The sequence below is a fragment of the Paenibacillus sp. P36 genome (genome assembly GCF_045866505.1).
Lineage (GTDB): Bacteria > Bacillota > Bacilli > Paenibacillales > NBRC-103111 > Paenibacillus_E > Paenibacillus_E chondroitinus.
Genome location: NZ_AP038372.1, coordinates 1,654,754 through 1,712,424 on the forward strand (window position 1 = coordinate 1,654,754; position 57,671 = coordinate 1,712,424).

Genomic DNA, 57,671 nt, shown 5'->3' on the forward strand with positions numbered 1-57,671 from the left:
CCTTTCAGGATTATCAAATTTTTAATGGGGTATGGGGCAGCAAATTTGTGGGCTTCGACAATTTCATGTATTTATTTCAAGCCCCTCAGTTTATCACAGCTATGAAAAATACGTTTATAATCAGCGCATATAAAATTATCTTAGGTTTTCCTGTTCCGATTTTGCTGGCGCTGCTAATCAATGAAGTTCGTATTTTGATTTTTAAGCGCAGTATCCAGACCATTCTTTATCTGCCTCACTTTTTATCGTGGATTGTTATGTCTGGTTTAATGTTTAACTTCCTATCCGATCAAGGACCGGTTAACAAACTCATTAAGATGATGGGTGAGAAGGCCATTTACTTCTTCAGTGATGAGGTTTATTTCAGAAGCATATTGGTTATATCCGACATTTGGAAAGAGATGGGCTGGAACGCCATTATTTACTTGGCAGCACTGACCGTTGTATCGCAGGATTTGTATGAGGCGGCCAAGATGGATGGTGCTACAAGGTTTCAGTGCATGATGAAGATTTCGCTTCCTAGTATTATGCCTATTATTATGATCATGCTGCTGCTGCGAATGGGAAGTGTGCTTAATGTAGGATTCGAGCAAGTATTTAACTTGTATAACCCGATGCTTTATGGTGTAGGCGATATTATTGATACTTATGTTTACCGAATTGGAGTTCTGGAAAATAAATTCCATATTTCTGCGGCTGCTGGCATGTTCAAATCCGTTATTGCGTGCATCATGGTCGTGACCACCTACTATTTCCTAGAAAAAGTGGAGGATAAATGATGAAGCCGATACTTTCGCACACCGTCAGACCACGCCGCCGTGTTTTTGGACTCAATGCTGATAGCGCTTTCGGAGTAATTAACCTGCTAATTCTTTCCGTTATAACTTTGGCGACACTGCTTCCAGTAATCACCGTTCTGCTAAGCTCAATAACACCGATGAGTGATGTAATCAATCAACCCAATGCATTTATCGTTATACCGACAAGCCTTACATTTGAGTATTATGCCTGGTTATTTCGAGGCAGCTCCAAGATTATAGATGCGTATACGATTACTATTCTAAGAACGCTGATTGGTACAACGGTCAGCCTTGTCATCACCATTCTTACAGCGTATCCGCTCTCAAAGAAGTTTTTACCGGGGCGCAGTGGCATTATGGGGATCTTCTTTTTCACCATGTTGTTTTCCGGTGGAATGATTCCAACCTTCCTGGTCGTTAACAGCTTGTATTTGACAAATACGTTTTGGGCAATGATTATTCCCAGCGCGTTAAGCGTGTACAATTTGATCATTATGCGGACATTTTTCCAAACAATCCCGATTGAATTGGAAGAGTCGGCGATTATCGATGGTGCGTCCGAAATGACTACTTTGCTGAAAGTTATTTTGCCCGTCATGCTACCTTCCCTGGCCACCATAAGCTTGTTTTACGCAGTGGCTCACTGGAACTCTTTTTTCGACGCTGTATTGTATATCACTGACCGGCAGTTATGGCCGCTGCAGCTGCTATTACGCGAAATTTTGGTCGCGAATGATATCGGCGGACTCGCGCTCGGTGGTTCGTTGTCTGACAACAGACCGCCTGCATCGGTGCTTATTAATTCCACTATCGTAGTGGCGGTGCTGCCGATTATGTGCGTCTATCCGTTTTTGCAGCGGTATTTTGTGCAAGGTATGATGGTCGGCTCCATTAAAGGGTAAGCGATGGATAACAGTTTCCCAAGAAGCGGCAAGCCCCGCCAATCGGCAGGTTTGTAATACAACAAATCAATGGGAGGTTATGTAAAATGAACGGAAAGCAGAAAGTCAGCTTAGGTCTATCCGCCGCATTGCTTCTATCACTGGTTACCGCTTGTACCAAAAACGATGCATCGCCACCGGCACAAGTTTCAGACGCTGATGCAGGCCCTATTAAACTACTATATACAAAGGGCGGTTTTGAAAAGGCACCGGACAACAATCCCATCAAAGATACGATTGAAAAAACCACCGGCGTGAAATTTGAACAAATTTCTCCGCCTTCAGCGAACTATGCGGATCAGGTACCCGTCATTATGGCCTCCAAAGATAAACCGGACGTTGCCATGATGCCAACGAGTCAAGCGGTTTTTGACTATGCGAAGCAGGGCGCATTGCTAGATTTGAAGCCATATCTGAGCCTGATGCCGGATATTCAGAAGAATATTCCGAAGGAAGCGTTAGATTATTTTACAGTAGATGGTAAATTGTGGGCGATTCCACTCTGGCTTCATCCGCAGCGCTACAATTTTGTTATTCGTGGAGATTGGTTAAAAAAAGTTAATCTGCCTGTACCTAAAACACTTGATGAGCTGCACAATGTGCTGGTTGCTTTTGTTGAGAAAGATCCTGACGGCAACGGCGCGAAAGACACCTATGGCATTAGCGGCCTTGGACTCGATTCACTCGATGGCATTTTCGGAGCATTTGGCGTTATAGCTGGAGATGCACCTTGGGTAAGTACAGCGAAAGCGAGCGTTTATTTCGTTGAAAAGGACGGTAAGCTGATTCCCCAAACAACGCGCCCAGAAGCGAAGGAAGCTCTTCAGGTGTTAGCAAACTGGTACAAAGAAGGACTTATTGATCCAGAAATGTTTACGCACAGTTCGGCTGTGAGAGACGAGAAATTTGTTAAAAATCGTTATGGTGTATCAGCTAACTGGTGGACTTGGGAATCAAATATGGAAAATACCATGAAGAAAACCGATCCGAATGTCGAACTGCTTCGCATCGCTCCGCCGATAGGACCTCGAGGTGAATCGGGCTTACGCGGTGCAGGGATGGTTGCCCGTGGCGTGGTCGTGTTGAAGGATACGAAACACCCTTCCGCTGCGGCCAAGTTTATGAACTATTTTAATACCGAAGAAGGCGGTTTTACGACGTATACCGGTCTTGAAGGCGTGCAATGGGAGAAGAAGGACGGCAAAATCTACACCACAGAGCAATGGAATAAAGACAGCAAGTGGATTCAATGGTACTCCTTATTTGAAAATGAAGCTCCTTTGTTAAAGGTAGAAACTTACGCGGTTCAATCCCGTCGAGATGCTTTCAACTGGAAAGTTATTACGAATGCTGCTGATATGATGAACTCACAAGCAGAATTGAAGTATCAAGCCGACTTACGCGGATTGACAGCTGACTACTACGCTCGGTTTATTACCGGTAAAACACCTTTGTCTGAATTCGATAAATACGTGGATGAATTCAACAAACGAGGCGGCAAAGAGTGGACTGATGAAGTTAACAAAATTTATCAAGAGAAAAAAGCGAAAAAATAGGAGCAGAAAACATGGTGTTATCCCATAAGAAGGTATCACATGTCCGATCAGCCAGATCATTCACTGCTGAAGCGTCGGAGGCGGCATTCCTGTTAGGGGGAATAGGTACTGGCAACGTATCGCTTGGCAGCCGGGGTGAGTTCAGAGATTGGGAGCTTTTCAATCACCCTGATAAGGGACTCCATTTTCCTAATTCCTATTTCGCAATATGGGTTAAGGAAGAGGGCGAGCCTTCCATCGCAAAGGTGCTGCAGTCGCAATTCAAACCGCCGCACAGCAAACCTCATGGATATTCCCCGTATGCCGGGGGTGGACTTCCGAGAATGGAGGCATCCCGCATGTCAGGCGAGTATCCGATCTGCCGAATCGTGTTCGAGGATTCTAAATTGCCGGTGCAGGTGGAACTGGAGGCTTATACACCCTTCATTCCTTTGAATGCGGATGACTCCGGTATCCCCGGAACGATTATGACCTACTGGGTAAAAAATGTATCGGACGGCCCTATAGATGTGACCGTGGCGGGCTCGCTAATTAATCCTATAGGCGGGATTAGCTTTAACGCTTTCGGCAGTATGGAGCTGCCTGCCACAGGCCGGAATGTTAATGACTTTGTGCAAAAAGATGGAATCAGCGGTCTATTTTTTCACTCTCATAAGCATGCTGATACCGACCTGCTTTACGGCAACATGTCACTTGTCACAACGAATCCAAATGTTACGAGCAAGCGTGTTTGGCTGCGAGGCGCCCATTTTGATTATCTTCAGGAATTTTGGGATGATTTCGCAGAAGATGGCCGACTGAATGATCTTGGTTATGAGACACCTTCCGATGATTGCAAAACGGATACCGGTTCTTTAGGTATCTTTGAAACGCTGGCTCCAGGAGAAACAAAGCAGTTCCAGTTTATCATGAGCTGGTATTTCCCGAATCGGATCAATGGCTGGAGCGAGCAGTTCCGTGTCAGAGCAGAAGGTAGAGAGATCACCCAAAACTATTATGCTACTCGGTTTGACAGCTCATGGTCGGCGGCAGCCTACATCGTACAGCATTTTGAAAGATTAGAAAGGGAAACGTATCTGTTCCAAAACGCTTTATTTCATAGTACATTGCCTGATTACGTGCTTGACGCGATGTCCGCCAATATTACCGTTCTTCGCAGTACAACCTGTTACTGGCTGGAAAACGGCAAGTTTTTTGGTTTTGAGGGCAGCTTGAATCATTTGGGCAGTTGTGAAGGAACTTGTACGCATGTATGGAACTATGCACAAACTGCCGCATTTTTGTTTCCAACGTTGGAGCGCAGCATGAGACAAACGGAGTTTTTGCTGGAAATGCATGAAGACGGCAAGATGAACTACCGCGCTACGAAAGTGTTCGAATCAGAGTTCGTATGGCCAGGCAACCTCATAGCGCCGGGAGCTGCAGATGGTCAGATGGGCGCCATCATGCGAGTGTTTAGGGAATGGAAGCTTAGCGGAGAGGATGAATTCGTTAAGGAACTGTGGCCTTCCGTTCAGAAAGCCTTACAATACGGCTTGGAACATTGGGATACAGACGGCGATTATGTGCTGGATGGGCAGCAGCATAACACATATGATATTGATTTCCATGGCCCTAACCCGCTGACTGGAACGATGTTCTTAGGAGCTTTGCGGGCGGCGGAGGAAATAGCAGCCTATCTCGGAGAAACCGACAAAGCAAGGGCATATCGGGACATCTTTGAAAAAAGCCTCATCCGGCTCGAGGAATTAATGTGGAATGGCGAGTACTACGTGCAAATGGTAGAGGATGTAGACCAACATAAGCACCAGCTTGGTTTAGGCTGCCTGTCTGATCAGTTGCTGGGACAACAATTTGCGCATTTGTATGGGCTTGGGTATTTACTTCCTCCAGACAAGGTGAGGAGTGCCTTGAGTTCAGTGTTTAAACATAATTTTAGAGACAATTTTAACAAGCATGCCAATTGCCAGCGTGCCTATGCGCTTAACGACGAACAAGGTATGTTGCTTTGCTCCTGGCCGCAAGGCGGTCGTCCGAAGCTGCCATTTGTGTACTCAGATGAAGTTTGGACCGGCATTGAATACCAGGTAGCCACACATCTGATTTACGAAGGTTTTCTTGAAGAGGGCCTGAAGCTTGTCAAAACCGTTCGGAATCGGCACGATGGGATTCGGCGTAATCCATGGAACGAGGTGGAATGCGGTCATCATTATGTCCGCTCCATGGCCAGCTGGGGTCTGCTTATCGCGTTAAGCGGGTTCAAATATGACATGGTTCAGGGCACAATGGCATTTGCACCTGTCATCGATGCAGACAGGTTCACCTCATTTTGGAGCACAGGTAAGGCATGGGGGACGTATTCTCAACGGATAAATCAGGCGGGGGATTACGAAGCAGAAATCAAGGTGCTCTATGGTGATATGACAGGAGTTCGTGTAATTGCTTGCGGCAAGGATTACATTCTCTAATTCCTCCGTGTCTTTAAAAATGGCAACGATACCATTCGGAGATTTGAGAGGAATGAATGCTTGAAAGGGGTGATGGTACTAGTTTATTTGTCCCGTTTTAAGGGAAGGCGAAACATCATGTTGATCTATTTATTCGTAAATAATCCATAGAACAATTGAGGAGAGAACAATCTATGAGTGAAAAAGTGAGCTTAAAAGACAAATTTTACGGTTGTATAGCTGGTGTTCATATTGGGTCCGCGATGGGGGCGCCTGTAGAGGGCTGGGATTTTGAACGGACGGAAGAAACGTATGGCATCCTGGATAAATTGGTATCTTACGAGCATTTCAATAATGGCTGGGTGCGTGAGGCGGGTACGACGGAGGACGGTGTCGAGAGACAGAAACTGATGATCTCCGCCATTATTGAGAAACAGGATCGAGTTACGGCAGAGGAAGTCCGCAGACAGTGGATAGCGAAAATTAAGCCTGAGTCAGCAGGCATGATCTCGGAGCCATTCGAAGCCGTATTGCTAGCGATGGCAAAAAGCGGTATTCCGGCCAGGGATATCGGGAAATATTGTGATTACGCCGGACTGAATAGTTTCTCACGTTCCTGCCATCCGATTGGACTCATAAACGCCGGTGATGTGGAAAATGCCATTAACGATGTGAACGAAGTCGGACAACTGTATCAAACATCCAATGGACGAGGGTTAAAATGGGCGGCTGTAACGGCAACGGCGATTGCAACCGCTACGAAAGCGAATGCAACCGTAGATAGCGTAATTGGGGCGATCTACAATTATTGCGACCCCGATGTCGTTGTAAAGGAAATTGACCGTGAGCTTAAACGCACACAAAACATTACGGATATTCGCGAACTGCGCAAAGTCTTGTATGAGTCTTATAGCATTAGAGGGATTCCATATGAGGTAAGTTATGCGAACGAAGTTGTAACCAAAGCGATATGCATATTCAGAATGGTCAATGCCAACGTCAAGGATGCTTTGATTACCGCTGTTAATATGGGCCGTGATACGGACTGCGTTACAGCGGTTGCTGCTGGAATTTCTGGTGCGTTGAGCGGAACGAGTTCCATTCCTGAGGAATGGATTAAGCAAGTTGATTATGCAACTTCGCTGCACGTTGTAAGCAATTCGCACAGAACGATGAAAGAACATTCGGAAGGATTGTACCAGGCCTATCATTCAAGACTACTGAAACTGAAAGCGTATTCGGAACAAATGTCTGCAATTTAACTAATGCGCATAATCTAACTATGTGAGGAGAGTTCTTTCAATGAGCGAAAATATTAGTCTGAAGGAAAAATTTTATGGTTGTATAGCGGGAACTTATGTGGGTGCTGCCATGGGCGCTCCTGTTGAGGGATTGAGCCATCAAGAGATTGAAGCGAAATACGGTGTTTTGAATACATTATTGCCCTATGAGCGCAATAACAACGGTTGGATACGTGAGGCAGGCACGACAGAAGACGGAGTGGAAAGACAAAAGCTTATGACGACAGCCATCCTTGCCAAACAAGATCGTGTAAATGCGGAAGATATCCGCTCCATCTGGGTGAGGGACATTAAGCCGGACGCAGGCGGAATGATCACGGAACCGTTTGAAAATACGCTGCTGGCGGTTGCCAAAAGCGGTATCCCTGCCCGGGACATCGGTAAATATTGCGATTATGCGGGATTAAGTAGTGCGTCTGGCTCCTGCCAGCCAATCGGTTTAATTAACGCCGGCGATGTTCGCAATGCAGTTGCGGATGCCTTTGAAATCGGACAGCTGTATCAGACGTCCAAAAGCTACGCTGTCCGCTGGGCAGGCGTTTCCGCCGCAGCGATTGCTTCGGCTGCCAAGCCAGGTGCAACCGTAGATAGCGTCATTGGCGACATTTTCAGATATTGCGATTATACCGATCTTGCGCTCAAAATTGATGGCAACAAGTATGGCTACCTTCGTGATAATGTCATACAGGAGCTGGACTCCGGCTTGAAACGTACTGCACACTGCAAGGATTTCGGCGAATTGAGAGAGGCCTTTGACAAAATTTATTACGGTTGTGGAGTTCCCTACTGCAACAGCTTTGCGAACGAAGCATTAACAAAGGCGATCTGCATTCTAAGATTAGTAAACGGAAACGCGTATGAAGCTATCCTTGCAGGCGTAAATATGGGGAGAGATACAGGGGCTGTGGCTGCAATTGCTGGTGGACTGGCTGGCGCGCTGAAAGGGGCAGGATCCATCTCTGCCGAATTGATTAAGCAGGTGGATGATGCAACAAGTTTGAATCCGTACACCAATAATCAAAGAACAATTCAGGAACAAGCGGATGGTTTGTATCGAGCCTTTCACGCAAGATTGCAAAAGATTAATACATTTACGGAAACAATGTTGGCTGTTTAAAGGGGGAAAGTTTCATTGACCAGGTTAAAAATAGGCATTATCGGTCTTGGCGAGGTAGCCCAAATTATCCATTTTCCCGTATTGGAATCCATGTCTGAGAGGTATGAAATCGCTGCCATCTGCGACATTTCACCTAAGTTATTAGAGGTTATCGGGGATAGGTATCACGTGCCGAACCGCTATGTGGATGCTGCCGAAATGGCGAGCCTTCCAGAGCTGGATGCCGTTCTCATCTGCAATAGTGATGAATATCATGCGGATTGTGTAATTGCCGCACTCCAGAACAAAAAGCATGTGCTAATCGAAAAACCGATGTGCTTAACCTTGCAAGAAGCTGATGACATCATTCGTGTCCGGGATGAAATGGGCGTGAAGGTGATGGTCGGTTATATGAGAAGGTATGCCCCTGCATTCGTGCAAATGGTTGAAGAAGTGAAGAAGCTGGATACAATCAACTATGTGAGGGTCCGCGATATTATTGGTGGAAATCATTTGTTTATCGACCAATCGAGTAAAGTCCACCGTTTCGATGATATCAGTGAGCATGCTAAGTCAGACCGTGTCGATCGCGCGGCCAAATTGGTGAAGGATGCCATTGGCGAAGCCCCTGCGGACTTGCGTTCAGCCTATCGTTTGCTTTGTGGGTTAGGCAGTCATGATCTATCCGCGATGAGGGAAGTGATCGGATTCCCCAAAAGAGTGGTTTCCGCTCGGCAATGGAATAACGGCCGATTTATGAGCGCGATATTGGAATATGACGGATTTCATGTTACCTATGAAACGGGGATTGACAATATAAGACGTTTTGATGCGCACATTGAAGTTTACGGCAACAACAAATCGCTGAAGGTTCAGTACAATACGCCGTACATGCGTCATCTTCCTACAACACTGCAGGTGAACGAAACCAATGGGGAAGCGTATAACGAAACGGTTGTTCGACCTACCTTTAAGGATGCGTACACTTGTCAATTTGAGTATTTTTACGATGTAGTCGTGAATGATTTAACGCCGAAAACAACGCCGGAGGATGCGAAAGAGGACTTAAAGCTATTCCGGATGCTGATTGAAGCTATGATGGAAAATGAGCCAAACAGCTAGTTATGTCGGTATCTCGCAAGGTATTAAGGGAGGGAAGGCATTTGAAGATTGCCTTGGGAAGCGATCATTGCGGTTATGAATTGAAGGTAGCTCTGAAGCCGCTATTTGCTCAACTGGGCGTTGAAGTTACCGACTTCGGTTGTCATTCGGTTGATCCGGTAGATTTTCCAGATGTGGCTAGAACCGTGTGCAACGCTGTGCGCGGTGGGGAGTTTCAGAGGGGAATCATGGTTTGCGGTACAGGCGTAGGTGCCGCGATTGCAGCCAATAAGATTCCGGGCATTCGGGCTTCGGTATGCCATGATATCCATTCGGCGCATCAATGTGTGGAGCATGATGATGTAAATATCATGTGCCTAGGTGCGCAGATCATCGGGCCTTGGCTGGCAGAGGATTTAGTCCGTTCGTTTTTGCAAGCTGAGTTCCATACTGATGAACATTTCCGTAGACGTGTAAATAAGCTTCATAGTTTGGAGTTAGAAGGAGCAAGAGAATTGATGAACGGTAAATGAATAATCGCCGCCCCTGCTTCTTAAGTGGGCGGCGATTTTGTCATTTCTTAAGCAAGTGATTCTTTCACGACAGGCTCCGTCAGTTTGTAACCAACATTGCGGATCGTCATGATATATTCCGGATTGCGGGCGTTTTGTTCGATTTTATCGCGCAAATGGGAAATGTGCACATCGACGATTCGGGTATCGCCCAGGAAGTGATAGTCCCAGACGCCATGAAGCAGCTGTTGTCTGCTTAGGACTTTACCGCGGTGTTTGCATAGGAATAGCAGCAGTTCAAATTCTTTGGGTGTGAGTTCAATCGGTGCGCCGTTCATCGTAACTTCGCGTTGGTCAGCTTTGATTGAAATCTGGCCAATTGTAATCGGCGTGTTTTCGGATGCAGACGGCAACGTTTGAATCCGGCGATGAATCGCATGAATACGGGAAATAAGTTCTTGCGGCGAAAACGGCTTCGTCATGTAATCGTCGGCCCCGTTATCGAGCCCTGCAATTTTATCCGTAAGGTCCTGCATGGCTGTGAGCATAATAATCGGAACGAGGTTATTCTGGTTTCTCAGTTTGCGGCATACTTGAAAGCCGTCCATTTTCGGCAGCATAAGGTCTAGAACAATGAGGTCAGGTCGAAAAGTTTGAATCGCATCAAATACAGCTTCACCATCGAATACGCAATATACTTCGAAGCCCACGAGCTTCAGGTTGAACTCTATAAGCATGGAGATTGAAGGTTCGTCATCGACAACGAGGATCTTTTTTTTCAGCATTTAGGTTGACTCCTTTTATCGAGAAGGATAACTCTATTATGAAGGGGCTCTATCATCGACATATTAAGATAAAGTTAACCCTGTGTAAAATTGCAATCCATGGGCGCATATAATAGGATAGAAGATGAGGTGAATTTGACAGAGATGGCTTTCCATATTGTACTAGTAGAACCCGAAATTCCTGCAAATACAGGAAACATATCAAGGACATGCGCGGCAACAGGCACGCATCTCCATTTGGTCAGGCCGCTGGGCTTCCAGACGGATGACAAAACACTGAAGCGCGCTGGTTTGGATTATTGGCACTCCGTAAAACTCGAGTATCACGATTCATTTGACGAAGTGCTGGAGATGTATAAAGGGCATCGTTTCTTTTTTGCAACGACGAAGGCCAAAAAGCGTTACACAGAATTTACATTTCAGGATGGCGACTTTTTAGTTTTTGGCAAAGAGACGAAAGGTCTCCCGGAAGATCTTCTGCGTCAGCATCCGGAGACGCTGCTTCGACTTCCGATGTCGGATAACGTCCGGTCGCTCAATTTATCCAATTCGGTTGCCATTATGCTCTATGAGGCATTGCGGCAGACCGGTTTCGAGGGTCTTGACTAGATGAACTAGATCGTAGAATGACAACCTTATTTAGGTCTGTGTCGACAAAATTGACAATAAAAGAAATTTCCGCTTTTAATTAGAAGGAGTTTCTTGACCAACGGCGAATAGTATTCCCTATCAGTCCGTATAGATATGCTAAGCCAAGACGCGAGCATAGAAAATGATAGCGGAAGAGAGGTGAAGTCCTATGATGAAACCAGCCGGAGTCGTTCGTAAAGTCGATCAATTGGGACGTATTGTTCTGCCTAAATCGTTACGTAAACGATATCAAATGAATGAAGGGGATCCTGTCGAGATTTTGGTACAGGGTGATCATATCATTTTGGAGAGATACCGCCCGAAATGCGTATTTTGCGGCAGTATGGAGAGCGTGAGTGAATTCAAAGAACGTTACATATGCAGCACTTGTGTAACAGAAATGAATGTACTTAAAGTGAGAGCGTAATAACGAAAAAAGCATCGTCTTTCCTTCATGGAAAGAGGTGCTTTTTTTTCGTTCAGCCGAACGTAAAAAAACCACCGGAATGAGACATTCCGATGATCTTTGGTAAACTTACAGGCCCTTAGTTTTGTCCTCGTTATAGGAAGCCGTCATCATTGCGACGAGAAATAGCACAAAAACGGAATTAACGAGCCAAAATGTTGCTGATAAGCCAAACATTGCTGCACCCCCTATAGGTTAAAGAACGTAGAAGCATATAGTTAAACTTTATTATACCCCAAACATTCTAAAAAAAATATTGAATAAAATGTGAATAAATGCGGTTATTTGAAAAATAAAAAGTTCGTAGCCAGCGGTCTCAGCTTACCATCGGACGGGCGATTAATGACGCTTCCACCCATGACTAGTGTAGTAGAACCGCCTCCGTCAAGGTTATAGGCGTCAACAATGCCTAGCTGCTGCATCTTGTCCTGAAGCTCAGCCAGCGTTGCACCAGAGTTGCCGCTTTCGTCATATCCGTCAGTCACGATAAACAGCAGCTGGTCGTTCTTGTAATTGGCCATCACGGTTCGGGCCGCACGCGCCGGCGAGCTCTGCCACTGATACGGGATGGTTGCTTTGGCTCCGTTCTTGAGGAGCGTCGGAACGAAGGTCGAACCCATCAGCGGATTCAGCTTGTCCAGGTCAGCTTGGGAGCTGAACTTACCGCCTATCAGCTGGCGGTCTTTATTCAAGCCGATGAAAATCGTATCGTTTTTCGTCGGGAAAAAGCCGTTTAAGTACTTGCCGTTCATCACCGTCGTGTCGAGCGGGTAGCGCTTGCCTTTGCTGTCATCGGCAAAGCCTCCTGCGTTCACCCCGGCAATAGCGCCGTAGCGTGACACAGCTTCCAAAGTGGTCTCGCTGGAGCCCATTTTATCCTTGCCGAGAACAAGCTTAATGGCTTTATCGCTTTTGAGGTTTACTTTAAGCGCATAACCTTTGTAGTTATTTTCACTTAAAGCAAACAGTTTCAAGTCGATATTCCCCGATGAGGCTTGGCGAATGGGACTGCCAAGCTTCGCGGTAATCCGCGCATCATATATGATGCCGGGCTTGGCGACTTGGGCTGTGGCGCTCTGAAGGGCTGCCGTGACTTCGGCTGTGCTTTTCTCATACAGTTCAAAATATTTCTGAATAATCGTCTTGGTTTGCGCTGCATCCGTCGTTGCTTTGGTCAGCAAGCCGTCAAGCGCAGACGATTCTTGCTGAAAAGAAACCGGAACTGCAGGAGCAGTTGACCATGGATGAATAGGGATATTCGCGGTAACGAAAAGCAGCCAAATCAACATGCCCACGAACGGGGCGCAAGCCAGTAGAAAGACGCGATTGATACCTTGAATGGTCGTCATTATTTCAACACATCCAAGTTCTTTTGCAGCTCATCGAGCTTCTTCTTCACATCAGCCAACTGGGTATAGAGCTGGTTGCTGTTATCGGTCTTGCTGTTAGCGCTGTCCTTCGTGAAAGCAAGCAGTTCATTCAAGGAGTCTACCTTGGTCTGTAAAGCTTTCATCTCTGTTGAAACGTTGTCTTTCAAGTCAGTCACTTGCTTCTGATAATCTTCCTGCACGACTTGCAATTGCTGCTGGGTTTGCTGTGCGATATCGGTTGCGATTTGTTGTCTTAAATGCTCTGTATACAGCATGGCTGCTGCCACTCCGATTGCGATCAGCATGACCCAACCAAGAAACAAGTAAACGTACGTTTTTCTTCCAGCTTTTGTGGCTTTGGCCGCGCGAGGGAAGGAATTCGCTGTTGTTGTCTCGATTTGCATACTCATGATAATCACCTCTGTCTCCTAGTATAGCATATTCCCTATTTTATACAGAAATTTAGATGGAATTCGATGTTTTTCGATATTCATTGGGGGTAATCCCCTCTAATTTTTTGAAAACTTTGCTGAAATATTTCTCATCCTGATAACCGACCATTTCGGCTACTTGGGAAATCCGAAGATGCGGATTGCGCAGCAGAACCTTCGCTTTGCTCATGCGGATCTGGCCTAAATAATCTGAGAGATTCACCTCGAACTCCTGCTTGAATTTGCGGGAGATATATTCGCGGCTCAGGAAAAAACGGCTCGCGATTTCCTGCAAGGTCACATCTTCGTGATAATGATTTTGCAGGTATTCGGCAATTTCGAAAATCACATTTTTGTCCTTGTGCTGATTCTCAAGCAGCATCTTGGACATGTGCACGATACTTCGTGTAAGCTCCTGCTGCCACTGGGAAAGAGACAAAATCCCCTGCTCGTCAAGCGGTACAATAAAGCTCGTTGGCTCATCCGAGAGCATCTCCTTGACTTTGTCCTCGCTAATGCCAGAAAAGAACTGCTGCACCCAGCGACGCTTCATGACGGTGTACTCCCGCCACCACAGATCGAGCTGTTCCAGCGTAATGACCTCGCTTAGCTTGACGGTGTCCATCCATTGCTGGATGGCTTCCTCAATCTGCTCTATGCTGCCGCTGCGGATAGCCAGATTGATTTTCTCCTCATATTGGGTGAAGGTAAGCGCAGCTTGAGGGGCTTTGGCAGGGTTCAACATGCTGTGAATCCAGGTGTCCCTAGCTTTAAGGTTGCGCTTGCGAAGCGCATCGCGCGCTTCTTGATAGGATAAAGTCACATCAGCAGGGAAAACATGCAAGCGGCCGATTCCAAAATCAACGCGTGTGTGCAGGGTAGTGCGCATGCCTTCATTGATTTTTTCCAAAAAAGCTTCAGCCCCGAGGAGATCCTTCCATAATAGAAGAACAATTTCCGTATCGCTGTGCCAATGGCGGAAAGCATAGCCGCGGCCATCCGTCGTGAGAAATTCATTACAAATATTGATGAGCGAGAAAAATAAGAGGTCCATGTTCTGGCTGAACTTATTTTTCACACTGCGCTCCATGGTATCCAGCGATAAAATGGCAACCCGGCATTCGTTAATGTTCCGCGTTAACTGAAGCTCTTTGTCGAGCTGCTCAGCGGCGCTCTCGTACGTGGAAGGCTCCGCGATGATGCCGGAAAGAAGCTTGTCCCAATACATCGGCTTAATCGTATTCATTTCAATATTCAGCTCGCGATTGGTTTGACGAAGCTCCTCATCCTTGGACCAAGCCTGGATTGCTTTATCCAGCGCTTCATTCAGTTGATCCGGATCAATGGGTTTCAGGATGTAGTCGGTTCCTCCATATTTCAAGGTATGGCGCAGTAAGGAGAAATCGTCATGACCGCTGATGACAATCGTTTTGGAGTTTGGAGCATTCGCCTGCAGCCACTCCAGCAGCTTCACGCCGTTCATGATGGGCATCATCATGTCGGTCATAATGATTTCAGGTTGGTGCTGGGCAATGAGCGCGGTGGCGGATTCGCCGTCCGGCGCTTCCAATATAGTGTCAATACCATGCTGCTCCCAGTTCACAAGCAGTCGGATGGCATCACGCACATGTTTCTCATCATCGACAAGTAAAACTTTCATCTGTTGACTCCCTTATTCATCGGGATATGGATGACGATTCTTAACCCCCGGGGCTGCGCATGTTCAATATCAAGAGTAGCGTCATCTGTGAAATACAATTTGACTCTAGTTTGCACATTGCTAAGCCCAATGCAGGCCTCATCGCCCGTGGAGGGGGCATTCAGCCTGTTTCTAATTTCGCGTAAACGCTCCTCCGTAACGCCAATTCCATTATCCTCAACAATTATTTCTAAAAATTCATATTCTTCCTCTATGCGTTTGGATGCTTGAATACGCAAGAGCCCATCTTCAGCTGCGCTTGGATTAAAACCATGTTTGAAATAATTTTCGACAAGCGGCTGAATCATCATTTTGGGCACTGAAATGGCTTTGGTGCCTTCCTCGATGTCATAGACGATCTGGAATTGATGTTCAAAGCGCTGCTTTTGCAGCTCCAGATAAGCTTTAATATGTTCAAGTTCTTTGCCCAGAGGGACGACGGATTCATTCGTATTCATGCTGTAATGCATCATTTTGGCCAGAGAAGCGATTAAAGCATACACTTTGGGCGCATTGTGCTGCAGAGCTAGCGTACCTATTGATTGCAGCGCATTGTTCAGAAAATGCGGATTGATCTGAGCTTGCAGCGCCATAAGCTGATTGGATTTGTTCGCAAGCTCCAGACGGTATTCGCGCATGACCATTTGATTCAAATCCTGCATAAGGCCGTGGAATCGATTGGCCAGAATGCCCATTTCATCGGTGCGCGTCAATTCGATATCTTTATGCATCTGGCCCAGTTGCACCTGACCCGCTTGAATGCGCGTGATATAACGGATCAATTGCTTGATCGGTTCTGTAAAACGAATGGAAATATAAATCGTTCCACCGATAACGATCAACATGAAAAAAGTCAGGACCAATGAGTTAATGAGCGTTAATTGCTTGGCATTTTTGGTTAATTGATCATAGGGAAGACGTTTGACAATCGTCCAGTCGACATAGTCCGTTTTCATTTTTTCAAAAACATTGATGCCGGCGTAAGGCCCTTTGCTCCATTCATACGAGCCCTTATCCAATGTGCTGTGAATCGCTTCATTCCCCCAGCTGCCTTCAAGCCGCTGCCCCCATTTGGAAGAATCCGGACCGAAAACAATATTGCCTTCATTATCCAGAATGTACAGCTCTTCTGTATCATGCGTGTACAAGCTCTGGGAAATTTCCGATATCAGATCCAAATGAAGATCAATGATAAGTTCTCCAATCGATGTGTTGTTCGGTGAGTACATCAGCTTGCGATGCATAGACAGGACAGGTGTTGGAGCAGAATACACGTTAATTGCAATATTGTAACTGTGATTCATATGAGTGGTTTCAAAATAAACGGTTTTGTCTTCTGGAAAAGGACGCAAAAACTCATATTTCCCGGTTGTACTTCCTGTGAAGTCGTTGCTCGACAAAAAGGAGCGGTCGCTCACAGAAGCGTACAAGTAAACTTGTTTAAACTCCTTAACGGCATGCGACATGACCTGCAGCCCGCTTTTGATCACTTTATCACTCATATAATCGATATCCCGCTCACGTTCCAGAATATCGTATAATTGTCCGAGTTCAGACAAATGCTGACCTGTATAGATCGTCGTGGATGCTTGGACAACCCCATTTAAATAGTTTAATATATTCAATTTCGCTTGGGAGATGAGGGCCGAATTGTTGGTGATGGTATCTTCGGTGACTTTTTCCTTGGTGAATATATAGGAGACTACGATGGAGGTAATGAATGGAACGAGTGTGGCGATCAGCAGAAAAAGGATCAGTTTGTTGCGTATGCTGTGACGAAACATGTCGAATCAACTCGGTTTCTTCGTGGACTTTTCACCCTATATTGTAGCAGTAGAGGTCAACAAATTCCACCTAATGCATCACGATTATCTGTGTTTCAGGAGGATAAAGGTATTTATACTATAGGTTATAGTTACCTAATCGTAAGGGGGAAATTCCCATGAAACAGAGCAAGGGGTTAACAGGACTATTACAGCAATGGGTGTTCATCGGACCTGCGTTCCTATTTTTCGCGCTCATTGTAGTAGTTCCTTTTCTCATGAGCATTTATTATTCATTTACAGAGTGGAATGGTGTCACGACAAACGTGAAATTCAACGGTTTGGACAATTTCAAGCACCTTCTATTTGATGACAAGGATTACCGCAACGCTTTCTGGTTCACAACGCGGATTACCGTAACGGATGTTATTTTAACGAATGTCGTCGGATTCCTGTTGGCGCTGCTGCTCACACAAGCGTTGAAAACGAGAAATTTGCTGCGTACCATTTTCTTCATGCCGAACGTCATCGGCGGACTTTTGCTTGGATTCATCTGGCAGTTTATTTTCGTCAAAGGCTTCGGAACACTGGGCGAATTGACGAACTGGAGCTTTTTCCAACTGCCTTGGCTGGGCGATGCGCCTACGGCTTTCTGGGCCATTGCGATCGTTAGTATTTGGCAGGGAGCGGGCTACTTAATGATCATCTATATTGCGGCTCTTTCCAATGTGCCCAAAGATATGATCGAAGCGGCTTATATTGATGGAGCAACCCGTTTTCAAGTACTTAGAAGTATTATTGTTCCGCTCATTATGCCGGCGGTGACGGTATGTTTATTCCTGACGATTTCGTGGAACTTCAAAATGTTTGACTTGAACTTCTCCTTGACCAAAGGCGGACCGTTCAACTCCACAGAATCCGTGTCGATCAATATTTATCAAGAAGCGTTCCGCAACAATAACTATGGCTTAGGAACTGCGAAAGCATTAGTGTTCTTCATCGTAGTGGCCATTATTTCGACCATCCAAGTGATGTATACGAAACGCAAGGAGGTTGAAGTGTAATGGAAACAGTCAAAAAATATTCCGGACGGTTATTCACGCTTGAAGTGCTGGGTATCCTGATCGCTCTGCTCTTCCTAGTTCCGTTCTACTTTGTTATTGTTAACTCGCTCAAAACGTTCCCGGAGCTCGCTGCCAGTACGGCAAAGCTGCCGCAAACGTTGTATTTCGATAATTACAAAAAAGTATGGACGATCATGAAGTTCCCTAGCGCTTTCATGAACTCGTTGATCATTACGGTTTTCAGTAATATTGGGCTAGTCGTTATTAGTTCTATGGCTGCTTATCGTATGGTACGGAAGCCAAGTAAATTCAACAATCTTGTCTTCTTGGCCTTCGTTGCGGCGATGGTCATTCCGTTTCAGTCCATTATGATCCCGTTGGTTCGTGTAGCGAGCAGTGTCGGACTGATGGACAGCAAGATAGGTTTGATTATTTGTTACTTTGGTTTCGGTGTATCCCTAAACGTGTTCTTGTTCCACGGTTTTATCAAATCCATTCCGCTCGAAATCGAAGAGTCGGCTACGGTGGACGGCTGCTCGCCCTATGGCGTGTTCTGGCGCATCGTGTTCCCGTTGTTAAAACCGATGTCAACGACGGTCGTAATTTTGAACAGTTTATGGATTTGGAACGATTATTTGCTGCCATCTCTTGTGCTAAACAGTCCCGATCTGCGAACCATACCTTTGGCGACGTTCTCCTTCTTTGGTCAATATACAAAGCAATGGGATTTGGCCTTGGCGGGTCTAACACTTGGCGTTCTACCGATCGTTATTTTCTTCCTGGCCATGCAAAAGCATATTGTTGAAGGAATCACGGCAGGGTCAGTAAAAGGGTAACATTTTTGTTAGGAAGTTCAAAATCTTCCACCTTTATGTTCAATATCCTCTGTGTTAAGGGTTCAAGAAAGTGTTTACAATAAACCTTGTAAGCTGATGACGAGGGAATGAACGGCCTGTTATCAGGGTAAGCTGAGTAAACAAAAAAAGGGAGGCTTCACCTCAATGAAAAAATTAACGATGGTCAGTATGGCTGCATTACTCACACTTTCTGTGGTTGCAGCTGGCTGTGGTAAAAAAGAAGAGACACCTGCGCCTGCTGCTTCAGCGGGGACATCAGCATCTGCGACACCAGCTGCGGCTGGTAAACCTGTAACGATTAAAATGTTCCAGTTCAAAGTAGAAATTGCTGACCAATTAGGTAAATTGGTAGCTGAATATCAAAAGCTGAATCCAAATGTGAAAATTCAAATTGATACGGTAGGCGGCGGCGCAGACTATGGCGCGGCTTTGCTGGCGAAGTTCAACTCCGGCGACAAACCGGACATTTTCAACAATGGCGGCTTCTCGGATCTGGATAAATGGATCGACAACCTGGAAGATCTCTCCGATCAACCTTGGGTTGGTGACCTTGTAGACGTGGCGAAAGAGCCAATGACTAAAAATGGTAAACTATACGGCCAACCACTGAACCTTGAAGGCTATGGTTTCCAATACAATAAAGATTTGTTCGCGAAAGCTGGTATTACAGAGCTGCCAAAAACAATCACACAACTGGAAGATGCCGCTAAAAAGCTGCAAGCTCAAGGGATTACACCTTTTGAAACCGGATATGGCGAGTGGTGGGTACTGGGTAATCACTTCGTAAACCTTCCTTTTGCGTATCAGAAAGATCCAAATGCTTTCATCGATGGTTTGAACAAAGGAACAGCGAAAATTCCGGGTAATGAGCAGTTTAATCAATGGGTAAATTTATTTGATCTTCAATTGAAATATGGGAACAAAAACCCGCTGCAAACAGACTACAACACGCAAGTAACTGATTTTGCAACCGGCAAAGCGGCTATGACGCAGCAAGGTAACTGGACACAAGTCCAAATTTCCAAAACGAACCCGGACATTAAAGTTGGCTTCTTGCCAATGCCGATCAATGATGATGCTGCATCGAACGACAAATTGTTTGTCGGTGTTCCTAACAACTGGGTTATCAACAAAAACTCCGCTGTGAAAGACGAAGCGAAGAAATTCCTGAACTGGATGGTAACGTCCGATGTGGGTAAAAAGTATATCACAGATGAGTTCAAATTCATCCCGGCTTTCAAATCCATTCCTGCTGACGAGAAGGTACTTGGACCATTGGCTGCAGACATTATTACTTACAGCAAAGCTGGTAAAACACTGAGCTGGAACTGGTTCAAATTCCCTGGTGGCGAAGCATCCAGTAAAAAATTCGGCGATATTATGCAAGGTTATGTCGCTAAGAAGTATACGAAGGACCAAATGCTTGATGAATTCCAGAAAACATGGGATAGCTTGAAGAAGTAATACGATATTGGATAGAAATAGAGCCTCAGCGCCAAAGCTGGGGCTTTTTGCCGTTTAACAGAAGGATGGGAGGGCTGTTACAATAAGGAAGACAGAGGAGCGGGGGGCTACGATGGATTTACGATTCAAGACTTGGTTACAAAGCAGGGGAAACACCTTGCCGCAAGAGAAAAGATTGACACGCGAAGCGATCATTTCACTCATTATTCATTCTACTTTTCAATTCGGCGCTTCGATGTCGGGTGTGTTCCTGAACTTGTATCTATGGCGTTTGACACACAGCGTAGCCGTGAATGGGACTTACAGTATTATCGTTTACATTTTGACACCGATTGGGTTCGCCCTTGGCGGTTGGATGATCAAAAAGAAAGACAGAATGGTCTCGTACCGCTTAGGCATCATGCTGATCGGTTTATTTTACTTGAGTGTGATTATTGCGCAAGAGGCGCTTGTGAAATATTATGTAGCGTTCGCCATTTTCAATGGTCTTGCCGCTGCTTTTTACTGGGTAGGTTATCTGACGCTTATGTACGATGTGTCAACCGAGCAGAATCGTATTCGCTATCTTGCTTACAATATGATTTTCTTCACGATGGCTTCTCTGGCAGGACCGGCGCTTGCCGGGTTTATTATTCGTTTGAAAGAGGGCTTAAGCGGCTATACCATCGTTTTTGGTATTGCATTTTGTATGTTTCTACTTGCAGCCTTGATTTCTATGAAAATAAAAGCTTCAAGCGGACATCATCGCGTGTACTATTTAAAATGGACTGGGCTCATTATGAAAAAAAACCGAGACTGGCTGAAGGCATTGCTTGGTTTTTTCGGGATGGGCTTACTCCAAGGGACGATGTTATTCCTTCCGAACATTCTGTTATTTCAAGTCATGCCGCGGGAAGATATCGTAGGCTATCTAGGCGTGCTTTACTCGAGCTTAAGCATAGCCATGGGGATGTTTATTTCCAAATATGCGCAAGGCAGCAAATCTCGTTTGTATCTAGCGATTTCCACAATAGGGTATTTGGTTGGTGTGTCGCTTTTATTAGGAAGCATCACCATTTGGACTGTCGTAGGATTTATGATTTTATACTCGGTTTTTTCGCCGCTGCAAGGCAATACCATGACGGGTTATTACTACGGGCTAATTGCGAAATTGCCGCTCAAGGGCGAATTGAAAGTCGAAAGCGTTGTCGTTCGAGAGCTTTTTCTAAATGTAGGGCGTGTTATTTCCATTTATTGCTTCATTACATTTGGCAGTGATTTGGAAGGCGGGATGATTCCATGGATTCTGATGATCGCCTCTCTCACGCAATTCGCTTTGGTCTGGTCCATTAAGAATCGATAACATGAGCATGAAAGCGCCCTTGCCCGGTTATCCTAGGGATAGATGATAGGAGAAGAGGGACTTCAGGTTATGGAACAGTATGACAGTATAATTGTTGGCGGAGGCATCGCCGGACTTCAGGCGGCTATTCAGCTCGGCAGGTATGAACACCGTGTTCTCGTGATTGATGCCGGTTATGGCAGGTCGACCTTGTGTAAAAGTTATCACAATCTTCTAGGTTGGCCAGATGGTGTTTCAGGCGAAGAGCTTCGCAGACTGGGAAGGCTGCAGGCCGAGAGGCTGGGGGTAGCTTTTGCCCAGGATGAAGTTGTACAAGCGGTGAACAAAGGAAAGCCGGGTGATGGCTTTGAGTTATGGGGGAAGTCTGGTCAAGGATATGAAGCGCCGACGCTGCTGCTTGCGACGGGATTGATGGATCGCATCCCTGAGATTCCAGGGTTAAAGCCCTGTCTCGGATTAACGATTTATGTCTGCCCGGATTGCGACGGTTATGAAATAAAAAATAAAGAGACGATTGTGATGGGTTCAGGTGATGTCGGAGCCGCAATGGCACTGAAGCTCAGCCTTCGCACGGATAAGCTGACTTATGTTAACCATGGCTTGTGCGCTGTAAAAGGCAGCCATTTGGAAGAGCTTAAGAAAAAAGGGATCACTTACATAGCTGACGATATTCAAGAGGTGCTTGGGCAGGAAAATGGGCTTTTTGGAGGGCTTGTGACCGTTAATGGGAAACGTCTGCAAGCAGAGCGCGGATTCATTGCTTTCGGTGGAAATGAAGTGAAATCGGATCTGGCTCGCCAACTAGGAGCGGAACGATTGGAAAATCGCCACATCATGACAGATGCCCGTTCCAAAATGACCAGTGTGCCGTTCCTCTGGGCCGCCGGTGATGTAGGAGTTCACGCAGAGCAGGTAACGATTGCGATGGGCGAGGGCGCACAAGCCGCGATCTGGATGAACAAAGTGCTGCTCATGTTAAAAGAAGAAGCGAACGCTCATAAAGTGGTCGTTCGCTCTTAAGAATTTGGTGCTTCAGCAGGGGAAAAAGCAGTCGTAACGTGAACGTAGTCCGCCAAAGCTTTTTCACCGAGCGGAGTAATGTGATAGATGCCGCGGCTTTGGCGAACGAACCAGCGATAGTAGTTTTTTTGGAGCAGGGAACTAACGGCTTTGTTATTCGTTAGGTCCCGCAGCTTCCGCGGACTGAGAGGTCCATGCTCACGCATCAAATAGGCGCAATGCAGCGATTTCTCACGATAAGCGGTCATTAGCTTTTGCTGGGAGCTGCCTCCTACGTTGTAGTCGCCGCTGCGTTCATGAAATTCATTGACGACCTTTAAAGCTGCTCTTTTATTATGGCGTAACGTATAAGGCGTAGGCTCGCAGACGAGATCGACTGCGGGTTTTTTGCGTTTGTAGAATTGAACGGTCAAGACGCCAAGCCCCAGCATACGGCAGAGACGCCGGATATCCTCCCACTGCAAGCGATGTGGAGCTTTCCCTTTGTTAGGCAATTCGAAAGCGACATACACTTGCTCCGTTAGACGAAGGCGGTCGATACCTTGCACAAGGAGCGGGATGTTAAAGCTTTTTTTGAGCTCTACGACGATAGGGGGCTCATCCCCGCGAATGGCGACTAGGTCACAATGTTTCACTTCTCCGCGAACGGCATAGCCGCGATCTTCGAAATATTGTTTCACCGGAGCGTAGAGCTCCGTTTCGGTTTGAATGGGCATGATGGATATTCTCCTCCTACTTGCGATGAAGGCAGTGTGTATCATTATAGCACAGGTTTTGTTAAAATAGGGGAAGAAGTACTTGTACGTACATCTTGAGAAACGTGCGATGGAGTAGGGGATTCGAGGAAGCTGGAGTTCGAGTGATGGAGTAGGAGATTCGGGGAAGCTGGAGTTCGAGTGATGATGTAGGAGATTCGGGGAAGCTGGAGTTCGAGTGATGGTGTAAGGGATTCGATGAAGCTGAAGTTCGAGTGATGGAGTTTGGTTTGGAGATGGAAAGGGGATGTAGGGGAATGAGTGAGGTTTTGGATACATGGCTTGGTCGTACGATTGATTGCGCTTGTGGACAAAAGCATGAAGTTCCGATTCGACGTATCGTGATTGAGCGAGATGCGCTGGGGCAGGTGGCCGGTTATGTGAAAGAAGCCGGATATCGTGAAGTCACGCTTGTCGCGGATGAGAAGACGTATCAAGCGGCGGGCGTAAAGCTGCGCGGACTGCTGGAAGCCGCGCAAGTCAAGGTCAGCATCAGCGTGATCCGTGAGAACGCGATGGGAGAAGTTGCCGCCGATGAGGAAGCGATCGTTCAGCTGCTGCTGGACACGCCATTATCATCGGAGGTTCTGATTGCCGTGGGGGCGGGGACCCTGCACGACATCGTGCGCTTCGCGGGTCACCGCACGAAGCGGCCTTTCTTGTCCGTGCCGACAGCGCCATCCGTTGACGGCTTCGCTTCCGTCGGCGCGCCGCTTATCGTGCGCGGCTTCAAGACCACGATTCCGGCGAGCTCACCGGAAGCGATTTTTGCCGATCTCGCGCTGCTCGCGGAAGCGCCGCAAGCGATGATCGCAGCCGGCCTCGGCGACATGCTCGGCAAGCATACTTCGCTTGCCGACTGGTCGCTTGGCCGCGTGCTGCTTGACGAGCACTACTGCGAGCTGAGCGCGCAGTTGACGCTGGAAGCCGTGGAGCTCTGCACGGCTCATCTGGACGAGATCGCGCAGCGCACGGATCTCGGCATGTTAAAGCTAATGGAAGGCCTGGTGCTGTCCGGCCTTTCCATGCTTATGGTCGGCCACTCGCGGCCGGCCTCCGGAGCTGAGCACCATCTCTCCCACTATTGGGAGATGGTGCTTCTGCAGCAGCGCCGCCGGGCGCTGCTGCACGGCGCGAAGGTCGGCGTCGCGACCGTGATGATGGCGCAGCGCTATGCGTCGCTGCGGGACATCACGGCCGCCGAGGCCGCTGCGCGCCTAGCGCAAAGCCAGGCCCCGAGCCGGGAAGCGGATGCGGAGCGCATCCGCGGGGCCTATGGGGCCATGGCCGAGCAAGTCATCGCCGAGAATTTTCCGGCGGATGGCGGTGTTGTTGATAGCGAGGCGCTGAAAGCGCGCATCGCTTCGAGGTGGGGCGATGTGCAAGCCATCGCCCGCGCGGTCCCTGCACCCGAGCAGCTGGCTGCTTGGCTCGGGGCTGTGCAGGGACCGGTTGCGCCGGAGCAGCTCGGCGTGGAGCCGGAGCTGGTCGCGGCGTCACTGCGGGATGCGCTGTTCGTGCGCAACCGGTTTACGGTTTTGCGTTTATTGCGACTGCTGGGCGACTCCAAGTAGTATCTTCTAGTGTCTAACGGATTGTGAGTTTGCAATTCGCATTAGTAGGTTGAATTCTCTTAGAAGCGAATCCAAGTAGTATCTCCCAGTATCTAACGGACCAAGCTGCTGCTAATACGCATTTTTAGGCTGAGAATGGACCGTCCGTAATGGACTCAAGCGCCGTTATTTGACTTAAGAGGCTCAAAAAAACGTCTTCAATAATCAGATAAAAGCTCTACGGTCCGTTAGTTCTCATAAATAAAGCTGGAAGCTCAAATAGCGACCGGTGTGTCCGTTAAATAAAAACTCCTGAGGCAAAGCCTCAGGAGTTTTTGCGTCATGAAGGGTACGTGCCCAATGTTAAAAAAAGACAAAGGTATCATAAAAAACTGCAACTGGTTTTTCATGATCGGGGATTATGATAGAAGCATTCAAGGCTTGAAAGCGTGTACACAAAAGTTTCCTTGATGTAGACCAGATTATAAGGGGAGAGGAGGAGTCTTAAAGAGCATGAGCAATATGGGACGGTTTTATCAGTAAACGATCGATGATCGCAATCTACCAATATGAAAGGGGTAAGCCCCGTATGAGATCATTCAAATCTTTTAGAAGAAGAGTAGCCTTGTCATTGGCAGTGTTTCTTATTTGCAATCTTGGTTTAGGTCAGGTTTCCCTATTGTCAATGGCGAATGTCGCTAGCGCTGCCGGTGTTTCCTCTGTTGATGTACTAGATCCGGATTTCATTAACAGTCACGGTGGTAATTCAGTTTCCATTCAGGCAAACCCATCCAGATCGCCTTATGACGTTTTTGGCGAAGCTTTTGGAACAGACAATCCAGTCGAGGGTGCTACCAAAACCGCAAGAGAAATTCTTGGAGAAGAGGCCGAAAGGCATGTGGCCAATTACTATGATCAGACACTAGGAAAAGATGTTTTCAAAGTTGAAGTGAATGGCAATGATTGTTTTTCTTGTTATTTGCATAATACAACTTATGATAGTTCAACCGGACAATTCGTTGGAGGGAATGACGACAGACAGAGAATTGAAATCAGACCACCTGATGAGAACCACGATCGGATTGGTTTGGAAAATGATATTACCGCATACAATTGGAAGCTTAAGATTGATAAAGATTTGACCAAGCCTGACGGTTTCTTTCATATTTTCCAATACAAAGCATACAACTCCTATGGACTGGTTGGAAATAAATTGCCGCTTCATGACGCTGCTAATTATCCGAGTTTCTCTAGCGCTGAAGACGGTAATCCGATACTTACGTTCACGGTTTCCTCATCTGCCACGCAGAATTTGGAGTTCCGCTATGCCGATATCGGTACAGATGCGGGGCAAGAAACGCTTGCCAGTATTCCGCTGAACGCCGTGAAAGACAGATGGGTGGATATTACCGTTAAAATTTTAAACTCGGAATACGGTTGGGTCACCATGAGCATGAAGGACGTCGAGACAGGCGAAATATTAATGACGTACAACGACCCTAACCGAGTTCTCGATATGTGGAGACGTCCTGAGATCAAGTATAACGGGATGACCTTCGAGGGGCCGTATCCTGCGGTGGACGATATGATCAACCGTCCTAAATGGGGGATTTATCGAAAGGCCGATAAATCCAATCCGAATGTGAAGGATGCCAAAATCTACCTTGCGGATATGACGCTGTATAAGTCTGCTGTAGATGTTTCACCGGTTAACCTGGCTTACGGTAAGAAGGCTTACAACTATGGTCCCGCAAGCGGCAATGCGTTCCAAATCGCGAATGCCAAGCCGGAGAGGCTTTTGGATGGGGTTCAAACAGACCCGGTCAAGTATACGAACTTGACACAAGTGCCTCAGAACAACACGTCTGCGTTAGGAGATTTGAGCTGGATCGGTACGGAAAGCTCTAAAAAAGGTAGTGTAGTCATCGATTTAGGGAAAAAAATGCCGTTTAGCCAAGTGAAGCTATTCGCCAAATCCTTAAGATTGCAGACGGTGAATATAGCTGTTTCAGACGATGAGACAGATCACTCCGAAGCGGATTTAAACAATGTTATTTTTAAACCGGATACATCCTTTACCTATAATGGTCCTAATAGCGGCGGAGATGATGCGGCAGATAAGCAGTATATAATTGATCTAGGGAAGACGTTCACATCCCGATATGTCAAGTTTTATTTTGTAAATGGTACTGGTTCTAATGGTACGGGCACTCCACTGAATGGAGATCCTACATTTATAATGACAGGGCCGCCACGGATCACTGAACTTGAGTTGTACAACGCGCCTCAAACGCCATCTAATGTATCGATCGAATACACTGGAGGTTCGCAAGCGGCTATTTCCTGGAATGAGGTTCCAGCCAATCACTTTATCATTTATGATAACAGCAAAGTGCTAGTCGATCAGGCAGATTCCAATAAGGTTAACCTGACGAATTTAGATCCAGGCGCCGTGTACAATCTTTCCGTGAGGACGGTTTACACGGATCCGTATTCGTTTAAACCGATGCTTTCCGCGATGAGTGAAGTGAAGGTGCTGCACACCGACGGAGATCCGATTATTCCTAATCCGCCATCATCCGTTACAGCGATAGCACTATCTGATAAATCCATCCGAGTTGATTGGGCTGCTGTAACAGATGCCCAGAATTATAGGGTGGCATTAGTTAGCGGGGATACGGAAAGGATCGTGGCAGCAGAAGTTCAGGATACAACGTATACGATAAAAGATCTTTCTCCCGGTAGGACTTATAAAGTAAAAATCTATGCTATACGAAGAGGGACTCTGTCAGCTGCAGGTGCAGAAGGCGAAGTGACGACTACAGGCATAAAGAACGCTAACGACAATCTACTATTCAATAAAGAAGTTCAGTATCCGCGAGTTTGGAACGATGATACAAGCAGCTATGGCGCTGGCAAGGCTTTGGATAATGATACAGGTTCCAGATGGGTTGCGCTAAAGGGCTCGACGTCTTCATGGATGATGGTGGATATTGGGGAACCAACGCCGGTAAACACCCTTGAATATGATAGTTATCAAAATAAGTTGAAAAAAGTTTCATTTTATTATGCCACAGACGGTGAAGCGTTCACGAATCCAGACAGTGACAAATGGATAAAATTATGGACCGACGACCGTGTAAGCCAAGGGAAATACGGCAATCCGAATATAACGAGTATAGCGGAGAGAATTACGCTACCCGCGCCTGTGGAGGCAAGATTTATCAAATTTACAGTCGATGAAGTTGATGGCGATATTAATGTAAATGAGGTAAAAGCTTTTGGACCCATGTCCTTTACGGGGAATTCTTCCTTAAAGGCGACGGAAATAGCGGATCGCCGTGTGGCGTTAAGCTGGTCCGGAGCTACTACAACTTTACCGGTATCAATGTTCGACATTTATCAGGGGAATACCAAACTAACAAGTGTAACAGCTGATGTGTATAACTACAGTGCTGTCAACCTGATGCCAAATTCAGCTTATACATTCAGGGTTAAGGCTGTTAGTCAATCTGTCTATGGTTCCGTGTATGAGACATTAGGCGGGCTTCCGCTTCAGTTAACTACGTTAGGGCCGATTACGGTTCCTCCTTCAGGGTCAGATTCACACTCAGATTCGGGCCATGGACCACTGACATCGAAGCCATCGAATCCTGGAAATCCTGATGCTATTGTGAGCAATCCCGGAGTGATTACAGCTGTTCGTATGCAAGGGGAGACTACTTATTCGGCAGCAATTCCAGCTGCATCTCTTAGTAATGGCTCCCCGACAAGTATAACGGAAGTCAGGTCGGAAATCGGGAATGCGTACTTGCCAGGAAATATGTTCAGCTCCAGTGAATTAGGAGAAATCAAAAAGGTTGAATTAAGGATTGCTTTGACGGAAAAGTCGACTCTTCCGGGAACGCTTCAACAGTTAATTGGGGATAGACCGATTGTTGATTTAGCCCTGTGGGCAGATGGCAAAAAAGTGGCGTTCAATAATCCTTCCGCTTCTGTTGAAGTAACCGTGCCGTATAAGCCTACAGCAGAAGAGTTAACGAAACCGGAACATATTGTCGTCTGGTATGTGGATGACAAAGGAGTTCTAACGCCGGTGCCGAGCGGGAAGTATGATGCTGGCAGCGGAACGGTTACGTTTAGAACGACACATTTTAGCAAATATGCGGTGGGATTTGTGGTGAAAAGCTTTGCCGATCTTACGAACTTCGAGTGGGCAAGGCAGTCAATTGAAGTATTGGCTTCCAAAGGTGTCATTAACGGGAAGTCTGACGTAGCATTTTCGCCGGGAACGCCGATTACACGAGCGGAGTTTATTACGTTGCTCATGAGGACGTTAGGTTTATCCGCTAAGTCGGAAGCTGTATTTGATGATGTGAAAGCAGCGGATTATTTCTATCAGGAAGTCCTGATGGCGAAAGCGCTTGGCATTGCGGAAGGAAAGGATCGAAACTTGTTTGCTCCGAATGAAGAACTTACCCGCCAAGAGATGATGACGATGACTGCAAGGGCCTTGAAGCAAGCAGGCAAGTTGAATACGGGGGTTAGCTCAACAAGCATGAGCACTTTCGCAGATTATAAAGATGTTGCCTCTTATGCTGTAGAAAGTGCAGCTTTATTAATCAATAATGGGCTGATCCAAGGTAACGGACATTTGCTGCAGCCGCTTAACAAGACGACAAGAGCGGAAGTTGCCGTTTTGATGTACAGAATTTATAACAACTAATCTTGTCTTATAAAAGTACAAACGTCAAGGAAGGGACACCTTGGGGGGCAGCACGCTCACCAAGGTGTCTTTTTGTTGTGCACAAAACTGAAAAGTGTAAAAAATCACAACCCCGCTAAATTTTTGCCATCCCTTTAATTCGGATTGTTTTCTATACTTGTAGCGTATGCATGATTGGATGATGGTGAGGAGGAGCAAAGCACAATGAAATTCAATAATGGGAAAGTTAATGAGATACAAATTGCTTATATTGGTGGGGGATCCATGTATTGGGCCAAAAATCTCATTGCGGATCTTGCGCTGGACGAACAATTGTCGGGGACGATTCGGTTGTATGACCTTGACTACGACAAAGCCAAAAATAACGAAAAATTGGGTAACTCGGTTTCTGATTATGCCGAAACGAAGTCCAGATGGACCTATAAGGCTTATCCGACGCTGAAAGAAGCGCTAAGTGGTTGTGATTTTGTGTTCATTTCGATTCTTCCCGGAACGTTCAAGGAGATGGCCTCCGATGTGCATGAACCGGAAAAGTATGGCATTTACCAAGCGGTAGGTGATACGACCGGACCTGGTGGGCTCGTTAGAGCGCTGCGGACGATTCCGATGTACGTGGAAATTGCACAAGCCATCGAGCGCTTTTCGCCGGATGCTTGGGTGTTTAATTATACGAATCCGATGACGCTTTGTACGAGAACGCTATACGAAGTTTTTCCAGGCATTAAGGCGCTCGGTTGCTGTCACGAAATTTTTGGAACGCAGGGATTATTGATTCGCATGCTGCGTGACATGGAAGGGATAGAGGGTGTGCACCGGGATGAAGTGAAAGTGAATGTACTGGGCATTAATCATTTTACTTGGATCGATCAAGTCACTTATCAAAATATCGATCTGCTCCCGATGTATCGGAAGTTTGTAGATAAGTATTACGAGACGGGTTTTGAGCATAACAAAGACGCCTGGATGACGAACACGTACACGGCCGCTAACCGAGTGAAGTTTGATTTGTTCCGTCGTTACGGGATTATTGCGGCGGCAGGCGACCGCCATCTGGCAGAATTTATGCCTCCTTGGTACATGAAGGACCCGGAAACGGTTCGCTACTGGAAGTTTGGCTTGACGACGGTCGAAAGCCGTGTGGAGAAGCACATTGCGACGGAGCTTTTTTACCGCAAACTGCTTAGCGGAGAAGAGAAGCTGCCGCTGAAGGCATCGGGAGAGGAAGAAGTTAGACAGCTCAAAGGATTGATCGGCCTTCAACCCTTTGTTACGAATGTCAACCTGCCGAATGTAGGTCAAATGAAGGGGATTCCGCTCGGAGCGGTTGTGGAGACGAATGCCTATTTCTCAGCGAACAGTCTGCGCCCTGTTTATGCAGGTGAGCTTCCGCCCGCTGTGCATAATCTGGTGCTGCAGCACACGGTGAATCAGGAACTTATTTTGAAGGCTGCTCTACAAAAGGATAAGGCGTTAGCGTTCAATGCTTTTGTGAATGACCCGCTTGTGAACATCGATGTGAACGAGGCGGGGATGTTGTTCGAGCAGATGCTGCAAAATACGAAATCGTATTTGCCGGGATGGAACATCTAATGGCGGCCCGATCATGAAAGCGGCAGAAGCCTACAGCGATTCCGTCACGGTTGATCCGCAGGATCACAAGGCGGTCCGCCGCATGATTTTCAAACTTGCCGGACCTTCTTTGGCGGAGATGCTGCTCATTAACCTGACACAAATGGTGATGATGATTCTGGTGGGCCATTTAGGAGCGGTTGCGGTTGCCGCTGTTGGATTAACAAGCCAGCCTTATATGCTAATGACCGTCCTTTTTGCAGCGCTGAATACAGGCACAACAGTCATTGTTGCCCGTTCCACAGGAGCAGGCAATAGGGAGGATGCGAACCGGGCTGCCGGGCAATCGCTCATGCTCGGCTCTGTGCTCGCCGTTGTGATCATGGCACTTGGCATCTTATTTTCGGAGGAGATGCTCCGAATGATGGGGGCTAGCCCTGAGGTTGTTCATTATGGGCTGAACTATGCCAGGCTGATGTTTCTGTCCATTGGATTTTCCTCCATCTCGTCCGCTTTGTCCGCTATTCTACGCGGGGCTGGAGACACCCGGACGCCAATGAAAATCAATGTGTTGTCGGGGTGTCTGTCCATATCCCTGGGGTTTGTGCTGATTTACGGTCATCTTGGCCTGCCGGAAATGGGGGTTGCTGGAGCAGCTATCGCCACTTTGGCGGTTCAGGCTATGGCGATGATTGCCTTCTTAGTCGTTATGTTCAGCGGGAAATTTGCAGTGAGGATTGGTTGGGCGGAGGTAAGCCGTCTGGATAAAAGCATGATTTCCCGCATGTTGAGAATCGGTATCCCCTCAAGCCTTGAGCAGCTCATTATGCGTCTGGGGATTATGACGTTTGTCAAAATATGCGCAGGACTTGGAACGGTTGCCGTTGCCGCCTCGCAAATTGTGACGAGTATTATCGGCATCTCGTTTATGCCCGGGGCTGCTTTTGCCATAGCGGCCTCCACGTTGGTGGGGCAAACGCTTGGCGTTGGTAAACCCGACCTTGCTGAGCGGTATGTCTGGCAAATTCGGAAATACGGCATGCTCTTAGGCGGTGTCATGGGGGCGGTGTTTATCTTGTTTGCCCCCTACATTTTTAGGCTGTATACAAGTGACGCCACCATTATCCGCGAAGGGGCATGGGCGCTTCGGATCGTTGGTTTTATACAAATTTCCCAAATCTCTCAGTTCATTCTTGGCGGAGCCTTGCGGGGAGCTGGAGATACGCGATTTCCATTGTACTCGACTTTGATTGGCGTTTGGGGCGTGCGGGTCATGCTCAGTTATTTATTTGTTTACATCTTTTCGTGGGGGATGTTCGGCTTATGGAGTGCTGTTGCCTGCGATCAGTTTCTACGGTCAAATCTCATTTATTTCAGGTTTAAACGGATGGTTTGGAAACAGGTAAAGATTTAATGGCACAAGAAAGGAGCTGCAGGATATGGGAATTGTGTACGATCCGAATTCGCAAACCTTCCATCTTCAAGGGAAGTCGACTAGCTACATCATGCAGTTGATTAAATCCAAATATCTTGCCCACGTCCACTTTGGACGCCGGGTTCGCGGAAGCAATCTTGGCGGCCTGCTCGCCATGCGGCGCCGCTGCTCATTTTCACCGTCAACGGATCCGGATGATTTAACGCTGTCGCTCGACACGCTGCCGCAGGAATTTCCGGCATATGGGGGCAGTGATTTTCGTGTACCTGCCTATCAGGTGCAGATGGAAGACGGAACGACCGTCAGTGAGCTTATTTATGAGTCTCATCGGATATATGCGGGTAAACCTCAGCTGGAAGGCTTGCCGGCTACTTATGTGGAAGAGGACGGCGAAGCGGAGAGTCTCGATATCGTTTTGACGGACGCTGCCATTGGGTTGCAAGTCATTCTGACGTATACGGTCTTCCGAGATCATGATGCGGTTGCCAGATCGGTTCGGTATATCAATACAGGAAACCGTTCGATGAAGCTGCTTAGAGCGTTAAGTTTCGGCCTCGACATCTCGCATTCCGAGTTCGATATGCTCCATTTGTCCGGAACCTGGGCGCGCGAACGCCATATCGAAAGACGCCCTCTGGCAACGGGGGGATCTGTGATTGAGAGTCGGAGGGGGAGCAGCAGCCATTCGCTCAACCCGTTTATGGCCTTGCTCTCGAAGCAAGCGGATGAAGATCAAGGAGAAGCCTATGGCTTTAGTCTTGTATATAGTGGAAGTTTTGTTGCGCAAGCAGAGGTAGATCCTTATGGAACAACCCGTGTTGTCATGGGGATTAATGCCTTTGACTTTTCCTGGCTGTTAGAGCCGGGGCAAGCTTTTCAATCGCCTGAGGCAATTCTTGTGTTTTCAGCAGAAGGGCTTGGCGGGATGTCGCGCACTTACCATAAGCTGTACCGCACGCGACTATGCCGAGGGGAGTATCGGGATCGTCACAGACCGATTCTCATCAACAACTGGGAAGCCACCTACTTTAACTTCAATGCGGATAAAATCGAAGAGCTGGCGGTGGTTGGAAAACAGCTCGGTTTAGAGCTGCTAGTTCTTGACGACGGATGGTTCGGCAAAAGGGACAATGACAAAAGCTCGCTCGGAGATTGGTTCGTCGATCTGGGCAAGCTGCCTAAGGGCATGCCAGATTTGGTTAGCCGTGTGAATCGGCAGGAACTGGCGTTCGGGCTATGGTTTGAGCCGGAAATGGTGTCACCGGACAGTGATTTGTATCGCGCACATCCCGATTGGTGTCTGCACGTGCCGGGTCGGCGCAGGACAGAGGCGAGACAGCAGCTGATTCTGGATTATTCACGCCAAGATGTGAGGGATTACATCGTAACAGTCATTACAGATATACTGGCCAGCAGCCCGATCACTTATGTCAAATGGGACATGAACCGCAATATGACGGAAATCGGTTCGGCTCTGCTCCCTCCAGAGAGGCAGCGGGAAACGGCGCACCGCTATATGCTTGGGCTCTACGAGGTGTTGGAGCGAATCACGTCCAGATTTCCGAACGTGTTGTTCGAAAGCTGCTCCGGCGGCGGCGGGCGGTTCGACCCAGGTATGCTTTACTACATGCCGCAGACGTGGACGAGTGATAACACAGATGCGGTGGAGCGGCTAAAAATCCAATATGGCACAAGTATTGTGTATCCAATCAGCGCTATGGGGGCGCATGTTTCTGCGATCCCGAATCATCAAGTCCATCGTATGACACCGCTGGATATGCGGGGGCATGCCGCCATGTCGGGCAATTTCGGCTATGAGCTGGATTTGACCACGTTTACGGAAGAGGAAAAGGAAGCTGTAAAGCGCCAGGTTGCGCTCTACAAGGAGCTGCGCCCGCTGATTCAATTCGGGCAATTTTACCGGTTGAGCAGTCCATTTCAAGGTGTGGATGCGGCTTGGATGTTCGTGTCGGAGGACCAGAAAGAAGCACTTGTCGCTTATTTTCAAGTGCTGGCTGAGCCCAATGCTCCGCTGAAGAAGCTGCGTCTGAAGGGCTTGAAAGCAGGCGCCAATTATCTTTTGTATGATGCGGATGCTCCTGATGAGACCGAAGCCATCTGTTTCGGTGGTGACGATTTCATGCATGTTGGTTTGCATTTACCGATCTGGAAAGGCGATTTCCGAAGCCGCCTTTACCGTTTGAAAATGGAGGGATAACGATGATAAAGCTGCGTTTGAGCGAGCTGCGGGATAGCAAGAGCGGACACATTTTGCAGGATGTTTTGCCAGGGGATTACTTATCTTCAGGCGGTCTTTCCTTTTCCAAACGAGGGGAGCGCAGTCACACCAATGATGGACCGGATGGCAGAGACTATCATATCCATGGGGATTGTGAGGCGTTCATCATTTTGCAGGGGAGCGGAACCATGGAGATTAACGGGGAGCATACGCCGGTTACAACGGGGGACATCGTGATTGTTGAGCCAGGCGAAGATCATCATCTCAATTCGAGTGAAGATGATCCGATTGTGACTGTATGGTGCCATGCAGGCTTGAACCGCCATAAGAATCAACAGCAGGAGGAGTCCGTATGAACCGGCAAATCACGACGGCTGCCCATACCTTTACGTTAAATGGAGCGAGCGATGGGTTCACGGTGTCACTTGCAGCTGAGAAGCTGCAAGAGGGCCTCGATCTAATCACGCTGCGTCTGGATGCGGAAGAAGCGGCAGTTCCCCCTGTTTTAACGATCAATTGGTCCCATCCCGCATGTGATATTCAGGCCAGCTGGCATCCGGCGCAAGACCGCAATAAAAGCTTTAAGGCCGACTGGATGCGCGCATTGCGCTCGAACGCAGCGGCCTCGGCTCCTGTTTATGCGCTGTTTAACAGCCTTGGCCACAATAGGCTTACATTCGCTTATTCGGATGCGCTGAATACCGTTCATTACTCGGGAGGCATTAGTGAGGAAAAAGCGGATTTCCATTGCCGGGTCCAATTATTTGCGGAGACGACAGCTCCCTTTTGTTCGTATGAGGCCAAACTTCTCGTGGATACAAGAGATGTTCCTTACTACGAAAGCTTACAAGGCGTGCAGGAGTGGTGGAGCTCAATGCCGGAGTATCGCCCTGCCTTCGTCCCAGCCGCCGCCAAAGAACCGATGTACTCAACATGGTACAGCATGCACCAGAATGTAACGGACGAACAGATTGAACAGCAGTGCCAGATCGCCAAAAAGCTCGGGATGGAAGCCGTCATCGTTGACGATGGCTGGCAGACGGAGGATAACCGCAGAGGGTATGCCTACTGTGGCGATTGGGAGACATACGTGGGGAAATTTCCCGATATGAAGCGGCATGTGGATGCAGTTCATCACCTAGGTATGAAATTTATTCTATGGTACTCTGTGCCATTTATCGGTAAATACAGTCGTGTGTGGGACCAATTCAAGGATAAAATTTTGCGCTTTAATGAGAATCATGGCGCCGCCGTGCTTGACCCGAGATACCCGGATGTCCGTGAGTATATCATTCATAAATATGAAGAAGCAGTGAAAGAATGGGACTTGGACGGATTCAAGCTGGACTTCATCGATACGTTTTATTCGCCGGAGCTGCAGCTCCCCTCGACTGTTGAAGGGAAGGATTATGAATCGATTCCGGCGGCTGTTGACCGTCTCTTGACGGATTCGATCGGCAGGCTGAGAGAGCTGAAACCCGATATCATGATCGAGTTTCGCCAAATGTATATTGGGCCGGCGATGCGTAAGTACGGCAATATGTTTCGGGCGTCGGATTGCCCGAATGACAGCATTCAGAACCGGGTGCGGACGATTGATATTCGACTGATTTGCGGAAATACGGCGGCTCATGCGGATATGATCATGTGGCATCCCGAGGAGCCGGTGGAAAGCGCCGCACTCCAGCTGATTAACTGCTTGTTCTCCGTCCCTCAAGTTTCTGTTCTTCTGGATAAATTGCCGTCCGACCATTTGGCGATGCTGGGCTATTGGCTTGCTTTTTGGAAAGAGAACCGGGATCTGCTTCTGGATGGCAGCATGGAGCCAATGAATCCGGAGTTGTTATACCCGCTTGTACGTTCTGTTAAAGGTAATAAAGGGATTGTTGTCACTTACCATGACAGCGTTGTGCCCATTCCGGCTGCAAGTTCCGTGTCGAAGTGGGTGGTGGTGAACGGCAGAAGGCAGGATGGACTGTACCTTGAGGTGTCAGAACCGGTTGAGGCAGCTGCTAAGGTGGTCATTACATCGTGTACGGGCGAGATTGTTGAGGAAAGGTTCGCCCAGTTTACGGCAGGTATTCATAAGCTGGCGATTCCGGCTTCCGGCATGGCAACCCTTTATCTTTCGTAATCACTCTATCAAGCTTGTACCTATTAGGAGGTATCTTTCATGAATTATTTGGCAGACGAACAACGATATACCAAAATGGCTTATCATCAAACGGGAAAAAGCGGACTTAAGCTGCCGCCGATCTCGCTCGGCTTATGGCATAACTTTGGCGGCGTAGATACGTTTGAGAGCAGCAGGGCACTCTCGCGCCACGCTTTTGATTTGGGGATTACGCATTTTGATCTTGCAAATAATTACGGTCCGCCGGCAGGTTCTGCGGAAGAAACGTTTGGGCAGATTATGAAAAAGGATCTGCACCCCTACCGCGATGAGTTGATCATCGCCACGAAGGCCGGCTATCGCATGTGGGATGGCCCATATGGAGAACGTGGCTCGCGGAAAAGCATGGTGGCGAGCCTTGATCAGAGCCTGAAACGACTAGACTTGGATTATGTCGATATCTATTATTCGCACCGGTTCGATGCGGAAACGCCGCTTGAGGAAACGATGGGGGCTTTGGATCAAGCGGTACGCCAAGGGAAAGCGCTGTATGTTGGGGTATCCAACTATAATGCAGAGCAGACGGAACGGGCAGCGAGTATTTTGAAAAGCCTGGGAACTCCGTTTGTGATCCACCAAGTACATTATTCCATGTTCGAAAGAAAGCTGGAACAAGGTTTGCAGGATGTGCTGGCCCAAGAGGGCATTGGTTCGATCGCTTACAGCCCGCTGGCTAGAGGGCTGCTCACCGATCGTTATTTGGAGAACATTCCGGCAGACTCGCGTGCGGCAGGTGGCAGTGTGTTTCTGCGGCCTGAAGACATCACCGAAGAGAAAATTGCGAAATCGCGCCGTTTGAACGTGATGGCGCAGGAGCGGGGACAAAGCTTGGCCCAAATGGCCTTGGCGTGGGTTCTTCGCAAGGGGCACGTAACTTCCGCTTTGATCGGAGCAAGTAAAGTGCAGCAGTTGGATGATAATGTGGCGGCTTTGAACCAGCTTCATTTTACAGAAGACGAATTGGCTTTGATTGATCAAATTCTAGCATAGATCCGAATTTCGTAGCAGCAGGAGGAGGAAATAGAAATGAGCATGGGGATACAACTTAGTAAAGAAGCGTTCACGAAACATATTTTACAGCAACCGGTTTTGGATACGCACACCCACCTTGTGGGGGATCGTCTCGCTGCTGGGGATTTTTGGGAAGTAGCTCATTACTTCTGGCTGTTTCGCGAGATGCAGGCAGCAGGTTATCCAGCAGATGCGATGGAGCTGCAGGAGGATTTGCGAATTTCTGCGTTCTTGGATGCCTACCAAGCAACCAGAAATACCTTGATGAACATTGCGTTCACGCATATTCTCAAAGATCTTTATGGCATAACGCTTAGCGATAAAGCTTCCGTGCTGGAAGCCGATAGGGCCATCAAGCAGTCTGCCCAAAGGGCCGATTGGGCGCAAGAGGTAGCCAACCGTATGCAAGCGCGACGTTTCGTCGTGAATATCCCGGAGCACGCCGAGTTTCAAGGCATGGCGCACAATGCCATTCTCATTCCACGGATAGATGGCAAGTTGGGGGCATGGGTCAAGGACATTGAAGCGTCAAGTGACCGTGCTGCTGCATTGGAGGAAACACGTGCGAAGCTGGGCCAACTGTTGGATGCGTACAAAGAGGACGGCGTCAAGGGGATCATGACGACGCTGCCAAGCTATAAGGCCAGCGCCAATCATAAGGTCGTCATCGGGCAAGATAGCACCAAAGACGAGATCCTGATGATGCTTTTGCACGAAATCGGAGCAGCAGCAGAGCAGCGGGGACTGCTCGTACAGCTATTTCTCGGCGTAGAGCGCTCCTGGTGTGGAACAGCTGTACCGGTTAATGATCCGGAGCGTATCTTAAAGCTGTCCGCCTTATTTGAAGCGTACGCCTGTCCATTTGAGCTTGTCGTAGCGTCGGAGCTGAATAACCTGGATATCGTGCAGGCCGCATGGAATTTCCCTAACGTGCACGTCGGCGGGCACTGGTGGTTTAACTTCCGTGCGAGCACCTACCGTGACAGCATGCAGTACAGGCTGGAAGCTCTGCCTGCCATCAAAAGCTCGCTGATCGTGTCCGATGCGCGCTGCATGGAGTGGAGCTACGGCAAAATTATCGTGATTAAGCGACTAGTGGGCGAGTTCCTGTGGAATCAAATCGAAGCGGGCTGGATTGATCAGTCTACAGCGTTACAAATCGCGGAAGATTGGCTGTATCGAAGTGCGGCGAAACGATATGGCGTAGAGTGTTAATTGTTCGCTTAACAATCATAAAAAAACACAAAGCGCTATAAGTTTCGCCATCGCTAGCTGCTACCAACCCTTGTAAGATAAAGAAGTACATTAAATGCTGCAGGCATGAAGGGGAGGAGAACATGGCCAGTAAAATTCAGCCATCCGATCGAACAATTTACAATTTCACATCGCAGAGTCAGAAATGGGCTTTTATGCGAAAACATTGGCCGATTTATGTCATTTCACTACCGGGTATTATTTATTTCTTGCTTTTTAAATATATCCCCTTATTCGGTTCAGTTATTGCTTTTCAAAACTACAACATATTCAAAGGCATTAAGGGGAGTCCATGGGTTGGGTTGGAAAATTTCCAGCGGATGTTCCAATACACCGAATTTCTGCAGATTTTGAAAAATACGATTTTGATCGGGATCTATGATCTGCTCTTCGCCTTTCCGGTTCCCATCCTATTGGCTTTATTGATCAATGAATTACGCATCATGACTTACAAAAGACTCGTTCAAACCGTGGTTTATATGCCACACTTTCTCTCTTGGGTCATCGTAGGCGGGGTTGTTGTCGGCGTACTATCCCCGTCTACTGGCATCGTTAATCATCTTCTCGGCTTATTCGGCGTCGATCCGATCTACTTTTTAGGGGAAAATGAATATATCCGTACGATTCTTATCTCCTCAGGCATTTGGAAAGACAGCGGTTGGGGGACGATCATCTATTTGGCTGCTATTGCTGGGATTAACCCTGATCTCTACGAGGCTGCCCAAATCGATGGTGCCAGCCGGCTTCGGCAAGTGTTTTCCATTACGATTCCGACGATTTTACCGACGATTGTTATTCTATTCTTGCTTCATATCGGAAACTTTCTCGACTTTGGTTTTGAACGCGTCTTTGTCTTCCTCAACCCGCTCAACAACGAAAATGGGGAAATTATCGATACGTTCGTATACCGTGCAGGACTTGTTGACCGTCAGTACAGCTATACAACGGCTATTGGGTTGTTCAAGTCGGTTGTCGGCTTAGCCTTAATTATGTTCAGTAATACATTCAGCAAAAAAGTAACGGGTGAAGGCTTGTATTAATGACACAGATAAGAAAGGAGGTAATTCGCTATGATTATGACAAGAGGCCATAAAATTTTTAACTTTATTAATATTATTCTATTGGGAGCTCTCGGACTAAGTATGGTGCTTCCCCTCATCCATATTATTGCTCAATCCTTAAGCAATAACGTCGCGATTAACGCAGGGCAGGTTTCACTTTGGCCGGTTGGTTTTACACTGGGAAGCTATAAGCTTATTTTGCAAGATCCGACAATCTGGTTAGGATTCCGGAACAGCGTCATTATTACCGTTTTCGGTACATTCATTAATTTGTTTATGACAACGACGCTGGCGTATCCGCTCTCCAGGCCTGAATATTTGTTCCGTAAATCGATTCTGATTATGATACTGTTTACATTGATTTTCAGCGCACCGCTAATTCCAAATTATTTGCTCGTGAAGCAGTTAGGGTTGCTTAATACGCTATGGGCTTTAATGCTCCCGATGGCGATCAGTGCTTTTAATCTATTTGTTATGCGATCTTTCTTTCTAAACCTGCCGGTTGAGCTGCTGGATTCAGGCCGAATGGACGGATGCGGGGAGTTCCGGATTTTGTGGAACATTGTACTGCCGCTTTCCAAGCCCGCTATGGCGACCATGGGGATCATGTATGCCGTTGGACACTGGAATCGTTATGCCGAAGCCGTCTTTTACATCGATCACCGAAATTGGATTCCGCTGCAGGTTCGCTTAAGGGAGATTGTATTCACGGATCAGTTCGGCCAATCGGATGTATCGTCTGAATTAATGCTTTTCCTTTCACCAGAAGGGATCAAAATGGCTGTTATTGTTGTTGCGACGATACCCATTCTTCTGGTCTACCCGTTCCTGCAAAAGCACTTTATTCAAGGGATGATGGTAGGCTCCGTCAAGTCATAACCTTATAACCTTATGGAAACACATCTAATTTCGATTAGAAAGAGGGGATTCCATTGAAAAAAGTAGCAGTTGTGGCGTTAGCCGCAGCACTGTCTGCTGGAACTATGGTCGGATGCTCCACAGGAACAACAGAGCCGCAGCAAACCGCTGCGGCTACGGCGGCACCGGAGGCGAAAAAGCAGCCAACGAAATTTTCCATTTCGTATCCGACAACTTCCAATACCGGCTACCACACCCGTGTCGATATTAACAATGACAAATGGGTGAAAAAGTTAGAAGAACTGACGAACACCGACCTCACGCTGAAAATAACGGAAGTAAGCAAAATGGGCCTCATGTTCGCCAGCAATGACGTGCCCGATGTCGTGGGAAGCTTGGGAACAGCGACAGACAAAGCGATGTCTGGTTCCGTAGAGGCGGGTATGTTCATGCCTCTGGATGACTTATTGAAGCAGAATGCTCCCAATTTGATGAAAATGGTGCCGAAGGAAGCTTGGGAAGCTGTATCCTATAATGGCAAAATATACGGCATTCCCAATTGGTTGAACAATCCTTCCAGGCGCGCCACCTTTATTCGTACCGATTTGTTGGAGAAAGCGGGTTTGCCGGCACCGAAAACGGTTGATGAGTTCCTGAATGTCCTTCGCAAATTTAAAGAGATGGGTGTTAAGTACCCGTATGGGGGGCGTGAAACATTAAAATATGCCGACACGATTCTCGGTGCTTACGATGTGCTTCCGTACAAAGAACAGTTCGAATTGGTCAATGGTCAGGTAGTGCCGAAATTTTTCGATACGGACAACATGACAAAAGCTTTATCCGTCTATAAAACCATGTACGATGAAGGGTTGATGGCTAAGGAATTCGCGACGACGTCATCGACGGATTGGTTGAAAAATATTCGAGCCGGCGAAGTAGGCATGTGGTCTTCCAACTTGGTCAGTTTAAATGACTTCCGGACGAATATTCCGAACGCCGTGAAGGGCGCGAAAGTCGATGTAATCTCATCGCCCAAGGGTCCGGATGGCAAAAGCGGCTATCTGATGTATTTACCGGTTACAAGTGCGCACTATATTAACAAAAATGTGAAGCCTGAGACGGCAGCGGAGATCGTGAAATATTTTGATTGGATGTCGTCAGACGAAGCTTATAAGTTCTTCACGTTCGGAATTGAAGGCGACACATATACGGTGGTCGATGGTAAAATCAAGTATAAAGAGCCAACCAACAAAGAAGAACAGGAAGAGCAGGACCATAGAGGCACCTTGCACTCCGCCCATGAAAGTACGGTGAACCGTCTGAAAATGGAAACAGATCCGAACGGTCCATATATTCTGGATGCTTTCGATAACATTCTTGCTCATGAAGGGTTATCTGGTATTGGCTTTGCTCCGGATTTGGAGGCGAATAGCAAATACCCCGATGCTGCTTCGCCGGGTTCAGATGCAGCTCCGAAAATCATTATGGATCATATGATCAAAATGATATACGGCAAAGAGCCGATTTCTGACTGGCCGAAGGTGATTGAAGAATACAAGACCAAAGGCGGCAATGAAATCATCAAGGAAGCAACCGATCGTTATCAAAATAAAAAGGGCGTTCTTTTTCTTGGAAAGAATTGAAGATGACGGCGTAGCAATCGTATAAAATGACATAGCTCCTTAAATTTATACATTCAGAAAATTTTAAGCAGTCGTTATGATAACACTGAGCAGTGGAACCGCTTGCAAAAAAGCTGGAAAGAAGGGGTTATATGAAAAAAACGATAAGTCTCACTCTCGCTGTCATCATGGCAGCATCCGCACTCACCGCTTGTTCAACAGATAGCAAAGTAGCGGAAAAAGCGTCGTCGCAGCCATCTACAGATGCAAAGAAAGCACCGGCGAAATTCTCTATCCTTTTCCCGACGACCGTAAGCACTGGCTATCATACCCGCGTGCCGGATTTGAACAAGGACAAATGGGTATTGAAGCTGGAGCAGTTAACCAACACGGATCTTGACGTGAAGGTGATGGAAGATGCCAAATTCGGCGTCATGTTCGCAAGTAACGACATCCCGGATGTCGTTGGCAGTATTGGCGGTCCAGGCAGTAAGTCCATGTCCGGTTCCGTGGAAAACGGTGTGTTCATGCCGTTGGACGATCTGCTGAAACAGTACGCTCCGAACTTGATGAAATTGATTCCCAAAGCAGCGTGGGATAGTGTCTCGTATGAAGGCAAAATTTATGGAGTGCCTGAATTTTTGAGCAATCCATCCCGTCGTTCGACCTACATTCGTACGGATCTGCTGGAGAAGGCAGGGCTTCAAGCGCCGAAAACCGTTGATGAGTTCCTGAATGTGCTGCGGGCGTTCAAGAAGCTGGGCGTCGAGAATCCGTATCAGATGAGGGAGAACTTCAAGTATGCGGACGTTATTCTGGGCGCGTACGACGTGCTTCCTTACAAGGATCAATTTGAATTGGTGAATGGTCAGGTTGTTCCGAAATTTTTCGATGTAGAGAATGTTCAAAAAGCACTTACGACTTACAAAACGATGTACGATGAAGGCTTGATTCCAAAGGAATTCGCTACGATTTCCTCCACGGATTTCTCTAAAAATATTGAGTCAGGCAAAGCCGGTATCTGGTCACAGAACGCTTCAGGCTTGCCGGGATACCGGACGAAAATTCAACAAGCTGTTCCAGGGTCCAAGGTCGAGATCGTTGCTTCGCCCAAAGGGCCGGAAGGGAAAGGCGGCTACTTCTATTATGCGCCGGTCATTCGAACCTTCTTTATTAACAAAAACGTGAAGCAAGAAACGGCAGTAAACATTATTAAATTCTTCGATTGGATGGTTACGCCGGAAGCCGAAACCTTCTTCACTTTTGGTATTGAGGGAGATACTTACACCAAGGACAGCAGCGGCAACATTAATTACAAGTTCCCTACGACCAAGGAAGAGACGGATGAAGAAGGCTTCCGCAGCGGAACGATGTGGGCGGTGCATGATTCCACTTACAACAAACCAAGATTGCTGCTGAACGAGGATGGCAAAGCGACATTGAAAGCATTTGATGAGGTGTTAACGAAGGAAGGGCTGCCAGGCATTGGCTTCTATCCGGATTTGAGCACATTCTCTAAATTCCCGGATCTTGCGGCACCGCAACCCGATGTAGGTCCCAAAATTATCGTTGATCATATGATTAAAATGATTTACGGCAAAGAACCGATCAGCGATTGGCCTAAAGTCATTGAAGAGTACAAGTCCAAAGGCGGTAACGAGATTATTAAAGAAGCGACCGATCGTTGGAACAAAAAACAAGGCGCAATTATGATTGATATTAAATAAAGGCGGAAAAATATCCATTGGCAGAGTTGTTTGCTGGTGGATATTTTTTTATTTGCAGAAAATCGTAAAAAATGACATACGATCTTAATTTTATCCTTTCAGCGTGCCGGATTAATTCCTATAATGAAGGCAACGAAACAATGAAGGGGTGACCAACGCGTGAAAGCGATATTGGTTGGTTTGGGTTCGGCAGGATTTAGCTGGTATAAGCGCCTGCGAGATCAAGGTTTATTGGCAGCTGTTGTCGAAGTGGATGAGGCGATGAAAGAGAAAATGCAGAATGACCCTTTTCCTTTTTATACTTCACTAGAGGAAGCCTTACAGAAAGAGCAAGCGGATTTTCTTGTTAATGTAACGTCTCCGATGGTGCACACCGTGGTGAATCATGCGGCTTTTGATCGTAAATTGGCGGTTTTATGCGAAAAGCCGATCTCCTTTGATTATGAGGAGTCCATTGAAGTGGTGACTAGGGCGGAGCAAGAAAAGCTGCCTTTTATGATCGCAGAAAATTACCGGCGGATGCCGCATATACGTAAAATGAAACAGCTTCTGGACGAGGGCGTTATCGGCAGCTTGTCCTCTATGGATGTACAGTTTTATAGATATCACAACGTACAAAGAAGATACACCGTCAGCATTCTGGATGACATTGGTGTTCATCACTTTGATTTGTTCCGTTATTTTAGCGGAAGAGAAGGAAAAACCGTACAGGCGAAGCTGTACAATCCGATCAATGCGTGGGAGCAGGACGGCGCCATTATTAATGCTTATGCGTTCTTGGAGATGGATAACGGCATTACGGCTTCCTATAACGCCTCCATCTCGGCCAGAGGGACTGAAACACCGTGGAGCGGGAATTGGCGCTTGGAAGGCACGGAGGGAGCGATTGAATACGTCGATAAAGAGATTCGCGTCATACGGGACGGAGAGGTTCAACGGATTGAGGACTATAGCGGTATTGATCTGACCGATACGCTGGCTGAATTCCTGGTTTCGCTGCGGGAAGGGCGGGAGTCGGAGACAAGCGGCCGGGACTATTTGAAAACGCAGGCGCTTGTACATTATGCCAAGTTGGCTAGCGAATTCGGGAAGACGTACGCAATTCCGGTTCCAACAATATAGACGAATGGAGATGTGAGCATGCCGATCACAAAGTGGGAACAAACAGCGCCAGGTATCTGGCGTTTGACAATTGGAGAGCCTCAGGGGATTTCACCGTTAACATGGATGGGGGTTGCACCTAAGGATGAGGCTTTGCAGCAGATGCCGCAGGTAGAGCCACCTTTTGTCTGGGACAGTGTTCAGCTGGAGGAAGCGGGAGGGCGCTTTATTTTGTCCTTTCCACTAAATAGAACCGAGAAGCTGTATGGGACAGGCCTTCAACTGCTGCGAATGAATCAACGGGGAAGAACCCGCTTTTTGCGTGTGAACAGCGATCCTAAACAGGATACCGGTGAAACGCATGCTCCTGTCCCTTTTTATGTGAGCGATCAAGGGTATGGGGTTTGGGTGGATACGCCACGAATTGTAACGATGTTTTGCGGCTCTACGATGAAGCAAGAGGATACGCAGCAAGAAGAAATTCGCGATCGCAATACGGATAAAGGGTGGAAGGCAACGCCGGTGGCTTCACGGGTAGAAATCCAGATTCCTGCCGAAGGCGCAGTTGTCTATTTATTTGGTGGGCCTACCCTCTCTGAAGTGGTAGCTAGATATAATCTAATGTGCGGGGGAGGCGTCTTGCCTCCGAAATGGGGACTAGGTTTCTGGCACCGTGTTCCGACACTGTACAGTGATCAGCAAGTGCTTGAAGAAGCCGAGCAGTTCCGCCTTAACGATTTCCCTTGCGATGTCATTGGACTGGAGCCTGGTTGGCACAGCCACAGTTATCCGGTCACTTATGAATGGGAAAAAAGCCGGTACCCTGAGCCTGCTAGCTTTGTCCATGAACTAGCTCAAAAGGGCTTCCGTGTGAACCTTTGGGAGCACCCGTACGTTTCGCCTCAGAGCGAACTGTATGCAGGCTTGCAGCCGCTTTCGGGAACCCATACCGTGTGGGGCGGGCTTGCGCCGGATTACTCGCTGCCAGAAGCAGCTGAGCTTTATAAGAAGCAGCATGAGGAACAGCACGTGCATATCGGAGTGTCCGGGTACAAGCTGGATGAATGCGATGGCAGTGAATTGACGAACAATTCCTGGATGTTCCCGGCCCATGCCAAGTTCCCATCCGGCTTGGACGGCGAGCAGATGAGACAGATGTATGGCTTGATGTTCCAAAAAATGACGGCAGATCTGTTCCGAAGCCAAAACCGCCGGACGTACGGACTGGTCAGAGCTTCAGGCGGCGCTGCCTCAACAATGCCTTATGTTCTGTACTCGGATTTATATGACCATAAGCAGTTTATTCGGGGGATTTGTAGCTCTTCCTTCAGCGGTTTGCTGTGGACACCGGAGGTCCGCCGGGCGAGAAATGCCGAAGATTGGGTTCGGCGTATGCAAACGGTCTGTTTCTCGCCGATGGCCATGCTGAATGCATGGGGAGACGGGACTAAGCCGTGGTCCTTCCCCGAGGTAGAGGGCACCGTACGGCATTATATCAAACTGCGGATGAAACTTCTGCCGTATTTGTATACCGCTTTTGCCGTATATCGCGAGCAAGGAATTCCGCCGTTTCGGGCAATGCCGTTCGTACTGACGCCGGAAGAGATTGCCGACGCTGAAGCCAAGTTAGCCGCCCAAGATGAGCAGCAGCTTTTGAATACGACGGATGCCGCTTACGGCAAGAAGAAGGCTAGAGAGTGGGACGATCAGTATATGGTCGGGGATGCCTTGCTTGTAGCTCCTCTGGTCGAGGGGGAAACCGAGCGTGAGGTGCTGCTGCCTGCTGGTATCTGGTATGGCTTGGAGACGGGAGAGCGTTATACAGGCGGCTGTGTGATCCGTGTGCAGGCGGGCCTTGAGCATATCCCTGTTTTCGTAAAAAGTGGCTCCATTATTCCTATGATGGCTGCGCTTCCGCATGTTCCGGCACCTGGGACGCTTACGGAGATTGAATTGGTGCACTTTGGCACCGAACCTGGAACAGCAAGGCTTTATGACGATGATGGCGAAACCTTCGATTACGAGCAAGGCAAATGCAGTTGGTGGAATTTGAGCGTAACGATCGATCAAGATGGCCAATACATCGGTGCATGGATAGGAGAAAACGATGGATCGTCATCTTACCAGGCGGTCACTTGGCGATTTGCACAAACACGTTTATTGATGAACGAGCAGTAGTAGGTTATCATAATTGGATTAGCAACGCTGAGAGCATGAGGGGGGCTGGACATGCATGTACTGATCGTGGACGATGAACCTGTTATTCGCAGAGGGATGGTAAAAATGGCGGAACTGTACGTCCCCGCTTTCTCCAAAATTCAGACGGCCGAGAACGGCGAAGCTGCTTTGGAGCAAATTCGGGCGTCAGAGCCTGATCTGGTGTTGACGGATGTTCGCATGCCCAAAATGGACGGACTGGAATTATGCAAAATTATTCATGAGGAGTTCCCTCATATCAAAACCGTTGTCATATCCGGTTACAATGACTTTGAATATGCACAAAAGAGCATGAATTACGGTGTGAGGCACTATTTATTGAAACCGGCTACCAAAAGCGATGTCCATGACATGCTGGATCAGCTGATCAAAAAACCGAAACACGGTTATTTATCCCCTTCCCGCTATATCGAGTGGATCGATCAGATGGAACAGCAAATATGGGCTTTGCAAATGGAGGAAATCAACAACCTTATCACAGGCTGGCGGGAATATTGCCTGTCGGCGAATATTTCACTGGCCCAGCTGAAAGAGCTGCTGGATGATTGCAATGCACTTCTCGTAAAACGCTTTCAAGCACGCCACTACTCGCCTGCATCCGTTCCTGCTCATCTACAGGCGGATAGCGTCAAAGAAGCGCTGGACGCTTTTGAGAAAGGTCTTTTGAACATGATCAGCGGGCTGCACGCAGTCCGCAGCGGTCATTTCAAAGATCCTATGGAAGAAGCCAAGGCGTATATCGACAGCCGGTTGTCAGAGGATATTTCTTTGGATCAAGTCGCGGCAATGGTTGGACTAACGCCGACGTATTTCAGCTCACTTTTCAAAAAAATCACACAAGAGACTTTCGTACAGTACCGGATTAACAAACGGATGGCGAAGGCGAAAGAAATGCTGTCCGCACCGCATGTTCGAATCGTTGATGTTGCAGCGGATGTCGGATATGACGATTATCCCCATTTTACAAAAACGTTTAAGAAAATTGTCGGTGTTTCCCCGACGGAATACCGCGCTAGTTTAGGTATCAAATGAAGATCAGAGGTTTTACGAAGAAAATATTTGCGTATTTCCTCATTGTTATTGTCCTTTCGCTCAGCTGTGTAGGTATCTTCTCCTATATCATTACTTCCGGAGAACTGGAGGAAATGGTAGAAAATCAAATGGATCAAATTGCCGGGAACGCCGTTCACCATACCGATCTGTATTTGAAGGACTACGAGCGCTCGATTGTCTCGCTGTTAACGAATAGACAGATTATGGAGTTCATTGATCTGCCTGCCACAAGGGAAGAATATGACTACTATTTGTATCGTAAAACAATCCGGGAAGTTAGCGTAGACCCGTTATTTATACGTAATCCCAAGCTTGCTTCTGTTTATCTGATCAGCGATAAGAAGAATGCGGTTTATTATTATAATAATGTGAATGAACAATCCTTTAATGCCGAGGATATCCAAAAGCAGCGCGATTATTTCCTCGCCAATACGACGGCTGACGGACAATTAAGCATCCTGAATCACACGATTATTGAAGGGCAAGAGAATCAAATGCTAACGATCGTCCGCCGTATTCGCGGCTATACGTCACCGGAGTTGTCGGGTTTACTTGCAATTGAGATGCGGTCAGCCGATCTGTCTGCTTTATGGAAAGGCATTGATTTAGGGAAGTATGGGTATTTGTTTATCATCGATGACAAAGGGCGTTACATTTACCACCCGGATGGGTTCAAAGTTGGCACGAGTGTGCCGAAAGCTTTTTTTGCTAAGCTGAATCAAGCCGGTTCGCATTCCTTTGCTGACGCCTACGAAGGTGATGAGCGTATGTATGTAAGCCGCAAATCGGAGTTTTCCGATTGGCAGCTTGTTGTGTCCATGCCGATTCGCGAGCTGCGCAAGCCGCTCTCCAACATCCGCTCGACCACGCTGGTCGTCGGATTGTTCACCTTGATCTTGGCGATGCTGCTCGCCTACCGATTCGGCAAATCCATTGCCAAACCCGTGCAAACGCTCAAATCCGGCATGCGGGAGACGGAGAAAGGGAATTGGGCGACAATTCCGCTTCCACCTCACCGTGACGAGATTGTCGAGCTGATGGTCCGCTATAACTTGATGGTCAAGCGGCTTTCGGAAGCCGTCGACCGCGTGGTGCAAGTGGAATTAAGCAATTCCGAAATTCGGATGGAACGCCAGAAGGCTGAATTCCAATCGCTTCAGCTGCAGATTAATCCGCATTTTATGTACAACACGCTGGAGACAATCGTTTGCTACGCCACTATCCAGGATTCTGAGGAGATTTCTGAAATTGTGAAAGCTTTGGCTTACATGCTGCGCTACTCCGTTCAGACGAACCTTGAGGAAATTACAGTAGCGAATGAGTTGAAGCACGTTATGTATTATTTGGTCGTATTAAGGCATCGCATAGGCCGTGAGTTCGAGATTGATGTGGCGATTAAGCCTGAATATTTGCTTCATGTTATGGTGCGTCTGACGCTGCAGCCGCTGGTTGAAAATGTGTTCCAACATGCCTTCCCGGACGGCCTGGAGGATTATCACGTTGTCCGGATTGATGGCGGTGTTCGTGATGGTATCTTTTGGATCAGTGTGGAGGATAATGGGGCCGGGATGTCAGAAGCGAAGCTTACGCAGCTTCGGGAGAAGCTGAATACCAATCGACTGGCGGACGGCGAAGTGGATGAAGCGGGGAAAAAGGGCGGCATCGGCGTTTTGAACGTTCATCGCAGGATTCAGATGGTCTATGGCGAGCAGTATGGGCTGCGCATTGAAAGCAAGCTTGAACAAGGCACCAAGATGATTATGGCCATGCCGGCTTTGCCTCAAAAGCTGGAGTAGGTGCAAGCTGCCGGATTAGCAAGGCGCATTTTCTTTCTCATGAAAACCAATTCTCATAAAAATTTCGGGCAAGTTCTCTTCTGTGGGTGCATAGGATTGTAGTACACAATTCACCATCACGAGCTGACCTGTAGTTAGAAAGGCAGCAGTGAAAGGAGGTACCCATGGACATATTCAAAAGAATTTCGGAGCATCGTACGGAGAAGGATGCATTGAGCTGGACCGGTACGTTCGCGGAGTACATAGAATTGCTTCGCAAAAATCCTGGACTCGCAAGAACAGCACATTCCAGAGTCTATGATATGATTGCTTCGCAAGGGATTAATGATCAATCCGGGCATAAGTCTTACAAATTTTTCAACCAAGAGATTTTTGGCCTGGATCGAGCGATTGAGAAGCTGGTAGAAGAATATTTCCACTCCGCTGCCCGTCGATTGGATGTTCGTAAACGTATTTTGCTGCTAATGGGTCCTGTAAGCGGTGGTAAATCCACAATTGTGACTATGCTAAAACGTGGGTTAGAGCAGTTTGCCAAAACAGACTTAGGGGCCGTCTATGCGATCAAAGGGTGCCCGATGCACGAGGAGCCGCTTCATCTCATTCCGATGGAATTGCGTCCCGAAATCGAGCGAGAGTTAAATGTGAAAATCGAAGGCAGCTTATGTCCGTCCTGCCAAATGCGGTTGAAAACCGACTACAACGGATGCATTGAAGACGTCATGGTGGAGCGTGTATTCGTATCCGAGGAAGGCCGTGTCGGTATCGGAACGTTCAGTCCATCGGATCCCAAATCGCAGGATATCGCCGATCTGACGGGAAGCATCGACTTCTCGACGATCACCGAGTTCGGTTCCGAGTCCGATCCGCGTGCCTATCGGTTTGATGGGGAGCTCAACAAGGCAAATCGCGGGATCATGGAGTTCCAGGAAATGCTGAAGTGCGATGAGAAGTTCCTCTGGAACTTGCTTTCACTTACGCAGGAAGGGAACTTCAAAGCGGGACGCTTCGCGCTCATCAGTGCCGACGAGTTGATCGTTGCGCATACGAATGAAACGGAGTACAAATCCTTTATTGCCAATAAAAAGAATGAAGCGTTGCAATCCAGGATGATTGTCATGCCGATTCCGTATAACCTTCGGGTATCCGATGAAGAGAAAATTTACTACAAGCTCATCGGACAGAGCGATATGTCGCACATTCACACAGCCCCTCACTCGTTACGTGTGGCTGCCATCTTCTCCATCATGACCCGTTTGAAGGAAACGAAGAAGCAAGGGATGGATTTGGTCAAAAAGATGCGGATGTACGACGGCGAAGTCGTCGAAGGCTACAAAGAGGCCGATCTGAAAGAAATGCAAAATGAATTCCAAGAAGAAGGCATGAGCGGTATCGATCCACGTTATGTCATCAACCGGATTTCGAGCGCCCTGATCAGGCAGGATCTTCAGTGCATTAACGCGTTGGATGTCTTGCGTGCCCTGAAAGATGGCCTGGATCAACATCCGTCGATTACGAAGGATGAGCGTGAACGGTATCTCAACTTCATTTCCGTCGCGCGTAAAGAGTACGATGATATCGCCAAAAAAGAAGTGCAAAAGGCCTTCGTCTATTCCTTCGAAGAGTCGGCCAAAACCATTTTCGACAACTATCTCGATAATATTGAGGCTTACTGCAACTGGGGCAAAATCAAGGATCCGCTCACCGGTGAGGAGATGGATCCGGATGAGCGCCTGATGCGCTCCATTGAGGAACAAATCGGCATTTCCGAAAATGCGAAAAAAGCGTTCCGGGAAGAAATTCTGATCCGTATTTCCTCCTATTCGCGGAAAGGCCGGAAATTCGATTACAGCAGCCACGAGCGCCTGCGTGAAGCGATTGAGAAGAAGCTGTTCGCCGATCTGAAGGATATCGTGAAGATTACGACATCGTCGAAAACACCGGATGAGAAGCAGCTGAAGAAGATCAACGATGTGACGAAGCAGTTAATTGATGAGCACGGGTATTGCCCGGTGTGCGCCAATGAGTTGCTGCGTTATGTGGGAAGCTTGCTGAACAGATAAATTAAGCCTGAAGCGCGGGTGGCGCTTCGGGCTTTTTTGTTGTGGTGTGGGGTATTCTCCGTCAAGTGACTCAGCTGTTAAGTGCTCCTTCAACGTCCAACGGTTCCCACCTGCTCGCCGAGGGGAACTATGGGGCGCTATTTCAGGCCAAACTGCGGCTTGGGCTAGGGTAAGGGAACTAGCGGGCGCTATTTTGCCATTCCGAAGGGAAACAGCACGTTTCGAGATGAAATAAAGCCCTGTAGTTCCGCTCGGACGCGGAAACGGGCTGAATTTGCTGGAATAGTGGCCTGTAGTTCCCCAAGTTGCCCCCGCAGGCCAACTTCTAGTATGAGGTTGCACCTCTACACCAAGTGTCTCAGTAACGCTGAATTCTTAGCAGCGTTACGTGTTCTCAACCATGGAAATTCGCTGCTATCGGGCTCATAACAAGCTAAACGACGGAGGAGATGTTAACTGCTCCTTCAAGAAAGGACTCCCGGCGCTTAGATATCTGTACTTACAAGGTAAATAGGAACACGGAATCTAGCAATCTATCATATACTATTTTAACTTCGAGCAAGGGAGGTGTAACAGATAATGAACGGGAACTTCATGAAAAAAACGGGGATAGTTTTCTTGTTTTTTATAAGCTTAATGGCTACGCTCATGACTTGGCAAATGAATATATTATCAAACTTTGGGGGGATATGCATAATCGGAATTTGTTTCGGTGCAGCTATGCTCATGTGGTTGGATGTGCTGGACGTCAACGAGGCCATTCAACGATCTGTAAAAAAGGATGACAAACGAACAAAAGCCGAACACTGAACCTCCAAAGGACAATTCCCCCCAGAAAAAATCCAATGAACCGAGCAAATCATCAGATCTTTTCGGATTTGGTAGGATGATGGACAAACTTCCCCTCCACAAGCTTTCAGCCCGTATGGCGTATTGCATGTTTTTTGATTTGCTCCTCCTCTTATTTGTCATCATTTTGCGTGTAACGGGAACCAAAGTGAATGAATTCCCCAATGCCTGGGATTTTCGATTTATTGTTATAACGACGATTATTGTTTTTTTTGTTGGGCTTTGCGATCTTATGAGTGTTCGGAAAAAATAGGTTGAATGGCAACCAATCCTCTAACCGGGCTCATCCTGACGGATGTGTCCGGTTTATTTTCGCCGCCCAATTTCAGCAAACTAAGCACCAACTAGGCATTCACACATACAGTGTATTAGGCATTTCAACTACACAAGAATGTGAGTGATCCTTTAATGACGAATCAGGAAGAACTTGAATTTCGTCCGCCAGTTGGTGGCGGTTTACATGGCGGAGGCATCGGGCATGGTGGAATCGGAGGTCCAGGGCATGTCGGCGGTATAGGAGGTATCGGTGGTCCAGGACATGTCGGAGGTATCGGCGGCATTGGCCATGGACCTGGCTTCGGGCCTGGATTTGGTCATGGACCCGGTTTCGGCGGTCATGGCTTTCATGGCGGTTTCTTCCCCGGCGGTGGCTTCAACAATGCACTTCCGTGGCTAGTAGCTCCACTTGTATATAGTGCGGCTGATTCTTACTATCCATATCCGTATCCGTACCCATATCCGTATCCTTATCCCTACCCGCCTAATCCCTACTATCCATATCCCCCAGGCTATCCTGGGATCTAACACGAACATTACAACCGAGGAAGTTCTCTCAGGAGAGTCCTCGGTTTTTCCCTTGTTTGTTGGAATGTCCCATTGAAAAACATTAAACATGTCATATAAAATAACAATGTTTTGGCTTGTGATTCTGAAGGTATTCCAAGATTTAGATGATTTTAACGGTCTTATGTTATATTACATAACACAAAAATCAAATTTTCTTGACAGGTTATAGATCTCCTGATAATATCGTATTATTAACACCGAGGAATTAATCACTAACTTATTCTTTGATTAAACTACTAATATTACATAAATATATGTGCTTTCGTCATTTTTTTTATTTAATTAATAACATCAGTGGAGTAATTAAAAGGTGGTAAAGAAATGGATATTAGCAAGCACGATCAGGAGTTTATAAAGAAAAAAAATAAGAATATGGTGCTCGATCTCATTAAAAGCAGCCGCCCGATATCCAGAGCGAAGATTGCTAAGCTCACCTCGATGAGCGCTACTTCTGTAGGCCGAATCGTCAACGATCTTTGTCAAATCGGTCTGGTCAAGGAGACGGAGCAATACTCTTCAGGTGTGGGAAGAAAAGCGACGATGTTGGATATTGATGCCGGTTCCGTGCTCACAATCGGTGTCGAAATGGATAAAGGAGTAATCAAAATAGGGATCGTCGACTTTGACGGTCATATGATTGCTGAGCATACAATCACGAAGCTTTATCACTTGGATGATCCGGTTAAGGTGGCGCGTGAGCTTTCCGAGAACATTCAAGATCTTATTGAACGCAATGAGATTGTTATTTCTAAAATCATCGGAATCGGAATTGGCGTTCCGGGAATCATCGATACGGATAAGGGGACGATTGTTTTCTCTTCCCAATTAGGATGGGAGAATGTCCATTTCGCTGATTTGGTAGAGTCACATCTTCATATTCCGACGGTTATTGATAATGACCTGAAAGTCAAAGCGCTGGGTGAAACGTACTACGGTTTCGTTAAAGGATCCAAAAGAGCGGTATTGCTTGGTTTTGGCAGCGGAGTGGGTTCTGCGCTTGTCATTGATGGTACGGTCTACCGGGGGGAATCGAATATCGCAGGTGAGATTGGTCATTCAACCGTTGACCCGAATGGTATGCTGTGCGAGTGCGGGAAACGCGGCTGTCTGCAAACGTATATTGCTGATTTCACCATCATTCAGGAAGCCAATAAAGTTAAGCCTGTAACCAGCATTAAGGAGATTTTTGACAGTGCTCATAACAATGAGACATGGGCCGTTCAAATTATTGACCGTGCCTGCACGTATATCGCGATTACCGTCAGCAATGTTGTATGCATGTATAATCCGGACACGATCATTCTCGGTGGGCATTTGATTGAGCAGCATACAGAAATGCTAGAAACTGTGAAACAAAAAATCAATCAGTTTATATGGGGCCCCTTTAACGGAACATATAAGCTGGTGAGTTCCAAATTGCAAAGTAATGCCGTTATGATCGGAGCGGCAACCCTTGCGCTGCAGCAGCGTTTGGATCATGAAATGTAACTTAGGAGGAAGTCATATGGATCAAATATTGCTGGAAGAATATCGCGGAGACACGCTGGAATGCGTGCATCGGGGGCATATTTGCGGAGTTTCTTATTCGGGGGATGTGAAGTACGTTGTCGGTGATACGAACGCAGTCACGTTCTTAAGATCTGCTGGCAAGCCATTTCAAGCAATTCCTGTGCTGCGCCATGGCGCTGATGTCCACTTCGGATTAACGGGTAAGGAAACGGCCATCATGATGGGCTCTCATCGCGCCGAGCCTTTTCATGTAGATGCGCTAGAGTCGATGTTGGGAAAAATAGGAGTGACGGAAGACGGGCTTGTCTGCCACCCGACGTACCCGCTTAGCGTCTATGCGACGGAGGATTTGCTTCGCCATCAAGCGCCTAAGCGCTCGATTTATCATAATTGCTCCGGCAAGCATCTGGGAGTTCTAGCTTTGTGCAAAATGATGGGTTATCCCTTGGAGACCTATTATGAGCCTCAACACCCGGCGCAGCTAGAGATATTGGAAACGCTCTCGTATTTATCGGAATGTGCGATTGACGAAATTCAGCTTGGTACTGACGGCTGTGGGTTCCCCGTTTTTGCTATTCCTTTAAGAAACTTGGCAACCGCTTTTCTCAAGTTGGCCTGCCCGGAACTCATAGAGGATGCATCGATTCGTACAGCTGTCGAGAAGATGGTGGGGCTCATGAATGAGCACTATGAGATGGTTGCCGGTTCTGATCGCATTTGTTCGTCCTTGCTCATGGATCCGAATATTGTAGCGAAGGGTGGGGCCAAGGGCGTTTATTGTTTCGGGCTAAAAAAAGAAAAGCTGGCCTTCGCCTTGAAAGTGCTGGACGGTTCCGAGGACGAATGGCCGTTAATCGTCGCGTCGATTTTGGAGCAAATCCAGTATGACAATATCAACACGATTCAGAGCATGTATGAGCTCGCACCCATAGAAATCAAGAATGATAACAAGAAAATTATCGGTCGCAACACCGCTGTCTTCACGCTTCAAATTCACTCATAAGTGATATGAGCATTGTCGGATAAGATCAACAAGCACTCCGACAAGTTACATATATAATTTCGAGGAACAATCGGGAGGGGTTATTTTGAAAAAAAGAGTGTCAACAATGGTGATGAGCATGGTTCTTGTACTGACGGTCGGACTAGTCGGCTGCTCCAGCGAACCTGCAGGAAATTCAAGTAATGCAGCTCAAAGTTCAGGCAAAAAAGAAAAAATTACGTATTTAGATCCGCTTCCAAGCCCAGAGCGAACAGCACTCATGCAGGATTTCATCAAACAATTCCAAACCAAAAACCCGAACATTGAAGTTGAATACACATCCGTTCCTTGGGATGATGCGAATAAGAAATGGATGGCTCTAGGTGCAGCCAAACAGCTTCCGGATGTCATCAGCATCGACGATACATCTCTTGTAGCCATGTCTGCTGCCGGTTATATCGAAAATCTACAGCCTTATTACGATAAATGGGATCAAGTAGGCAACCTGACCGAGGCGTTCAAGCAGGCAAGAAACAAGTATCAGGACAAAGTCTATGCAATTCCCGATGGATTTTTGCTCCAAGGTCTATTTATTCGTAGCGACTGGTTCAAAGAAAGTAACTTGCCGGA

At 47.4% G+C, this 57,671-nt stretch carries 43 protein-coding genes (2 of these 43 running past the window's edge); 37 read left to right on the forward strand and 6 right to left on the reverse strand.

Annotation, left to right across the window (positions count from 1 at the left end; translation table 11 throughout):
- The 8 genes from ACKTT9_RS07720 to ACKTT9_RS07755 all read left to right on the forward strand — a co-directional run.
- Positions 1–779, forward strand: the 3' portion of a protein-coding gene (locus ACKTT9_RS07720; RefSeq protein WP_315953391.1) for an ABC transporter permease subunit. Its footprint begins 178 nt before the window's first position; the window shows 779 of its 957 coding nt (coding positions 179–957); its start codon lies beyond the left edge, outside the window; its stop codon occupies positions 777–779.
- Positions 776–1,702, forward strand: a complete 927-nt coding sequence (locus ACKTT9_RS07725) for a carbohydrate ABC transporter permease (RefSeq protein WP_407871084.1) — start codon at positions 776–778, stop codon at positions 1,700–1,702. Before ACKTT9_RS07720 ends, ACKTT9_RS07725 begins: the two co-directional genes overlap by 4 nt.
- Before the next feature lie 86 nt (positions 1,703–1,788).
- Positions 1,789–3,297: an extracellular solute-binding protein gene (locus ACKTT9_RS07730; protein ID WP_407871085.1), complete on the forward strand. Its 1,509-nt coding sequence runs from the start codon at positions 1,789–1,791 to the stop codon at positions 3,295–3,297.
- Between the two features lie 11 nt (positions 3,298–3,308).
- Complete coding sequence (locus ACKTT9_RS07735) at positions 3,309–5,765, forward strand: GH116 family glycosyl-hydrolase (protein WP_407871086.1); 2,457 nt, start codon at positions 3,309–3,311, stop codon at positions 5,763–5,765.
- A gap of 173 nt (positions 5,766–5,938) precedes the next feature.
- A complete protein-coding gene (locus tag ACKTT9_RS07740) occupies positions 5,939–7,006 on the forward strand; it encodes an ADP-ribosylglycohydrolase family protein (protein WP_315953395.1) in 1,068 nt (355 codons plus the stop codon).
- A 40-nt stretch (positions 7,007–7,046) separates the two neighbouring features.
- Entirely contained in the window at positions 7,047–8,162 is a 1,116-nt protein-coding gene (locus ACKTT9_RS07745) for an ADP-ribosylglycohydrolase family protein (RefSeq protein WP_407871087.1), read from the forward strand.
- Between the two features lie 15 nt (positions 8,163–8,177).
- Entirely contained in the window at positions 8,178–9,263 is a 1,086-nt protein-coding gene (locus tag ACKTT9_RS07750) for a Gfo/Idh/MocA family oxidoreductase (RefSeq protein ID WP_407871088.1), read from the forward strand.
- 41 nt (positions 9,264–9,304) lie between these two features.
- Positions 9,305–9,775: an RpiB/LacA/LacB family sugar-phosphate isomerase gene (locus tag ACKTT9_RS07755; protein WP_407871089.1), complete on the forward strand. Its 471-nt coding sequence runs from the start codon at positions 9,305–9,307 to the stop codon at positions 9,773–9,775.
- A gap of 47 nt (positions 9,776–9,822) precedes the next feature.
- Here ACKTT9_RS07755 and ACKTT9_RS07760 read toward each other — a convergent pair whose 3' ends face one another.
- Positions 9,823–10,539 (reverse strand): response regulator transcription factor, encoded by a 717-nt coding sequence (locus ACKTT9_RS07760; RefSeq protein WP_127457576.1) that lies wholly within the window; start codon positions 10,537–10,539, stop codon positions 9,823–9,825.
- 144 nt (positions 10,540–10,683) lie between these two features.
- On the opposite strand from ACKTT9_RS07760, the gene trmL reads away from it, so the two are divergent.
- Positions 10,684–11,148 carry a tRNA (uridine(34)/cytosine(34)/5-carboxymethylaminomethyluridine(34)-2'-O)-methyltransferase TrmL gene (gene trmL, locus ACKTT9_RS07765; protein ID WP_127457615.1) on the forward strand — a complete coding sequence of 155 codons (465 nt, stop codon included), beginning with the start codon at positions 10,684–10,686 and terminating at the stop codon, positions 11,146–11,148.
- A 193-nt stretch (positions 11,149–11,341) separates the two neighbouring features.
- Positions 11,342–11,596, forward strand: a complete 255-nt coding sequence (locus ACKTT9_RS07770; RefSeq protein ID WP_127457616.1) for an AbrB/MazE/SpoVT family DNA-binding domain-containing protein — start codon at positions 11,342–11,344, stop codon at positions 11,594–11,596.
- Between the two features lie 320 nt (positions 11,597–11,916).
- Here ACKTT9_RS07770 and ACKTT9_RS07775 read toward each other — a convergent pair whose 3' ends face one another.
- The 4 genes from ACKTT9_RS07775 to ACKTT9_RS07790 are packed head-to-tail and all read right to left on the reverse strand — an operon-like array spanning position 11,917 to position 16,919.
- Positions 11,917–12,984 (reverse strand): phosphodiester glycosidase family protein, encoded by a 1,068-nt coding sequence (locus tag ACKTT9_RS07775; RefSeq protein WP_407871090.1) that lies wholly within the window; start codon positions 12,982–12,984, stop codon positions 11,917–11,919.
- Positions 12,984–13,415 carry a hypothetical protein gene (locus ACKTT9_RS07780; RefSeq protein WP_157319491.1) on the reverse strand — a complete coding sequence of 144 codons (432 nt, stop codon included), beginning with the start codon at positions 13,413–13,415 and terminating at the stop codon, positions 12,984–12,986. Before ACKTT9_RS07780 ends, ACKTT9_RS07775 begins: the two co-directional genes overlap by 1 nt.
- A gap of 52 nt (positions 13,416–13,467) precedes the next feature.
- A complete protein-coding gene (locus tag ACKTT9_RS07785; protein ID WP_407871091.1) occupies positions 13,468–15,096 on the reverse strand; it encodes a response regulator in 1,629 nt (542 codons plus the stop codon).
- Positions 15,093–16,919, reverse strand: coding sequence for a sensor histidine kinase (locus tag ACKTT9_RS07790; RefSeq protein ID WP_407871092.1), 1,827 nt, complete (start codon positions 16,917–16,919; stop codon positions 15,093–15,095). Before ACKTT9_RS07790 ends, ACKTT9_RS07785 begins: the two co-directional genes overlap by 4 nt.
- A 158-nt stretch (positions 16,920–17,077) precedes the next feature.
- Here ACKTT9_RS07790 and ACKTT9_RS07795 point away from each other — a divergent pair, with 158 nt between their 5' ends.
- The 5 genes from ACKTT9_RS07795 to ACKTT9_RS07815 all read left to right on the forward strand — a co-directional run bounded on the left by ACKTT9_RS07795 (position 17,078) and on the right by ACKTT9_RS07815 (position 22,645).
- Positions 17,078–17,962 carry a carbohydrate ABC transporter permease gene (locus tag ACKTT9_RS07795; RefSeq protein WP_407871093.1) on the forward strand — a complete coding sequence of 295 codons (885 nt, stop codon included), beginning with the start codon at positions 17,078–17,080 and terminating at the stop codon, positions 17,960–17,962.
- Positions 17,962–18,798, forward strand: a complete 837-nt coding sequence (locus ACKTT9_RS07800) for a carbohydrate ABC transporter permease (protein ID WP_127457582.1) — start codon at positions 17,962–17,964, stop codon at positions 18,796–18,798. The genes ACKTT9_RS07795 and ACKTT9_RS07800 overlap by 1 nt, the downstream gene beginning before the upstream one ends.
- A 165-nt stretch (positions 18,799–18,963) precedes the next feature.
- Positions 18,964–20,283: an ABC transporter substrate-binding protein gene (locus ACKTT9_RS07805; RefSeq protein WP_407871094.1), complete on the forward strand. Its 1,320-nt coding sequence runs from the start codon at positions 18,964–18,966 to the stop codon at positions 20,281–20,283.
- A gap of 112 nt (positions 20,284–20,395) precedes the next feature.
- Complete coding sequence (locus ACKTT9_RS07810; RefSeq protein ID WP_407871095.1) at positions 20,396–21,625, forward strand: MFS transporter; 1,230 nt, start codon at positions 20,396–20,398, stop codon at positions 21,623–21,625.
- 69 nt (positions 21,626–21,694) lie between these two features.
- Positions 21,695–22,645, forward strand: a complete 951-nt coding sequence (locus tag ACKTT9_RS07815) for an NAD(P)/FAD-dependent oxidoreductase (protein WP_157319746.1) — start codon at positions 21,695–21,697, stop codon at positions 22,643–22,645.
- On the opposite strand, the gene ACKTT9_RS07820 is transcribed toward ACKTT9_RS07815, so the two are convergent.
- The gene (locus tag ACKTT9_RS07820; RefSeq protein ID WP_127457586.1) at positions 22,642–23,361 is read right to left on the reverse strand and encodes a DUF2161 domain-containing phosphodiesterase; all 720 of its coding nucleotides are present in this window, start codon (positions 23,359–23,361) and stop codon (positions 22,642–22,644) included. The genes ACKTT9_RS07815 and ACKTT9_RS07820 overlap by 4 nt on opposite strands.
- Before the next feature lie 296 nt (positions 23,362–23,657).
- Here ACKTT9_RS07820 and ACKTT9_RS07825 point away from each other — a divergent pair, with 296 nt between their 5' ends.
- The 22 genes from ACKTT9_RS07825 to ACKTT9_RS07930 form a co-directional block, all read left to right on the forward strand.
- A complete protein-coding gene (locus tag ACKTT9_RS07825) occupies positions 23,658–24,974 on the forward strand; it encodes a sn-glycerol-1-phosphate dehydrogenase (RefSeq protein ID WP_407871096.1) in 1,317 nt (438 codons plus the stop codon).
- Between the two features lie 568 nt (positions 24,975–25,542).
- Positions 25,543–29,679: an S-layer homology domain-containing protein gene (locus tag ACKTT9_RS07830; protein ID WP_407871097.1), complete on the forward strand. Its 4,137-nt coding sequence runs from the start codon at positions 25,543–25,545 to the stop codon at positions 29,677–29,679.
- Positions 29,680–29,883: 204 nt separating this feature from the next.
- Positions 29,884–31,269 carry an alpha-glucosidase/alpha-galactosidase gene (locus ACKTT9_RS07835; RefSeq protein WP_407871098.1) on the forward strand — a complete coding sequence of 462 codons (1,386 nt, stop codon included), beginning with the start codon at positions 29,884–29,886 and terminating at the stop codon, positions 31,267–31,269.
- Positions 31,270–31,282: 13 nt separating this feature from the next.
- Positions 31,283–32,662, forward strand: a complete 1,380-nt coding sequence (locus ACKTT9_RS07840) for an MATE family efflux transporter (protein ID WP_407871099.1) — start codon at positions 31,283–31,285, stop codon at positions 32,660–32,662.
- 25 nt (positions 32,663–32,687) lie between these two features.
- Positions 32,688–34,901, forward strand: coding sequence for an alpha-galactosidase (locus ACKTT9_RS07845; RefSeq protein ID WP_407871100.1), 2,214 nt, complete (start codon positions 32,688–32,690; stop codon positions 34,899–34,901).
- Positions 34,902–34,903: 2 nt separating this feature from the next.
- Complete coding sequence (locus ACKTT9_RS07850) at positions 34,904–35,278, forward strand: cupin domain-containing protein (protein WP_407871101.1); 375 nt, start codon at positions 34,904–34,906, stop codon at positions 35,276–35,278.
- A complete protein-coding gene (locus ACKTT9_RS07855) occupies positions 35,275–37,056 on the forward strand; it encodes a glycoside hydrolase family 36 protein (RefSeq protein ID WP_407871102.1) in 1,782 nt (593 codons plus the stop codon). Before ACKTT9_RS07850 ends, ACKTT9_RS07855 begins: the two co-directional genes overlap by 4 nt.
- Before the next feature lie 39 nt (positions 37,057–37,095).
- Entirely contained in the window at positions 37,096–38,085 is a 990-nt protein-coding gene (locus ACKTT9_RS07860; protein WP_407871103.1) for an aldo/keto reductase, read from the forward strand.
- A 36-nt stretch (positions 38,086–38,121) separates the two neighbouring features.
- Entirely contained in the window at positions 38,122–39,321 is a 1,200-nt protein-coding gene (locus ACKTT9_RS07865; RefSeq protein ID WP_407871104.1) for a glucuronate isomerase, read from the forward strand.
- Positions 39,322–39,443: 122 nt separating this feature from the next.
- Positions 39,444–40,400 (forward strand): ABC transporter permease, encoded by a 957-nt coding sequence (locus tag ACKTT9_RS07870; RefSeq protein WP_407871105.1) that lies wholly within the window; start codon positions 39,444–39,446, stop codon positions 40,398–40,400.
- 30 nt (positions 40,401–40,430) lie between these two features.
- Positions 40,431–41,300, forward strand: a complete 870-nt coding sequence (locus ACKTT9_RS07875; RefSeq protein WP_127457595.1) for a carbohydrate ABC transporter permease — start codon at positions 40,431–40,433, stop codon at positions 41,298–41,300.
- Positions 41,301–41,353: 53 nt separating this feature from the next.
- Positions 41,354–42,922: an ABC transporter substrate-binding protein gene (locus ACKTT9_RS07880; RefSeq protein WP_407871106.1), complete on the forward strand. Its 1,569-nt coding sequence runs from the start codon at positions 41,354–41,356 to the stop codon at positions 42,920–42,922.
- 131 nt (positions 42,923–43,053) lie between these two features.
- Positions 43,054–44,628 carry an extracellular solute-binding protein gene (locus ACKTT9_RS07885; protein WP_315953420.1) on the forward strand — a complete coding sequence of 525 codons (1,575 nt, stop codon included), beginning with the start codon at positions 43,054–43,056 and terminating at the stop codon, positions 44,626–44,628.
- Positions 44,629–44,787: 159 nt separating this feature from the next.
- Positions 44,788–45,750 carry a Gfo/Idh/MocA family protein gene (locus ACKTT9_RS07890; RefSeq protein ID WP_407871107.1) on the forward strand — a complete coding sequence of 321 codons (963 nt, stop codon included), beginning with the start codon at positions 44,788–44,790 and terminating at the stop codon, positions 45,748–45,750.
- 18 nt (positions 45,751–45,768) lie between these two features.
- Positions 45,769–47,907, forward strand: a complete 2,139-nt coding sequence (locus ACKTT9_RS07895) for a TIM-barrel domain-containing protein (RefSeq protein WP_407871108.1) — start codon at positions 45,769–45,771, stop codon at positions 47,905–47,907.
- 51 nt (positions 47,908–47,958) lie between these two features.
- Positions 47,959–48,978 (forward strand): response regulator, encoded by a 1,020-nt coding sequence (locus ACKTT9_RS07900; RefSeq protein WP_407871109.1) that lies wholly within the window; start codon positions 47,959–47,961, stop codon positions 48,976–48,978.
- 113 nt (positions 48,979–49,091) lie between these two features.
- Positions 49,092–50,795 (forward strand): sensor histidine kinase, encoded by a 1,704-nt coding sequence (locus ACKTT9_RS07905; RefSeq protein WP_407871110.1) that lies wholly within the window; start codon positions 49,092–49,094, stop codon positions 50,793–50,795.
- 164 nt (positions 50,796–50,959) lie between these two features.
- Positions 50,960–52,855: a PrkA family serine protein kinase gene (locus tag ACKTT9_RS07910; protein WP_407871111.1), complete on the forward strand. Its 1,896-nt coding sequence runs from the start codon at positions 50,960–50,962 to the stop codon at positions 52,853–52,855.
- Positions 52,856–54,112: 1,257 nt separating this feature from the next.
- Positions 54,113–54,508, forward strand: a complete 396-nt coding sequence (locus tag ACKTT9_RS07915) for a hypothetical protein (RefSeq protein ID WP_407871112.1) — start codon at positions 54,113–54,115, stop codon at positions 54,506–54,508.
- 363 nt (positions 54,509–54,871) lie between these two features.
- Complete coding sequence (locus ACKTT9_RS07920; protein WP_407871113.1) at positions 54,872–56,038, forward strand: ROK family protein; 1,167 nt, start codon at positions 54,872–54,874, stop codon at positions 56,036–56,038.
- A gap of 16 nt (positions 56,039–56,054) precedes the next feature.
- Positions 56,055–57,062: an asparaginase gene (locus ACKTT9_RS07925; RefSeq protein WP_407871114.1), complete on the forward strand. Its 1,008-nt coding sequence runs from the start codon at positions 56,055–56,057 to the stop codon at positions 57,060–57,062.
- Positions 57,063–57,147: 85 nt separating this feature from the next.
- A protein-coding gene (locus ACKTT9_RS07930) for an ABC transporter substrate-binding protein (RefSeq protein ID WP_407871115.1) crosses the window boundary here: on the forward strand, positions 57,148–57,671 show its beginning. The gene runs 805 nt beyond the window's last position; 524 of the gene's 1,329 nt are visible here — the first part of the coding sequence; the start codon lies at positions 57,148–57,150; its stop codon lies off the right edge, out of view.

Excerpts from the sequence above, each read along its gene's own strand:
- ACKTT9_RS07725 (WP_407871084.1), top strand. The coding sequence starts at position 776 with ATGATGAAGCCGATACTTTCGCACACCGTCAGACCACGCCGCCGTGTT.
- ACKTT9_RS07730 (WP_407871085.1), top strand. The coding sequence starts at position 1,789 with ATGAACGGAAAGCAGAAAGTCAGCTTAGGTCTATCCGCCGCATTGCTT.
- ACKTT9_RS07735 (WP_407871086.1), top strand. The coding sequence starts at position 3,309 with ATGGTGTTATCCCATAAGAAGGTATCACATGTCCGATCAGCCAGATCA.
- ACKTT9_RS07740 (WP_315953395.1), top strand. The coding sequence starts at position 5,939 with ATGAGTGAAAAAGTGAGCTTAAAAGACAAATTTTACGGTTGTATAGCT.
- ACKTT9_RS07745 (WP_407871087.1), top strand. The coding sequence starts at position 7,047 with ATGAGCGAAAATATTAGTCTGAAGGAAAAATTTTATGGTTGTATAGCG.
- ACKTT9_RS07760 (WP_127457576.1), bottom strand. The coding sequence starts at position 10,539 with ATGCTGAAAAAAAAGATCCTCGTTGTCGATGACGAACCTTCAATCTCC.
- trmL (WP_127457615.1), top strand. The coding sequence starts at position 10,684 with ATGGCTTTCCATATTGTACTAGTAGAACCCGAAATTCCTGCAAATACA.
- ACKTT9_RS07770 (WP_127457616.1), top strand. The coding sequence starts at position 11,342 with ATGAAACCAGCCGGAGTCGTTCGTAAAGTCGATCAATTGGGACGTATT.
- ACKTT9_RS07775 (WP_407871090.1), bottom strand. The coding sequence starts at position 12,984 with ATGACGACCATTCAAGGTATCAATCGCGTCTTTCTACTGGCTTGCGCC.
- ACKTT9_RS07780 (WP_157319491.1), bottom strand. The coding sequence starts at position 13,415 with ATGAGTATGCAAATCGAGACAACAACAGCGAATTCCTTCCCTCGCGCG.
- ACKTT9_RS07785 (WP_407871091.1), bottom strand. The coding sequence starts at position 15,096 with ATGAAAGTTTTACTTGTCGATGATGAGAAACATGTGCGTGATGCCATC.
- ACKTT9_RS07790 (WP_407871092.1), bottom strand. The coding sequence starts at position 16,919 with ATGTTTCGTCACAGCATACGCAACAAACTGATCCTTTTTCTGCTGATC.
- ACKTT9_RS07795 (WP_407871093.1), top strand. The coding sequence starts at position 17,078 with ATGAAACAGAGCAAGGGGTTAACAGGACTATTACAGCAATGGGTGTTC.
- ACKTT9_RS07800 (WP_127457582.1), top strand. The coding sequence starts at position 17,962 with ATGGAAACAGTCAAAAAATATTCCGGACGGTTATTCACGCTTGAAGTG.
- ACKTT9_RS07805 (WP_407871094.1), top strand. The coding sequence starts at position 18,964 with ATGAAAAAATTAACGATGGTCAGTATGGCTGCATTACTCACACTTTCT.
- ACKTT9_RS07810 (WP_407871095.1), top strand. The coding sequence starts at position 20,396 with ATGGATTTACGATTCAAGACTTGGTTACAAAGCAGGGGAAACACCTTG.
- ACKTT9_RS07815 (WP_157319746.1), top strand. The coding sequence starts at position 21,695 with ATGGAACAGTATGACAGTATAATTGTTGGCGGAGGCATCGCCGGACTT.
- ACKTT9_RS07820 (WP_127457586.1), bottom strand. The coding sequence starts at position 23,361 with ATGCCCATTCAAACCGAAACGGAGCTCTACGCTCCGGTGAAACAATAT.
- ACKTT9_RS07825 (WP_407871096.1), top strand. The coding sequence starts at position 23,658 with ATGAGTGAGGTTTTGGATACATGGCTTGGTCGTACGATTGATTGCGCT.
- ACKTT9_RS07830 (WP_407871097.1), top strand. The coding sequence starts at position 25,543 with ATGAGATCATTCAAATCTTTTAGAAGAAGAGTAGCCTTGTCATTGGCA.
- ACKTT9_RS07835 (WP_407871098.1), top strand. The coding sequence starts at position 29,884 with ATGAAATTCAATAATGGGAAAGTTAATGAGATACAAATTGCTTATATT.
- ACKTT9_RS07840 (WP_407871099.1), top strand. The coding sequence starts at position 31,283 with ATGAAAGCGGCAGAAGCCTACAGCGATTCCGTCACGGTTGATCCGCAG.
- ACKTT9_RS07845 (WP_407871100.1), top strand. The coding sequence starts at position 32,688 with ATGGGAATTGTGTACGATCCGAATTCGCAAACCTTCCATCTTCAAGGG.
- ACKTT9_RS07850 (WP_407871101.1), top strand. The coding sequence starts at position 34,904 with ATGATAAAGCTGCGTTTGAGCGAGCTGCGGGATAGCAAGAGCGGACAC.
- ACKTT9_RS07855 (WP_407871102.1), top strand. The coding sequence starts at position 35,275 with ATGAACCGGCAAATCACGACGGCTGCCCATACCTTTACGTTAAATGGA.
- ACKTT9_RS07860 (WP_407871103.1), top strand. The coding sequence starts at position 37,096 with ATGAATTATTTGGCAGACGAACAACGATATACCAAAATGGCTTATCAT.
- ACKTT9_RS07865 (WP_407871104.1), top strand. The coding sequence starts at position 38,122 with ATGAGCATGGGGATACAACTTAGTAAAGAAGCGTTCACGAAACATATT.
- ACKTT9_RS07870 (WP_407871105.1), top strand. The coding sequence starts at position 39,444 with ATGGCCAGTAAAATTCAGCCATCCGATCGAACAATTTACAATTTCACA.
- ACKTT9_RS07875 (WP_127457595.1), top strand. The coding sequence starts at position 40,431 with ATGATTATGACAAGAGGCCATAAAATTTTTAACTTTATTAATATTATT.
- ACKTT9_RS07885 (WP_315953420.1), top strand. The coding sequence starts at position 43,054 with ATGAAAAAAACGATAAGTCTCACTCTCGCTGTCATCATGGCAGCATCC.
- ACKTT9_RS07895 (WP_407871108.1), top strand. The coding sequence starts at position 45,769 with ATGCCGATCACAAAGTGGGAACAAACAGCGCCAGGTATCTGGCGTTTG.
- ACKTT9_RS07900 (WP_407871109.1), top strand. The coding sequence starts at position 47,959 with ATGCATGTACTGATCGTGGACGATGAACCTGTTATTCGCAGAGGGATG.
- ACKTT9_RS07905 (WP_407871110.1), top strand. The coding sequence starts at position 49,092 with ATGGTAGAAAATCAAATGGATCAAATTGCCGGGAACGCCGTTCACCAT.
- ACKTT9_RS07910 (WP_407871111.1), top strand. The coding sequence starts at position 50,960 with ATGGACATATTCAAAAGAATTTCGGAGCATCGTACGGAGAAGGATGCA.
- ACKTT9_RS07915 (WP_407871112.1), top strand. The coding sequence starts at position 54,113 with ATGACGAATCAGGAAGAACTTGAATTTCGTCCGCCAGTTGGTGGCGGT.
- ACKTT9_RS07920 (WP_407871113.1), top strand. The coding sequence starts at position 54,872 with ATGGATATTAGCAAGCACGATCAGGAGTTTATAAAGAAAAAAAATAAG.
- ACKTT9_RS07925 (WP_407871114.1), top strand. The coding sequence starts at position 56,055 with ATGGATCAAATATTGCTGGAAGAATATCGCGGAGACACGCTGGAATGC.